Origin of the sequence: Providencia sp. PROV040 (assembly GCF_032706145.1) — a bacterium.
Lineage (GTDB): Bacteria > Pseudomonadota > Gammaproteobacteria > Enterobacterales > Enterobacteriaceae > Providencia > Providencia hangzhouensis.
Genome location: NZ_CP120530.1, coordinates 461374 through 519044 on the forward strand (window position 1 = coordinate 461374; position 57671 = coordinate 519044).

Genomic DNA, 57671 nt, shown 5'->3' on the forward strand with positions numbered 1-57671 from the left:
TTACGTTTATCAGCATCGCAACCTTCGGCCAGTTCGATTAATAAATTGGTAATGCCAGCAGAGGCGGAAAGTACCACAACTCGCACATTTGGGTTGGAGAGAACAATATTGGCGCTGTTGTTCATCGCTTCAAAGTTAGCGACGCTAGTGCCGCCAAATTTGGCGATAACATACTGATGATTGTCTGTTGAAGACGCTGCGATATTCATGGTGTCAATCCCTTTGGTTAAACCTAATCTTTATATAGATTTATCGGGTAAATAGGATTGCGTCAATCAAGAATCGAAGTAAATCAGTAATTCTAATGATAGGTAATTTATTATCGGTTTTCTCAATATACTCGTCATACTTCGAGCTGCATGGGTGTTGACTGCGCTCAGATAACCGAATCACATACTTTTGTATGCTCATCGGTCTATCTTCGCTTGCCGCCTACATGCAACTCGAATTATTTAGAGTATATACTCGTTATATTTCAATCAGTTTGGGTGTTGACTACGCTCAGATAACCGAGTCACAGACTTTTGTAGGTTCGTCATTTTTCAAACCGTATTGCATTGAAAGTGCGTATTTCAATAAAAGGGACAATTAAGTCTGGAAAAGTGCGGCAGAATTGGGGAATATCAATATAACGCAGAAAACCGATAAGTCTCGTTTTCGTGACGGGGTACAATCTATTTCTATTTAAAATTATTTGGAGAGTGTTATCCATGAGAAGTATTAATCCAAGCCAGACGGCTGCATGGCGGGCGCTAGAGCAACATTTTGCGCAAATGAAAAATGTCCATATGCGCGATTTGTTTGCACAGGATAAAGACCGCTTCACTCATTTTTCAGCAACGTTCGATGGTCAAATCTTAGTGGATTTCTCCAAAAATAGAATTACGCAAGAAACATTGGAACATTTATTGGCCTTAGCAAAAGAAACAGAGCTAGAAAGCGCCATTAACAGTATGTTCCAAGGTGAAAAAATTAACCGTACTGAAGACCGTGCGGTACTACATACTGCTTTGCGTAACCGCGATAACACCCCTATTTATGTTGATGGCAAAGATGTCATGCCAGAAGTGAATGCAGTATTGGAAAAAATGCAGCAATTTAGTCAGCGTATTATCAGCGGTGATTGGAAGGGTTACACCGGTAAAGCGATTACGGATGTGGTGAACATCGGTATTGGTGGTTCAGACCTTGGTCCATTTATGGTGACAGAAGCACTGCGCCCATACAAAAACCACCTAAACATGCATTTTGTATCGAATGTGGATGGTACGCAAATTGCGGAAACACTGAAAAAGCTGAACCCAGAAACAACACTGTTTTTAATTGCGTCCAAAACCTTTACAACGCAAGAAACCATGACGAATGCGCATTCTGCTCGTGATTGGTTCTTGGCGGCGGCAAAAGATGAAAGTCAAGTGGCTAAGCATTTTGTGGCACTTTCAACGAATGGCGAAGAAGTCGCGAAGTTTGGTATTGATACCAACAATATGTTTGAATTTTGGGATTGGGTTGGTGGCCGTTATTCATTATGGTCAGCGATTGGTTTATCCATTATTTTATCGGTCGGCTTTGATAATTTCGTTCAATTATTGAACGGTGCCCATGCGATGGATAAACATTTCACCCAAACTCCGCTAGAAAAGAACATCCCCGTGTTGTTAGGTTTGATTGGCATTTGGTACAACAATTTTTTTGAAGCGGAAACTGAAGCGATTCTGCCATACGACCAATACATGCATCGTTTTGCCGCTTACTTCCAACAAGGTAATATGGAATCGAACGGTAAATATATTGGTCGTGATGGAAAACCTGTTACTTATCAAACAGGCCCGATTATTTGGGGTGAGCCGGGAACCAATGGCCAACATGCGTTTTATCAGTTGATCCACCAAGGAACTAAGATGATCCCATGTGATTTTATCGCACCTGCGGTAACCCATAACCCGTTAGGGGATCATCACGAAAAATTATTATCTAATTTCTTTGCGCAAACAGAAGCACTGGCGTTTGGTAAAACTCGTGAAGTGGTTGATGCCGAGTTTGCTGCGCAAGGTAAAAATGTCGCGGATATGGAATATGTTGCGCCTTATAAGGTGTTTGAAGGCAACCGCCCAACTAACTCTATCTTATTGAAATCAATCACGCCATATTCGTTAGGTGCATTGATTGCGATGTATGAGCACAAAATATTCACTCAAGGGGCGATTTTAAATATCTTTACTTTCGACCAATGGGGCGTGGAGTTAGGTAAACAACTCGCAAGCCGTATCCTGCCTGAATTAGAAAATAGTGATACCGTGAGTAGCCATGATAGCTCGACCAATGGTTTGATTAACAGCTACAAAGCTTGGCGATAAATTAATAACGTATTATTTAAATAGTTAAATGTAAGGTAGGAAATTCCTACCTTACATTGTTTAACTGACATACTGTCTATTTGGCTATTTTTTAATTAAACAAATTCATTTTGTTACGATATTAATGAATTTTATTATTATCGATAACTTGCTAGTAATTAAAAAATTTTTCACTATATTTTTACATTTTGTGTTGAAAATGTGACTTTTTATATAAATTGTTAGCTAACTTTAACCTTGTCGTAAAACAACGTGATATTCTATTGCGTAAGAAATACAGTAAATCATAACCATGTTATCCATGGTGGAATTTTAAGTAATGGATGAAACGCTTTTTACTTCTCAGCCGATTCACTGGCTGGCGGAGAACGATAAAAACGATAAAATAGTACCTGCCAATATATTAGATTGGCTACTAGAGCTTGGCTCCATGACAAAACGTTTTGAGCAGCATAGCCAGCAAGTTACCGTGATACCTTATTTAGAGCGCTATGTATCGCAAGATAAGCTGAGCGCGGATGAAGTGCAGTCTCTACCTGAAAGCCCACGTTATTGGGTCAGAGAAGTTGTCATGTATGGAGATGGCATCCCTTGGTTACTGGGCCGAACAATAATCCCGGAAGAAACACTGACTGATGATGACCAGCAACTGGTGGATATTGGGAGAATGCCATTAGGGCGTTATTTATTTAGCCGCGAGAGTTTAACTCGAGATTATATCCATATTGGTTCTTGCGCAAACCGGTGGGTACGTAGTTCTCGGTTAAGACTATCGAATAAACCGTTGCTGTTAACAGAAATATTTTTACCTGAATCACCTGCATATCGCTAACTATCCTAAGTACTTTGAGTTTTCAGGTCTCTGCAATGATACTATGCCAACAAATATAAATCAGTAAGTTGCCGAGTTTGGTGGTATTAAAATATACCTAATTTGAAGTATGATGGAATTCGAAAAGGAGCACGATAAAGTGGAGGGAAGTATGACGCTAAGTAAATGGCATGCATACAGCCGTTTAATGCGTATTGATAGACCCATTGGCTCATTGTTGCTATTGTGGCCGACGTATTGGGCATTATGGATTGCGGCTCAAGGTACGCCAAGTTTACATCTTTTGATTGTATTTACTGCTGGCGTATTCTTTATGCGTGCTGCTGGTTGTGTCATTAATGATTTTGCTGACCGCCATTTTGATGGCCACGTAGAGCGGACTAAACACCGCCCACTCCCGAGTGGGGACGTAACAGAAAAAGAAGCAAAAATATTGTTTGCAAGCCTTGTTGGCCTCTCTTTTCTGCTAGTTTTGACACTCAATTCCATGACCATTTGGTTGTCGGTTGCAGGTTTGGCTTTGGCATGGGTTTATCCCTTTGTTAAGAGAGTCAGTAACTTACCCCAAGTGGTATTAGGTGCGGCTTTTGGTTGGTCAATTCCAATGTCTTTCTCTGCTGTTGGTGAAACTTTGCCAGCTGTTTGTTGGTTACTGTTTTTAGTTAATATTATTTGGTCGGTGATCTACGATACTCAGTATGCAATGGTAGACCGCGATGATGATTTAAAAATTGGTGTGAAATCAACCGCTATTCTATTCGGGCAATATGACAAACTGATTATTGGTTTGCTGCAATTACTGATGGTTGGCTTATTATTGGTGATTGGCTCACTGGCGGGTTTAGGAACCCTTTATTATATTTCATTAGTGTTAGTTGCGGGTTTATTTATCTATCAGCAGCAATTGATGGTTAACCGTGAACGTGCGCCTTGCTTTAAAGCTTTTATGAACAATAACTTTGTTGGCTTAATATTGTTTATTGGTATTTTTATCAGTTATTTTTAAATTACAGTTATTGAGCCAAAGTGAAAAAGGTCATGTTATTTCTAACATGACCTTTTTTGTTTTATTGACTTGAGAAAAGGCGATTAGCTTTTCACTTGTTCCGGAGATTGCGTGCTTTCAGTTGGTTTTTTTTCAGAAAACTCATCATCTTGACTAACACTTTCAATAGTTAAACGAATCTCAGGTGACATCAAGCGAGCCAGAACGGCATACAGTTTTTGCGCATTGGTGACAAAGATATCATTTTCATTATTATCAATGTAGCCTTCTTCTCTCAGGGTATCGACCAATGTGGAGAATACCGCTTTATCAAAGAATTCAGGAGCGTTGATACCGTGCAAAACAGAAAGGCGTTGTGCAAGGATACGGCTTTGTTTTTCTAGCGTATTACGGCTAATTTCAGGGCTCGCATTGAGTAATGATAATGTGATTGCATAACGTTGCAGAGTTTCACGTACGCCAGCAGCTAAGAGCTGTAATGGACGAATACGGCGAGGATTTAACACCACCATGTCGTCTTCTTTTAAGCAAATCAGCTTTTGGTTATTTAGCTCATCAATTAGCGTATCTACCGCCTCGTGTAGCTCATCACTGTTATAACGCATAAACAGTTCTGCTTTTAAGAACGGATAAATTTGGCCTACTTGATAGTGAATGTCTTGGCGACTAATGCGTTCATAGTGCAATACAATGCTAGCAATTAGTGATGGTAATACCAATAAATGATGGATATTGTTACGGTAATAGGTCATTAAGACGGCATTTTCGCGAGGAAGGATAATAATATCTCCCATGCTGTCTTTTTCGACTTCGAATTTATCCATTTGCAAAGCATGTTCTAACAATTGCTCTGCTGTTTTATTTGGGGTCGTCGCATCTGCGGTGTATGGCACATTGCGCAATAATTGCAGGTAACATTCGACTTGTTCAATCAGTTGCTCACGAGTGAGTGAGCGTTGACGAGAAGCCAGTAACGCAGTCGCACACAGGTTAATCGCATTGGCTGCGGCTGCATTATTAATATTGACCATAATGTTATCGGCTAACGAACTGACCGTTGGGTTTAGCCACGTTGGTCTTTGTGGTTCGATAGGGTCGATAGAGTCGCGCCAATCAGGCACGCGCTGGTTAAGGTAATGAGGTAATGAAATGGGTTGACCGAAGTTAACATACCCTTGGCCTAGGTTACGCAATTTACGTAAGCCGCGAACCATAGAGAAAAAGCCTTCTTTCTCTTTTTCTGCGCCGCGAAGTTCTTTGGCATAAGTTCCCACTTCCATCACATGCTCATACCCAATGTAGATAGGAACGATGGTGATAGGGCGTGAGTCACCGCGCAACATCGCTTGTAACGTCATTGAGAGGGTACCCGTCTTAGGCTGTAATAAACGACCGGTACGTGAGCGCCCACCTTCCACAAAGTATTCGATGGAGTAACCCCGGGCAAACAACTCACTTAAATATTCGCGGAAAACGGTCGAATACAGCTTATTGCCTTTGAACGTACGGCGAATAAAAAAGGCCCCTAAACGGCGGAAAATCGGCCCTGCTGGCCAGAAATTGAGGTTTATCCCCGCGGCAATATGAGGTGGAACTAGCCCTTGATGGTATAGCACATATGAGAGCAGCAAGTAGTCCATATGGCTGCGGTGAGAGGGGACATAAACGATTTCATGGCCGTCTTGTGCAAGCTGGCGGACCCGTTCAGCGTGCTGAACATTGATGCCTTGATAAAGACGGTTCCAAGTCCAACTAAGAACCCTATCCGTTAAACGTACAGCTTCATAAGAGAAATTGGCTGCAATTTCTTCCATCATCCCAACGGCATTTTGCTGGGCTTTTTTGAGTGGAATTTTTTTACTACGCGCTTCGTCTTCAACGGCTTTTTCAATCGCTTTAGACGTTAATAGCTTATTAAACAGCTCATAACGTGCAGGGAGTTTTGGCCCAACTGCTGCTAGACGTTGGCGCGAATAGTGAATACGCGCGACACGGGCGAGTTTGTTGGCAATAATGGAGTCTGTGCCGTGGTCTTGTGCCATTTTACCAATTGAGACAATGGGTGATAAACGCACGAAGCTGTCACGCCCTAACCATAAAACTGCAAAGAATTTTTGAATCCCATTTAACAGTTTCAATGGTGGTGCTGGAGTATGGCCTTCACGACCCGGTGAGCGGCCAAACATCACGGATGCAGGTAGCATTTGAATATCTAGATTTGGATTGTTTTTATGCAAATCTAAATAAGCATGGAAAGTTTTTACTGAATCCTTACGTGGATTCGGTGAATAATAGCGAAAAACACGTGGGCCATCATCGATAAAAACGTACGCCGGAAGCTTCGTTCCATTGATATCATTGTCGACCAGAGGGTCTGGCAGACCAATAGCTAAGCATTGATGCCGTAGCGTGAGGAGGTCAGACTTCGAATGATAAGGTAATACGTATAGGGTTGGCCTGTTGACATCAAGCTGCAACTCAGTGACGGGATCCGAAGGAATTAGTTTACTTTTTACCAATAATTTAAGTGGTAAATTCAACGTGTTGTAATATATTTTACGCCATAGTGACATAAATGATTATAGCCTCTTGTTAACAATGCTGCGCAATCATACCAGAAATACATGGTTAGATCTGTTACTGACAATTCACTTTGACCGTAAAAATCGATTATTGTTTGCATTTTTTAAGGAATAAATATGGCGAGTCAAGTTAAGGGGTTCACGCGAGTGATCAAAGCGGCGGGATATTCCCTTAAAGGTTTGAAGGCAGCTTGGGTTAATGAAGCCGCATTTAGGCAGGAATCTGTTGCTGCGATTATCGCAATCTTTATCGCATTTTATTTAGATATCAGCTATATAGATAGAATTTTGTTAGTGAGTTCAGTTGTCCTCGTGGCAATAGTCGAATTATTGAATAGTGCGATAGAAGCCGTAGTTGACCGTATTGGTAGTGAGTATCATGAACTGTCAGGAAGAGCTAAAGATATTGGTTCCGCTGCGGTATTTGTGAGTATCGGCTTAGCGCTATTTATTTGGGCACTGGTATTATGGCAGCGTTATTTCTCTGGCTAAGGCATTCGGGTGCTTAATAGGGTAAAAAGAAAGTAAATCGATAACAAATGCTTAAATTGAGCGATTTAACTGTTCCAAATCTTCATTTACCTGTATATACTCACAGTTTGACTGTATAAACAAACAGGGGAACGGAATGAAAGCACTGACGGCTCGACAACAGCAGGTTTACGATCTGGTGCGCGATCACATTTCGCAGACGGGTATGCCTCCTACACGTGCTGAGATAGCAGCAAGCCTTGGTTTTCGTTCGCCTAATGCGGCAGAAGAACATTTAAAGGCCTTAGCGCGCAAAGGGGTTATTGAAATCGTTTCAGGCGCATCCCGAGGTATTCGTCTGCTTCTTGAAGAAGAAACAGAAGACCAGGGGTTACCTCTGATTGGACGTGTTGCCGCTGGCGAACCATTATTAGCGCAGGAACATATTGAAAGTCACTATCAAGTTGACCCTGAGCTATTTAAACCACACGCAGATTTTTTGTTGCGTGTGAATGGGATGTCCATGAAAGATATTGGCATTATGGATGGTGATTTATTAGCTGTGCATAAAACGCAGAATGTCCATAACGGGCAAGTGGTTGTTGCTCGTATCGAAGATGAAGTTACTGTTAAACGTTTTAAGCAACAGGGTAACCGTGTTGAATTAATAGCAGAAAACCCAGAATTCGAACCTATTATTGTTGACTTACGTCAGCAAAATTTCACTATTGAAGGTTTGGCTGTTGGGGTTATCCGTAATAGTGATTGGTATTAAGTTCCTTTAGTCGCTAGCCGTAATGGTAGGTTACAGGCGGGAAGGTCGATTGCAGGCAGATTTCATAGTTTCATTCTGAGGTCTGCCTGTTTTGTTTATTTTATTTCTTTATCTTCTCTATTTTTGCATTTCATCAAGCAATTTATCAACGCAGCTACTTATTTTTTCTTCTGGGCGATAGGTTGTTCATGGTTATGATGACAATGTTCGTGATCTTGGCAGCTATTCATTTCGTCACAATTTTTACATAAGCCGTGGTTTTCCACCACTGTATGTCTTAAGCGGAATTGGTGTTCATCTGCTAAATTAATGATTGCAGCTTCTATTGTTGTGCAATCACTTTCCGTTACGCTTCCACACTGGTCACAAATTAACATAACAGAGATATGGCTCGGGTTATCAAAATGGTGACAGACGACATAACTGTTCGTTGATTCAATTTTATGGATAAAACCTTGCTCCATTAAAAACTCAAGGCCACGATAAACCGTAGGCGGTTTAGCTTGAGGTTCAATTTCCCGTAGCAAGTCAAGTAAATCATAAGCGCTGATTGCACCATGCTGCTGTGCTATCAGGCGTAATACTGTTTCTCTTTGTGGTGTTAACCTGACGCCTCTTGATTGGCAAATATTCTCGGCCATTGCAAGGATTTTGTCTTCATTCATTCTTTTCATCTAATCGGCCTCAATATTCGAAAATGCAAACAATTACTGCTAATAAGCTTATCATATTTTTGAGATCAGGAATGCGCGGGGATACATTGTTTTATATTTATATTATTTCTATTTAAAGGGAAATATAAGCAAACGATTATCTGGAAAAACAGATAATTAGAATACTCAAAACCAGCCTATCCTCTTTGTTTTTCTTAAACAAAAAACTCGATGTTGTTTAACAAAAAACACACAAAACGTAAGGTTTTAGATTGCCATTTAGTGTAAATTTCAATTAAGACTTATCTTACGCTTATCTGTTGTAATGGTGTAATGAATCGTATACTAAGTTGTTTTTTCATTTCAATATTTTCAATGCATGTATTTATAGTTTTTAATATCACTTTTATTAGATTTTTAGAATTAAATAAAATGTGTGATTTTTACATAACTAAATACTACCTGAAATATTTATAAGTAAGTTGACTTTATAAATATAAATTAATCTAAATGACGATCATTAGTTATAGTATTTCTTCATTTTCTGGCATTTATATCTATTTATATAATTATTTTAGACTAAAAAGCTAAATTTAGGTCTATTTTTGTGTTATTTTGACAATTAATATTGCTGTATTAATATTGGTATCAGAAAGAAACAAGGTATTTAAAAGTTCAGCATAATGTTTTTGTTTGTTTCGTTTTGTTTCAAACGGGAATAGCTAATGTGAATTTGAGATGAATTAAAAGTGTGGAATGCTTTTAAAGACAATTAGGTTTTATTCATACAGAATTCAAGTTGCAATAATAGCTGATTAAACTTTCATATATTTTATTTTTGTCCATTTTACTATTTCTATATTGATGTTGGTCTCTCATTTTCGGCTATACAGAAATAGTCTTTTTTTAAAACCAGTTCAATAATTTGGTTTTAAAAAAGGGTATTGAACGGATTTTAATATCCCCCAATGTTGACTTAATTAAATAGGTTGACAGTTAGTTATCCAGGCTCATGAAAATGGCATAGGTATTTGTAAACAATTATTGTGAACTTGGTTTTTAATAAAAATTGTGTCTTTAACTACTTACATGACGACATAAATACAGAGGTATTTACATATGTTATTCAACAAAAAATTAGCGGTTTTAGCAGTATTAGCAGGTTCTATGGTAGCAGGTTCTGCATTAGCTGCAGATGGTAAGAAAGGTGCGGAAGTAACATTCAAAGCCCAATTACGTGCTCAATCTTGTGATGTGTCTTCAACTACTACAGGTTCTGTTGTTGACTGGGGAACTTTCACTAAAGATGTAACTGATGCTTTAGCACCAAATGCAGTTTTAGGTGATGAAAAATCTTTTGATTTAGTTCTGTCTAACTGTTCTGCTGACGCAGCTGATACTTCAATGAACGTATTCGCTCAAGGTCAAGCAGCAGCTGGTTTCCCAGCACTGTTTGCTAACCAAGAATCTAAAGCTTTAGCAGTTAAATTAGCTTCTGGTGCAGTTAATATTACTCCTAACGCAGATGCAGTAGTGGTTATCGACCCTAAAGTTGCTAAAGATGGTGGTGCTGTCATTCCTATGAAAGCTAATCTGATTCTTACCAAAACTGGTGTACCTACTGATAAATTATCCGTACCAGTAACATTTACTGTATCTTATAACTAATAATATTAGTTAATACGAGTAAAGAGGCTTTTTAATTAAAAAGCCTCTTAATATTGTTTTTAATGATTGGACTAAGTAATGAAAGCAAAAGAATCGTTTTTAAGAAAAAAAGTAGTTAATGATTGTTATAGAGCTTTAATTCTACTGTTTTCATTAATTACTACTACTAACGTTTACGCTGCAGGTGGTGTTGGTTTAAATGCGACCCGAATAATATATGTCCAAGGTGAAAGTAGTGTATCGGTTGGCGCTCGAAATAATACAAATATTAATTATTTAGCAAAATTTTCGGTAAGCATGAATAATGATGGTTCAGCATCAAAAACGCCTTTTTCAGTTACACCTCCATTAATTAAAATCAACTCAGGGGCAACGCAAGATATTAGGATTTTTGCTCAACCGAATTCATTACCAACAGATAGAGAGAGTGTTTTTTATTTCTCTGCTACTATGATACCTGCTACTGATGGTCCTTTAGAAGGATCTGCAATGAATATTGGTTATAATAATATTATTAAGGTTTTTTACCGACCTTCAAAATTATCTATCTCACCATATGACGCATATAAAAACTTAGAGGTAAGCTCTAGTAGTACAGGTATTATTATTAATAATAATTCACCATACTATATTTCTTTAAATAAGCTCAGTGTTAATGGTGTTAAAATTGATTTAAATATGAAAAAGCGTAATACAATGATTTCTCCTTTTGACTCTTTCAGTTATATAACTCCGGCAAATAGCCGTAATGGTATAGTTAAATGGACAGTTATTAATGACTTAGGTGGCGAGGAATCTTTTAGTGGAAAAATCAATTAGTAACAAAATAAAGGCATTTATTTTAAGTGCTATTTATATTGTAATAGGCATGTGTTTCTTTATTGGAAGAGTTTCAGCTTTAGATATTGAAGTTATCGGCAATGTATCTAAAGGAACGTGTGAAGTATCATATGAATCGATGACGGTTAAATTTGATAAACCATTATTAACACCTCAAATTAAACCGAATGTTGACGATGAAACCTATGTGAAACCCTTTTCTTTAAAATATAGTTGCACTGATTTTAATCTATCTGATGGTCCAGCACCATTTAAAATGAAAATAACGCCTGGGATAGGAACTTTAGTTGATAATAGTAATAAAATATATCCAACTAATAATATTACTGGAGCTGCTTTTGTTTTAAAAAACTGTGATGAGAATAAGCTCAATTGTAAAGTCGTAAACCTCAATGCTGGCGGTGAAATTAGTTTTGATGTTACAGCTAATAGCCAATTAGAGAATCATTTTGAAGTAAATGTTGTCCAGCTTGGAACTACTCAGCCAATACCTGGAGAACTAGTTGCCTCTGTTGATATAGTATTACTTCAACCATAAGAATTAATAGGTGGTATTGACTGTGAAGCCTCTAAATAAAATATGTTGTAGAGTTACATTGGCTTTTTACGTGATGTTTTTTTCTTATTCTTCAACAGCTTTAGTACCAGGTACACACGATTTTACGTTTGATTTAACTGTGCCTAAAAATACCTGTGATATTGCTGTCACTAGTGATAGTGGTAAAAAGAATATTGTTGATTTTGGAAATGTGCCTTTATCTAAGTTTGGGGCGGATGCATCTAGTGGAAAGATTAAGAAGGCTTTTGATGTTGTAATCAGTAACTGTAAAACTAATAGCTTTGATAATAACTATATTAAATTAACTGGCAACTACACAATAAATGATGGTTTTTTAGATAATCCAGGAAAAACGTTTGCTGTAAGAATCTCTGCAAATGATAATGCAAATCAATCATCTGCAGATTTTATTACAGAAACTAATAATGTTTTATGGTCGAATATTAAAACTCAAAATGTAACTGAAACATTTTATGCTTATGTCATGTGTAAGAACCAAGTTGCTGATTGCTCGATAGATCAAAATATTGGGGCATTTAAAGCAACACTAACATTGTCATATTATGCAGATTAAATAGGTAAATGTGATGATACGGTTGATATTAACAATAATACTAGCTTGGCACTTTACCCTTCATGCTGGAGGATTATCTTTAGGCCAAAGTAGAGTTATTTTCACAGATTCAGATAAGAATAAGGTTGTTAGTATCCGTAATGAGGGTGAAAGCCCTTTATTAATGCAAATGTTATTATTAGATATAAAGGATGAGAAGAATGCTGATAGTTTTATAATTAGCCCTCCTTTATTCAAAATTAAAAGTAAAACAGAACATGCAGTTAGGATTTATCCTGATAATGTTTCTAAGCTACCTAAAGATAGAGAATCAGGATTCTATTTGAAAGCAAGGGGTATTCCACCGACTAGCAAAAACTTAGAGGAAGGGGATACGCCTGAAATGGTTTTCGTAACAGCTATAATTATTAAATTATATTATCGGCCTAATGGTATACCTGAGCCAAATAAGAATAATTTTGAACAGGTAAAGTTAAAAAATAAGGATGGAAGGTGGCAATTTCATAATCCAACCCCTTATTATATGACAATTGTTGATTTTAATATGAATGGTAAGAACTATAATGATTCCATTTTAATTTCACCATTTAGTTATTATAAATTAGAAAATACTAATGAAAGTATAAATGTAGCAAGTTGGCGTTTTCTTGATGATAATGGTGCTGGAACTGAAGTGTTTAGAATTAATTGAAGTTTCTTTTATATTTATTAAATAACATATAATGATTTTTCAGCGCTTGCATATTTTGAATGTAAAGATAATCTAAGGCTAGAGGAATGGAAAACAAAATATTAAAACTTGGTTTGCTATCTTCATTGATAAGCTTATCTCTGTATTCATATGGTGACGATTATTTTGATCCGAGCATGCTTGAAAGTCAGCTGGGAATTGATGCTAGCCAGTTAGATTTATCTCAATTTAATTCATCCAATACTATTCCGGCAGGTATTTATCGCTTACAGATCGAAATAAATAGAAACATACTATCCGAACAAGATGTTAATTTTGTTGCAAACTCAAAAGGTCTTGTTGTACCTGAATTTGATAAGACAATCTTGGAAAATTGGGGGGTTAATGTAAAAGCACTGCCTGGGCTTAATAATTTATCTCCTGATGTTAAAATATTATCACTTAATGACTACATTAAAGACGCAACAGTAAGAGTTGATGTTAGTAAGTTAAAATTAATAGTCACTGTCCCTCAAATATACATGGACAATAAAGTTCAAGGATATATTGATCCATCAATGTTAGATACTGGTGTTTCTGCATTATTTTTGAATTACTTCATTAGTGGTAATAAAAATAAAACAGATTCATCGTCTGGAACAAATAAAAGTGATAGTTTATTTGGAACATTGAATAGTGGCTTAAATTTAGGTCCTTGGAGACTGAGATCCAATATGAGTTACTCTTATTCTAAGAGTAATGGCGATACTGAATCATCTACTGACTTTACTAATACATATATAATGAGAGCCCTTCACTCCATTAAATCTACAATGATGGTTGGTGAAATATCTACAGGTAGTGATGTTTTTGATTCTATTCCATTCAAAGGAATTAAAATATCAAGTGATGAGGCAATGCTTCCTAATAGCCAACGAGGCTTTGCTCCTGAAGTTGCAGGTATTGCTCAGTCTAATGCGCAGGTTACTATTAGACAAAATGGCTATGTTGTTTATCAAACATATGTGTCACCTGGAGCCTTTAGAATTAAAGATATATATTCTTCAGGTAACGCGGGTAACTTAGATGTTACGGTCAAGGAAGAAGATGGAACTGAGAAAACTTTCACAGTTGCGTATTCCTCATTACCTGTGATGCTTAGACCTGGTGGCTATAAGTATGAGACCAGTGTTGGTCGCTATGATGGTGGGTATACCGTTGATTCTAAACGATCTGATTTCTTTTTAGGATCTTTAATTTATGGCCTACCTACAAATAGTACATTATATGGTGGCCTATTATTTGCGGATAATTATTTTTCAGCAGTAGCTGGCTTAGGTGTATCACTAGGCACTTTTGGTGCTTTATCTATGGATATTACCCATGCTACGGCTAATATGGATGGCGATTTAGGAGACCGCGCTGGACAATCATACCGTGTTCGTTATTCAAAAAGTATGATGTCGACAGGGACTTCTATCGATTTAACAGCTTTACGCTATTCTACTCGATCTTATTTTAGTTTTGCTGATTTCAATAACTATGACTATAAGTTGAAGGATGGGGTTGCGCCTTGGATTAACCAACGTCAGAGAGCGAGTTTTACCACTTCTATAACGCAAAGATTGGGAGAATATGGTAGTGTTTTCTTATCAGGAAGCATCTCTGATTACTGGGAAATCAACCGTGAAGTTCGTCAGATGGTGATGGGATATAACGGAACTTATAACAAAATAAACTATGGTATTACATACAGCATAGATAGGATAAAAGATAATACATCTTGGCCTGAAAATAGAATGGTATCAGTGAATGTCAGCATACCGTTCAGCATATTTACCAATAATGTGTTAGCGAAGGATATATATAGTACTTATTCATTTAGCCAGAATAATGACGGCTATATTGATCAGCAAGCAGGAATTTCAGGTAACTTGTTAGATAATAAAATTTATTATGGTATTACGCAAGGGTATGGGAATAAAGGCGTCGGGAATAGTGGTTCTTTAAGTGCTGGTTATTCAGGTTCCTCGGGTAATATTTCCTCTGCATATAGCTATTCTAAGAATAGTCAATCAATGAACGCAAGTGTCAATGGCGGCCTATTATTACATTCGGGTGGTGTTCTATTCGGGCGTACTATGGGGGATAGTATGGCGATCATTGAAGCTGAAGGTGCAGCTGGTACTAAGGTAAGTAACCAAGATGTAGAGGTTAATAATCGAGGTTATGCATTGTATCCTTATATATCTCCTTATAACGCAAATGTTATAAATATGGATGTCAACACACTACCTAATGATGTTCTTCTTAGAGAAACCAGTAAAACGGTTTATCCCGCAGCAGGGGCAATTGTTAAAGTTAAATTTGATACTAAAGTTGGATATCAAGCTGTTATCAACTTAAAAATGTCGAATGGTACTGTGCTGCCGTTTGGGGCTGTAGCATCGTTAATTGAAGAAAATGCAACCGAAGAAAATACAGGTATTGTTGGCGATAATAATCAGTTATTTATGAGTGGGTTACCTGATTCTGGTAAATTGCAAATTCGTTGGGGTGCAAATAGCAACCAACAATGTTTAGCGTCATTCTCTAACTTAGGCAGCATTAATATAAGTAAAGGACAGGCAATCCGTACTATCTCTATTAATTGCCAATAATTTGTTATACCGGACTCTTACCTTATTAAAATTTTAAGAGGGGCTATGAAATTTTTTATTAAAAATAAGTCAATTAATTCACCGTTAATATTGTTGATATCACTGATTTCATTCTTTCCAATGAAATCGATGATAGCAGCTCAGAACGGCGGTACAATGACATTAACATTAGAAGGTATTATTGACTTAGAGCACCCGAAGGCAGCAACGGATCCCTACTTAGTCGAAGGTAGGCTGTCTGGTCGAACTTCTACAACCTATAACTATATTTATGGGTCCAAAACTCAAGCGTGGACATCACCGGATTTTGCGATTTTTTCTATTTCACCTCGCAGTACATCTTGTGTTGATGAGCCTATTGTGGAAGGGGGGCCGAATGCAACTGCAGCCCTGCAGAAAGTTCCTGGAGTCAATAAAGTTGGAATAAAACTTACTCATGCTAGCGGCGCTTATGCCTATATTGTTCCTAGTTTAGGTTTTTCTGTAAAACTTTCAGGAAATAACAATATAGGTTCATCAGGATTCGTTAAAGAAAGCTATAGTGGTGTAGTATTCGAAGATGTACCTAATTTGGTGGATAGAAGTACTAAAGGCAACCGTCAGTGGAAGCTTTGTTACACACCACCGGATGGGACAAGAGCTCCTGGTGGTTATAATTCAAAAAGGAATGTTAGTGTATATATAGCAGGTCCAATGCAAATGTATGCACCTGTGCCTATACAACCTGGCCGTTACTCATATAGTGGAATTCCATTATATGTTGGCTCTTATGGTCAAGATAATGATCAAGATGGTGTTAGTACATTACAAATTTCAACTAGCTTGAACGTTGTAAGGGTTTGTAGTATTTCTGATGTTAGCCAAGACAATTTTACTATTATTGCTGGTAGAGAAACTGAGTTTTTCAGACAATCCAGTTTTAAATATAAATGTACAGCAGATAATAAACCAATTTACATTTCTGCGATCGCTCGTGAAGGAACTGTGGATTCAGCTAACCAACATAAGTTATGGTTCGACCGAACTGGTGGAAACATAACCTCTAATACGCCATATCTGTTAGCATTACCATATGCAGCTGGTGGCAGCGGAAGCTTAACTTGTAAGGACGAAGGAAAAGCGGGCTTATTGAATTTTGCTAACCAAGAAGAAACCTTATTAGGGTTAAACTCTGTTTCTAATGTAGTTCAAGATCTAAATATTAAGTGGGCTATTTGCTTAAATCCGAATACAGAGATAGGAAAGTATAGAGCACGTGTTGAAGTATCTATATATACTAAAGTTTAGCAATATCAGTGGAATTATTTTATTAAGAAAAATTGGGTGATAAAATGTTTTTCCGTTCACTAGGGTTAGTTCCATTATTTTTATCTTTATTTTTTGGTTTTATAAGCGTATCTTGGGGGGAGAATAGAACATTAGTTTTTCCCTACCAAAGAACAACATTTATTGAAGGTGAGAAAAGTGTGTCATTTAGAATTTTGAATGATACAGATAAAACACCTTATTTAATGCAATCATCTGTTGAATTATTAGATGAAGGTAGTGGTCTTGATATAAAAGAAAATAATATAAATATTCCTTTTATGGTCACTCCTCCACTTCATAAGCTGGAAGCTGGCAACTCTTATACTTGGCGAGTTATGTTTATTGGTGATAGTGATAAATTAGCGAAAGATAGGGAAACGGTTTATATTGTAAAATATAGAGCTATCCCTCCATTAGACAAAAACATGCGAGAAAATAATAGTAGTATTGATGTAAATACTATTCAAGTCCTTCACTTTAAAGTTTATTATAGGCCTAAGCAATTTGCTAATTTAACCATAGAAAATGAGCAAAAAAAGATTTCCTTTAGGCGAGAAGGAAATAATATTATAGTTAAAAATAATTCACCAATTTATATGTCCTTTGAAAGTTTGGCTGTTAATGGAGTATCCGTTGATTACAAAGAATTATTTAAGCCAATTAAGCCACTATCAGAGCAAATATTCATTTCAGATAGCAAAATCCGTGATGTAAATACGATTACATGGAGTGTGTTGGATGAATTAGTATTAGAATTGCCTAAAAATACATCCACACTGTAATTTACAGGTAATGTTATAGTATTTAGGGCTAGGAGTAACTTGATTTGTTTAATAATGTAATCCTATGTATTACTGAGAGATCCAAATGCAAGATATAATGTATAAACTGAAGGATTACGAGAAAGAAAAACTATCTACCTTTTTATTTTTTATTCTTTATTTTTTGTTTTTTTTCTCATCTCTAGCCTTTTCAAAATCCGATACTAACTTTCGTCTTGTCATCCATGGCGGAGCAGGGGATATTACAGAACGTTTACTCACTCTTGAATTACAAAAAGAGCATGAAGAGAAATTAAAGGAAGCATTACAGGCAGGATATTCCATTTTAGCTCAAGGTGGCGATAGTATAGATGCCGTTCAAGCGGCTGTGATCGTAATGGAAGACTCTCCGCTATATAACGCAGGTAAAGGGGCTTCTTTAACTACAAATAATAAAGTGGAATTAGATGCTTCTATCATGGATGGTCGCGATCTCAAAGCTGGCGCCGTAGCGGGTGTATCGAATGTAAAAAACCCTATCATGGCCGCCTATAAAGTGATGACTAAAACCCCTTATGTGATGATGGGAGGAACCGGAGCTGAACAATTTGCGAAATCAGAAGGGTTAGATATTGTTGATGAATCCTATTTTATTACTGAAAAACGCAGCGAACAATTAAAGAAAGTGAAAGAGATCAGCCGGAAACTCGATCAAGAAAAGGGAATTAACGCCTCGCTATTTATAGACCCGCTAATGTTTGATTATAAGTATGGCACTGTGGGTGCTGTTGCCGTTGATAGCCGCGGAAATGTTGCCGCAGCAACCTCTACAGGTGGCAGTACTAATAAACATTATGGCCGAATTGGTGATTCACCCATTATTGGAGCCGGAACATATGCGGATAACAATACAGTTGCAATTTCTACAACTGGTTTAGGTGAGGTCTTTATCCGAGGTGTTGCTGCTTATGATGTTGTTGCTCAAATGAAATACGGCAATACGCCATTAGCTGAAGCCACAATGAATACTTTGAATTCAGTGAAAGATATGGGAGGCACTGGAGGTATTATTGCAGTAGATAATAAGGGCAATTTTGTTATGCAATTTAATACTAAAGGTATGTTTCGCGGGATGATTGATCAAGATGGTGTTTCACAAGTTGCAATGTTTGGTTTTTAATATGTTATCTATTTAATTTTAATTGTTTTTTATTTTTAAGAATCGAATTTGAAATTACTAGTTTCCCATGTTGACGGTTTTGCCTACTTAAGCGTAATTGTTGGTAGGCTTTTTTTTATTGGAGTTGGCATGTAAAAGCAGAAGATGATTCATCTTTGATAATATAAAGATTATCACTCATTTTAGTTATATTAATATAGTACTTAATTTTATCAATTTCTAATTGAATGAAATTAGAAAATAACTTCTCAGGTATATTATCTGAATTGGTTACTGATGAAGATTTAAAGGTAACAACATAATTACCATTGTGGTCAATCGCTAAGTAATTAAAATAAATTGCTCTATTAAGCCGGTAGATTTTTTTATCATCTTTTAAGTAGCCATACATATTCATGCGACCATAATTTTTTGTTGAAATTTGTACATTAATCTTTGATTTCAAGCTCAACCCATTCTGTGTATTATTATCTTTAATCCATAATATTTCAGAATGGCAGATTTGAACATTGTGATTATTTTTATTGATAACAAAGGATGCGGTTGATGCGGTTGCGATTAAAAATAACGATACGGCAATATATTTTTTCATTCAAATTCTCTGATCATTAATCGATATGCAATCATGTTTAATGTTAATGCTGCTACAAATGCTGAGAGATATATTTTTATCAATGGAATAAGCTTGATTTAAGTCTGACAAAAGAATGATTCTTTTGGGTTCATCACATCGAATATTATATTTATCCAGCTTGCTATGTATTAGATTGATATTATCGCTAGAAACTTTAGCTAGCATATTAACCGGTGCTTGTATGATACATTTTTCACGTGAACTGACTGACAGGTAGTCACTCGTTGGATTTTCCTTAGCCATATAATACCAAAAAAATAAATTAATTAAATAGCATATCGCTATTATTGAAATAGCTAATAGCAATATTTTTAAATTTTTTTTGTTTAATATTTTTTTGTTTTTATTTTTAATCGCGAGTGTCGTATTGATATTGCTACTATCGTCTTCTCCAGTTAATAATTCCGAGTTATTGGTATTTTCATCAAGTGATAAGTTTTCTGATATTGTGTTATCAGGGAGTTTTTGAGATAACTCTGAATTTTCGATATAGTCATGCTTACTTATATGGAGGGGATTAATTTCATTATTTTGTTCGTCAGATTTTACGTGTATAACGATATGACTATCAAGACGAAACCCTTTTTTGGGTACTGTAACAATACACTTAGGATCAATACCGACCTGCTCTAATTTTTTTCTTATTTCACTAATGTAAGTATTTAAATTATTATTAGAACCGACAAGGCCATATTCTTCCCATACATTCGTTAAAAGTTCATCTCGTGTTGCGAGTCCTTTTTTTAAATTTAATGAGATAATCTCATCGAATAATCTAGCAGCAGGTTTAGATAATTCAATAAATTGATTTTTATCATCTTTTGAGTATATTAAGCTTGTGTTTTTTTCGAAAATATATTTTTCGTCAATAGTGTAGTCATGTGACTCGTTTATAGATTCCGTCTGCTCTCTAATTAAAATAACGAATAGAAAATCTAAAAGTAATAACAGCCAATTTTAATAAATAGGCTGAATAAATATTATTATTTAACTTCTTGTTGTTATAGTTTAAATAGGGATTCAATTTACTGCAAGTTTTATGCGATGAGCTTTTTTGTAATTAATTAGCAAATTTATTGAATTGATACTTTGGTTGGGTTTAAAAACTGTATTAAAATAATTTTTAGGTGATTTAATTCATATTGCCTACATATTTGTTGTTAAAAAAATATATTAATCTAAATAAATCCATTCTTACCTATGGATGTTCTTTTGTGGGAATAATCCTAGGTATTTGCACTTAAATTGATGCCTTTGTTATTTTATGAGAGACAGAAGTTAATTTTGTAAAGTTTACACTTTATTAGGCGAAGAAATTAATCTTCGCCTAATATATTAAGGATTAATATTTATATTCAATACCTAACCAATAGTTACGGCCTTCTTCAATATAACCATTAGTGTATTCATAGGATTTATCAAATAAGTTGTTCACTGAGGTGTTAACAGAAATACCTTGGCCAAAATCATAATCTAAGCGCAGGTCAGTTTTAGCATAGCCTCGTACTTTGCTTTCTGCATCAACATAATTAAATGCCCAACTTCTTGCTTCTTCGGTAATGGTAATGCTAAATGGGTCGTATGGCGTGAATTTCACCCAAGCAAAGGCTTTGTGGGTAGGTAATTCGGCAACGTGTTTTACACTGTAGTGCTTAGGATCAGCGTGAATATATCCGTAGCTTAAACCAGCTTCCATCCAATCAGTGATTTGTCCGTTAGTCCCTAAATCAATCCCAAAGTAGTCAACTTTGCCACTATTGCGGTTTTCAAGCACGTATCCCCCATTTTTATTAGTACCAACACGATGGGCCATAATCGCATCAGAGACATGGTTGTAATAAATACTTGATGTATATGACCAAACTGGGGAGATATGACCTTTATAGGTCAAATCGTAAGTTAGGGCTCGTTCTGTATCAATATGAGGGTTAATGATAAAGGTATCATCACTTTTCATTTTTTCTTTGGTATAGCGTTCTTTTTGTGTTGGGAAACGGCTTCTTTCTGATACCGAGAACTGTACGGTATCTTCATTTTCTAAATGGTAACGAGCCATCATTTCCCAGTTGAATGCATGTTGGCTATTACCATCATATTTTTCAAACTCACCTGATTTGTAATCATAACGTTTGCCGTCGGCACTTTTGCGCCAATCGTAGCCAATACCAGCGATAATATCGAGATTGCCCATCGCAACCCATTGATATTCTGTAGCAATAGAATAGGTATTATCTTTATAGCGGTCGAATGGGACATCTCTCTTTGCACGTGCGCGGTGAACGTCTTCTTTCCAGTGTGCGGCAAATGACAGCATATCTAATTCACGCACGGTGAAGTCAACACGCATGTCAGCCCCATTACTGTAGTCATCATAGCGGCTGTAGTTATAGATACCGTCTTTATAGTCTTTAACAGACCTATATTGATGGAGTGTATTCTTAAATGTGTCGTGGTACAGACGGCTCTGTAACGCGATATCATGGGTTATTTGGGTTGTTCCATTGAAATAAATACTTTCTTTATCATAAGCTGGCCATTGCCAAATTTGAGGTTTGGTGTTTGTTACACTCGGCGGGCTGTTTTTATCACCATCTTGCTTTAGATAGGTAACCACATACTCGTCAGCTTCACGCGGGGTCCAGCCCACTTTCACCATCATACGTTTATCGTCTGTTGCAGAGTTAGGACGGCGTCCATTATTTCCCGCCAATGGGTTATCATTTTCTGAACTCGGGATCCCCATAAAACGCTGCTTATATTGGCTACCACTGACTTGAATAAAACCTAAGTCATTGCGGCCACCTAAGCGTGCACTAATATTGTGGGCATTATCTGCGCCACGAGCGAAACCTTGGTTTAAGCTGATATTGGCCTCAAAAGGTTTTTTAGGGGTAGCGGTGGTTAGGTTAATCGCTCCCCCCATCAAGTTTGGACCTTGTAATAGTGAAGTATATCCAGTTGATAGCTCAACGCTTGCGAGTTCGCTCGTCATAAAGCGCCCTAGGTCAAGGGTGCCATCATAAGGGACATAAGTTGGGATGCCATCAAAAAAGATAGGGACTTGGCGGCTATCAAATCCACGTACATTCACTTGGGTTTCGTTGCGATTACCTGATTTTTGAATGGATACACCTGGCATTGTACTCAGTGCTTGTGCAACGTTGGTTTTATTCAATTGTGTCATTTGCTCTTGCGTGATGACATTTGCATCCGCTGCTAATGGTGTACTCCAAACAGACATCACGTCAGTGTTTTTTTCTGCTTTAGGGTCAGACGCGGCGTGTCCCTGTGCTGCGAATAAAGCCATCCCAACCAAATAGGTAATTTGTTTTATTTTCATTATCTCTTTCCAGTTTTATGAATAACGATATATTATTTTTTATATAACGATATGCGTCATTAACCACAAGCGAATGCAGCCTACGAGGTAGGCTGTTTTTACAAATGATTTTTTTGACGCTAACTACTTAGGTTACTGCTTAAAAATATGTACTTTAATATCTCGCGGCGCTGCGTAGTAAGGGGCTGATGTAACCAATAATGGCACCCCTGTTTGTGCGAATGCTTCGATTGTTTTTAAATTAATTCCACCTGCAATGGACAGTCGACAAGGCCGACTTTGTTGCTTGGTGAGTTCTTGTAGCCGCTGAATTTGTTCAATGGGCAATTTATCTAGCTGAATAATATCGGCTTGCGCATTGATGGCGAGAATGGCTTGTTCATAGTCATCCGCCTCAACAATAATCATTTTTTCAGGGGCGGCTTGGCGTAGTGTTTTAATATGACTCACCCAATCATTTGGATTTTCAAGGCATTGGCGATGATTGGTGAACAGTAAAATACTTTCTGCACTACCTGCTCGGTGAATAATAGCGCCCCCAGCCAAAATCGCAGTTAAGGCAAGGGGCTTAGTATGAGGAATGGTTTTTCGCGTGCACGCAAGTTGCCCATCAGGTTGATATTGATGCAAAATACTGACCATTTGCTGGGTGTAGTGGCTGACACCTCCACACCATTCCAGTACGTTTTGTACCGCCTTCCAGCCCTGATGCAAGGCTTCAATCGGCCCAATAGCACGAATTAAAACGCTTTGTGGGGCAACTAGTTGTCCATCTTGAAAGTGACAATCACAAGTGATACCGAGTTTCTCTAACATACGTCTGGCGATGGTGACCCCACTGATGCAGCCCCCAAATTTGGATGCAAAGGTCATCACCCCCATTTGAGACTGCAAGCCGAGCGCACGGGTGGTAAGGTCGCCGTACTGGATATCATCTAGCAGTAGTTGGTCGATTAATGTATCAGGCACGTAAATCATAATGTCAGTTCCGATTCATCGACCACATCCCAAGAGACCATTGCCCAATCTCTGGATGGATAAGGGATTGTTTTGCCTAGTGCCGCTTGTTCATCATAATACTGACGTAAGATAGCGGTTTCTTCTGGTGTAATATTTTTAAGGGACCAATTGACACTGTCAGCGAAAGTGTCAAAGCTATCAAATCCACCTTTATTTGGACTTTTAATAAAATCAACGCGCGCATTGATGCCCATTTGATGCAATATATTCACTGCATAAATATAGGTGGGTAAACGAACCACTTCGCGGCCTATTTTGCGAATTATTTTTTCATCAATAAATGTTGGGTTGATGGTATGGGTCGTATATACCCGCAATTTTGTTTGGCGATTAAGCTTCAGTAAGGCTGCTTTTAAATCATCAACGAGTGTTGAGCGTGACGCTACTGAAATATCGACTTTGGGTAATGAACTCCAGTCATCTTCCCATGCCAGTTGTTTAAAGCGCGCATTGGGAATATTTAATTCTTTCGCCCGCAGTTCAGCCATTTCGAGCATGCCGCGGCTATAATCAATACCTATCGTTTCCTTGAATTCATTAGCAAGGCAAAGGCTAACTGAACCTGGGCCACAGCCCACATCAAGCAAGATTTCAGCGCCTGCTAAATCCATTAATTCACGAAAGCGCACTAAGTATGGGTCATGGGGATTAGCGCAAGTTTGCGCCATTTGTTGTGCTTTTTTATCCCAATGCTCTGGCTCTTTGCGGCTTCGTTGGGCTTGTTGCATATGTTGCTGATACATTTTTGCAAAATTGATTTGATTAATTAACATGATCCCTGACCTTAACTAGAAAATGTTGATGGAAGCTGAAAGTGAGATTGAATGCTGTGTTTATCCACATTATAGAGGGCTGCTAAGTTAGTAAGTGTTAACATACATTTAGATGACCCTTGCCTCGCTTTGTGGTGCTTATCGAGCAAAATAACATTATCAGCGATAGCAGCGGCATGTTGTGGGTGATGGGTTGACATCAATATCGTCATACCATGGGATTTAAGCTTTTCAATTTGCTCAAGCAAGCGAATTTGGTTACCAAAATCAAGGCTAGCGGCAGGCTCATCCATAATTAGAAGTAATGGTTTTTGTATTAAAGCCCTTGCTATCAATACTAACTGTTTTTCTCCGCCACTAAGCGTGCTGTATAGCCGTGTTGCCAAATGTGAAATGCCAAGGTGTTTTAATTGTTGATATGCTAAATTTTTCTCGGTCTCTTTAGGGACTGAAAATAATGAAATATGAGGTGTTAAGCCCATCATGACCATATCGACTACAGTGAAAGTAAAGGGGGTATCATGGGCTTGGGGAACATAGGCGACAGTTTTGGCTATTTCGCGTGGTTTAAGAGTTTGAATTCCTTGCCCATTGAGTAGGATCTCGCCTTTAATTGCAGGTAATAACCCCAGTAAAGTTTTCATTAAGGTGGTTTTACCGCAGCCATTTGCACCTAATAAGCAGCTAATCTCCCCCTTAGGTAATGAAAGATTAATGCCATCAATGATAGCTGTGCCATGATAACCAATTGCGACCTCTTGCAAAGATACAATGCTCATTTCACCCGCCTTGTCTGCAATAAAATAGCTAAAAAGAAGGGCGCACCGATTGCAGAGGTTAAAATGCCTATGGGTAATTCAATCGCGGCGATAGTACGTGCTAAGGTATCAGTAATGAGTAATAAAATAGCTCCAATTGCCAGTGATGCAGGGAGCTGATAGCGAAAGTTAGCACCCACTATCATTCGGGTAATATGTGGCACAATCAAGCCTATCCAACCAATAATTCCAGCAATAGAAACAGCGCTTGCCGTGAGCAGTGTTGCACAAATAATAAAGATAGCTCGAGTTAAACTGACATTGATCCCAAGGCTTTTAGCTTCTTCATCAGATAAGCTGAGTAAATTCATGCGCCAGCGCAATAATAATAGCGGAATAATACCGATAACCATCAGAGGTAATACTGACATTAAATCTGCTTGGGTAATTGATGATAACCCGCCTAAGAGCCAAAAAGTGATGGAAGGCAACTGGGTGTAAGGGTCTGCAAGAATTTTCATCAATGAAATTGCTGAACCACATAACGCACTGATAGCGACACCGACAAGAACCAAAGATAAAATGGGGTCATGTTGACGCGCTAGTCGGGCAATAAAGCACACTAAAGTAACGGTAATTAGGCCACCAATAAATGCACTTAGCTGAATGTAAAATAATGATTGCCCAAAAAAAATACCGATAACAGCCCCCACGCCAGCACCCGCTGAAACCCCTAAAATATCTGGTGAAACCAATGGGTTACGGAACATTCCCTGATAAGCAGCACCTGCAATAGCCAGTCCTCCACCAATAACAATAGCGGCTAATGTGCGCGGGAATCGTATTTGCCAGAAAACGGTTTCATGCCGCGGATTACTCAACTCGCTGTGAGAAGGTAACTGACTAATGAGCAGGTGATAAAGCTCATTTAGCGTAAGTGAGTACTTACCACTTATTAAGGCGATAATAAAGCTTATTAATAAAATAACGATTAATAAAAGGGATTTTCCGCCTTGTTTCAATACACCATTCATGATTTTTCCATGAGCCAATCAATCTGCTCTAAAGTCAGTGGAGAATGGTAAAAATGGGTAAAAAATTCAGCAATATCATGCTTGATATTTTCGGCAATACTCTTATCGAAATGGCTCTGTAGCCGTCTCATGCCGAGTAAGCGGTTAACTCCCGGAGGCCCATCTAACCAGCCAAATGGCATACCGCTGAAAACCAGTAACTGGTTGTTAGTAATGGCATCTAGCCCTTTCCATAATGCAGAGTTTGTGATCAATTCAATGGCTTCGTCATATTGCGTTATAATGATGTCAGGGTTCCATTGATATAATTGCTCCATAGAAACCGTTGTCAGTCCATGGAAGTTAGGGATATCAACTACATTACGCAAACCAAGCATTTCAATGGCTTCAGTATGAATTGAGCCTTTAGCGCCGGTTTCTAAACCTTTTGCTCCTCTCGCGAGGTAAAAACTTAGTGATTTCTGTTGGTTTTGATGAGCAAATAAGGCAGCATCATCAATATAGCGTTGAGCAAGTTGGCCTAACTTTTGAGCTTGTGGGATAACGCCTAAAACCTCACCGAGTTGCATAAGCTGTTGTGGCGCATCTTTTAACCCTCCAGCCATTAATAAATAAGGTACATGGGTTTGTTGGGCAACCTTTTCTGCTTGTGAAAGATAGGTATCATTAATATTACCAGTATCAATAATTAAATCTGGGTTATAGGATAGAAGCTGTTCTAAGGAAAGCGTACTGCCTCGACCTGCTAAACGACCATATACGGGTAATTCGAGCCATTGCGCTGCAAAAAGGCCACTGTGTCCTTTTTTCAGTGAAATTGAGGAAAATCCCACCATTTTTTCGGGGGCTAATGCGAACATCAATAGATCAGAAGGGGGGCCAGAGCTGATGACGCGTTGAATATCCTTTGGCGTCGGAAGATGACCAAATAAAGCTTTTTCAACGGCTGGACGAGTTTGTGCGAAGCTCGGCAAACTGTAAAAAGCAGCAAGTACTGCACTTGATTTAAGGAACTGCCTACGATTGATCGCCATAGTCTAATTTCATCTATTCGTTATAATAATAATTATATAGCGCGAAAATTAGCGGAGTCATGATAGAGAGTCAACTATAAAAATCGCATTGTTCGGAAAATTCGACATTTATGTGATGTAAATCAGTAACAAAGATTGCTATCCATTAACAGATAGCAGAACATGGTTATCGTTAACGAATTGGATATCGCTTTGAACTTATGAAGAAAAAAAGACCTTCTCTACAGGATGTTGCCGACCAAGTTGGCGTCACAAAAATGACGGTGAGCCGTTTTCTACGAAACCCAGATCAGGTTTCAGAAGCTTTACGTGAGAAAATCGCCCAAGCTGTGGAGGCTTCTGGGTATATTCCAAATAAGGCGCCCGATATTTTATCGAATTCAACTAGCCATGCTATTGGGGTGTTGCTTCCTTCATTAACTAACCAAGTTTTTGCCGAAGTGATTCGTGGAATTGAAGCCGTGACAGACCGCCATGGCTACCAAACCATGCTCGCTCACTATGGTTATTTGCCCGAAAAAGAAGAAGAGCGGCTGACTTCACTACTTTCTTATAATATTGATGGTGTGATTTTAGCCGAACGGACACACACTGAACGAACGCTGCGCATGTTGAAAACCGCGGGGATCCCCGTTGTTGAGATTATGGATAGCGTTTCTCCTTGCCTAGATATTGCAGTTGGTATTGATAACTTTGAAGCGTCTCGCCAAATGACTCGGGCGATGATTGAGCGTGGCTGCCGTAAGGTTGTGTACTTAGGCGCAAGACATGATGAACGTACTTTTATCCGCTTGAAAGGTTATGAACAGGCAATGCTCGATGCTAATCTTGAACCACGTAATGTGATGACGCAGGCTAGCTCATCGTATTCGCTAGGTGCCCAACTACTGCACGACTGCCGTGATAAGTACCCAGATACCGACGGTTTATTCTGTACCAATGATGACTTAGCGATAGGGGCTATTTTTGAATGCCAACGTTTAGGGATTCAAATTCCGCAAGACCTTGCTATTTCAGGTTTCCATGGTCACGACGTAGGGCAAGTGATGACGCCAAAACTGGCGAGTATTTTGACGCCAAGAGATCAAATGGGGCGTAAGGCGGCAGAAGTCTTGTTGGCAAGAATGTCGGGTAAGAAGCTAACGGATACGCATTTTGATGTGGGGTTTTGTGTCCTTACTGGCGAAAGTATCTAATTATTCCTCGTCATACTTCGCGCTGTCGCGTTGTTGCCTGTACTCGCCAACCCTAGTCACATACTTATGTATGCTCCTAGGGCTTGACTCGCTTGGCGCCTAGCGACAACACGAACTATTTAGAGGAATGCTTTAAGGGGAGTAATAAAGTTTAAATATACTTTTTGTTTTTTGTTTCTATATTGATTGCGAGTTTTGCTTTGTCTTTCACCTGCCTCTTCTGAAGTCAGTTTGAGAGTATCATCACAGATCTGTTTTCTTCTTCACCAATTTGATTGCCAAATAAATCCGCACTGATGATAATGTTACCCGTAACTTGTTACCGGTAACAAAAGCCGGTTTTTAACTAAAGCCAGGACAATAGTGAATATCTGAGGAGTTTCCTATGAATGATACCCAAAAACAAAACTATACATTTGTACTAATGGGGGTATCGGGTAGTGGTAAGTCTGCTGTTGCTACCGGTGTTGCACAGCAACTACAAGCTGCTTTCCTTGATGGTGACTTTCTTCACCCTAAATCAAATATTTTAAAAATGGCATCTGGTCATGCATTAAATGATGACGACCGTAAACCTTGGTTAGTCGCACTAAATAATGCCATTTTTGCAATGCAAAGAACTAATAAGATATCGCTGGTAGTTAGCTCTGCACTGAAAAAAAGCTATCGTGATATCTTAAGAGAGGGGAACCACAACCTCTATTTTATTTACCTAAAAGGTGATGCGGTTGTTATTGAAGAAAGATTGAAAGCACGTAAAGGGCATTTCTTTAAGCCTGAAATGCTGAAATCGCAATTTGATGCCTTACAAGAACCTGGCGCGGATGAACCTGATGTGCAGGTTGTTGATATTCGCCCATCCTTAGAAAACGTGATTGAAAATACGTGTTCTACTATTCGTAAGATTGTCGCTGGAGATAACTAATGAATACCCCAGAAACATTAAGCACGTTAACGCTCGTGCTGACGGCAGTCGGCTCTGTCGTTTTACTACTTTTTTTAGTGATGTATGCTCGTTTACATGCTTTTGTTGCACTCATGATTGTTTCTATTGGTGCCGGTTTATTTTCAGGTATGCCAGTACAACAGATCACGGAAACCATGCAAAAAGGAATGGCGGGAACCTTAGGTTTTCTTGCTATCGTAGTCGCTCTTGGGGCAATGTTCGGTAAAATTTTACATGAAACAGGGGCATTAGATCAGATTGCGAATAAGCTACTTAACCTATTCGGTGAAAAGAATGCTCACTATGCAGTGGGTGTCGCAGGGCTGATTTGTGCGCTACCACTCTTCTTTGATGTGGCTATTGTCTTGTTAATTGGTGTGGTGTTTGCGGTAGCGAACCGCACAGGCCATAACGTTGTTCGCCTTGCTATTCCATTATTTGCTGGGGTAGCCGCTGCGGCAGCGTTTTTATTACCGGGGCCAACACCAATGCTAGTTGCATCACAAATGGGGGCAGACTATGGCTGGATGATTTTAATTGGTTTGTGTGCTGCTATCCCAGGTATGATTTTAGCAGGGCCATTATTTGGTAAGTTTATCAGTAACTTTGTTCATATTGATATTCCAGCAGATTATCAAGCGCCAAATACAGAACATGGCAAAATGCCAAGCTTTGGATTTAGCTTGTGTTTAGTGCTTTTCCCGTTGGTATTAGTGGGTTTAAAAACAATCGGAACGCATTTAGTTGAAAAAGGAACCCCCCTTGAGCATTGGTTAGAGTTTATCGGTCACCCTTTCACCGCATTACTGTTAGCGTGTTTACTGGCGATTTATGGCCTAGGTTTCCGTTATGGTATGGATAAAGAAAAAGTCATGGCGATTTGTTCCGCAGCGATTCAACCTGCTGGGATCATTTTACTTGTGACGGGTGCTGGTGGCGTATTCAAACAAATTTTAGTGGATTCAGGTGTAGGCCCTGCACTAGGTGACTCTTTAATTGGTGCTGGTTTACCAATTGCTGTTGCTTGCTTTGTATTAGCGGGTGCAGTGCGTGTCATTCAAGGTTCTGCAACGGTTGCATGTTTAACAGCGGTAGGTTTAGTGCTACCTGTTATCAGTGAGTTAGGTTACTCAGGAGCACAGCTGGCAGCATTAGCTATCTGTATTTCTGGCGGTTCATTGATCTTAAGCCACGTGAATGACTCTGGTTTCTGGTTATATGGAAAATTCACTGGTGCGACAGAAGCGCAAACGCTAAAAACATGGACGGTAATGGAAACTATCCTTGGTACGACAGGGGCAATTGTCGGTATGGTGTTCTTCATGTTCTTGTAATGTATTTTATGAAAATATATCAGAGCTAAATGTATTGAATTAAAACGCCCGCTATTAAGTGGGCGTTTTGCTTATTTAGCTTAGGCTAATTTTAGGGATGATAATTTTATTATGGTGTTGTGGCGAATTAATGTGTTTAGCATGACCCGGTGATAATGCAATATGCTTCGTAAAAAATGAGGTTAGCCCTAAGTCGTGAGTAGAAAAGAAAATAATTGATTTATCTAATTCAAACTCTTGCTTCATTAATTGTAAGAATGAGAGTGCATCAGAGGTCGCCATAAATGATGTCGATTCGTCTAAGAATATCATTTCAGGTTGTTTTATCAGAGTCAGAGCGAGCTGTAACTTTTGTTTTTCCCCTGTAGATGCGGCGATATCGGTGATGAGTGTATCGTCTAAGGTTTCCTTACTAATCAGTAAGGATGGGCAACATAATTTGGTAAGGTGAACAATTGTATTGTTATCGAATACACCGTAGAAATTAAAATTATCACGAATGCTGCCATGAATAAATGTTGAAATACCATTATGGTAGGCAATTTTTTCTGTTAAAAAGCATTGGGAAATTTCATCGATACCAATACCATTGATTGTAATATCCCCTGATGAGTATTCTGAAATCCCACATAATGCTTTCATTAGTGATGTCTTTCCTACGCCTGAAATACCAGTAATACCAATAACATCGCCGGGTTTGGCTTCAACATCAAGCTGATTAATAATGGTTTTACCATTAATGCTAACGTTAAGATTTTTTGCACTAAAATGTTTTATTGAATCTGTTGTTATACCATCTGCTTTGAAATGGATAAGTGGGTTGTTTTTTAACTGATCAATACTGGATTTGATATGAAATAGATGTGTTTTCACCATAAATAAGCGATTAATGGCACTTGTAATTGCACCAGAAAGTCGACTATTAATGATCATCACGGCGATAACAGAAGCCAAGCTTAGACTGCCTTCACCAATAGCCAAATAGCTAGCTACGTACATTACTATCATAGATAAAAACGTATTTACTTTGATAATTTCCATCCAATGGTGATTAGCCTCATTTAGTTTTAATTTTATTTTTTCATCTTCATTAGTTTTTATACTGATGTACTGTTTAAAATGGTTATCTCTGGCAAAACAAAGCTCATGTTTTTTTTGTTCCAATGAGTAGTACATGGCTGATTTTTCATAGTTTAAGGTATTCGCTCGGAGCATATTTTTATAGGAAAGAAAGCGGATGTGTAGGCATAAAAAGATAAGCCCAGCGTAATAGCTCAATAGCAATAATGAATAAAAACCTAACATACCAAAAATGCAAAATGAAAATAAAATGGCTAACCCGACATCATAAATAATTTGAGGCTTAATTTCCCAAACTTGTAAGATTGATGCTTCTGCTGTTCTCACTTTAATTGAGGCACTTTTACAACTAGATTGTTTTAATAAATTAATAAAATAGCGATTAAAAGTACTGATGTTAAGCTTTATTTTTTTTGTGTTCTGTTCATGAATAATGTGTTTAATAAAAAACTCTAAGCCAATAACGACAATGAAAATAAAACTAATATATAAAAGTGAGCTTATAGATTCACTATAAACTAAGCGGGAGTTAAAAAGATTTGAATATAAAGGTAATAATAGTGCGAATACAATTAAAGGTAATGACAATAAGCTAGATTTTGGTGTTAACTTAATCAGTGATTTATATATGCTCTCTTCATTGAGTGTGTTTTCACTTGCAGAAAATGAAAACAAATTTTTATTTTCAATTAGTTGTTGTGTTATTGCTATGTCGGTTGTTAGATTAGTTAGCTGGCCTCTATGATTTTTGATGATAATATATTTCCCATCTGCTATCTCCATAATAAAGAGAGCAGGTAGCTTTTTTTCATTAAAATCTGAAATAGAAGTGTATTGATAAGTGAAAAAATCATTATTAATAAATTCATTTATATTATTTAAGATATATTTATTATCATAAGAGAGTGCTGGAGAGGAAAATGGTTCTCCTAATATCTTAAAGTATTGATTAATAACATCATGGAAACTACTTTCTTTCATTTTCTTCACTCTTTAGGAAGCAAGCGTTAACCCCTTGATTATCCTCAATAGGTTTTAAGGCTTTAATGTGTACATTAGGCGTGTTTTTTTTAATTAATACCGTGTTATAGATGGTATAGGTCATTGCTGCGTCAAAAGATATGTTATTTCCATAACTGCAATAAACATCAATAGATTTAACCTTTTTATGATCAATTAGTTTTAAGGTGTCATGGCTAAACATTAACGATGTCATGATGCCATTGCCATTGCCATTGCCATTTTTATTGTCATTATTACTATCGGTATTTATAGATGAAGACGCTTCAGTATTGTGGTTATCAATTCCTATCAATGCCGCCTTGCCTTTATTTTTTTCAGCAGCCATTGTGCTTGATAACACATTAGCTAAGAGCACAGCCATAAGTAATGTCATGGTTGCAACAGCAGCAGATAATGCAGAAATAAAACCTAACATAAGTCACCAAACGTTAAATGTAATGTTATCGCTAATTAATGCGGTTAAATAATGAAGTACTGAAATCTCTTTACTAGAGATATAGAGCATCACTGGCAAACCGTCATGTTCTGGAAGGAGCTCCGTATTTTGTTCTGGTGTAATTTGTACTGAATAATAGCGTTCTTGACTGTTCCGCTCCCTGTCACTAAAAGAATCAGCGCTGATTTTTGTAACTTTCCCGTTAATGATTTTTTTAAACCCAGGGGAGTTCACCACAATTTTGGCTGGTAGCTGTGGCGCTATAAAAGGGCGATACTTCGCTAATATTTTACCTTCAATAACCCGCGTACTTTGCTGTTTTTTAATCACCATCACTAAATTTGAGGCTTCAACATACGAACCTTTCTCTAAATCTTTTTCGATACTTAATACAATCCCGTCAGCTGGTGATAACACACTATTCGCTCTTATTTTATTGCGCAGTAATTCCATCTGACCACTGTTTTCTAATTTCTCTTTTTTTAGTCGATTAAGTAGAGTTTCATTTTCTTGTATTTCCCCGATAAGTCGTGCGGTATACTTCTTTTCTTGCAGTGAGATTTCTCGCAATAACCCTTGAGCATTTAATTCACCTGATGCTATTAGCACGGTGGTGCGGCTGATTTCAGCATTATTATTGAGTTTTTCAATTTCAGGAGCTCTTGCATTTTTTAATAATAAGTCCTTCTTTTTCAGTATGTTAATTTGATTTTCTAGTTCGCTAGACTCTTTAATTTGTGAGATATATTTATCTCGTAAATTACTTATCTCCATGCGTAAGAGAATATGACCATAGAGTTCTCTATAGGCACTTAAAGTTTTACTTTGTAAGCCCTTTGCAAAGAAAAAATATTCAGATTCCGTATTTATGCTTCCATCAAGGATTTTATTTAACAGTTTTTTGTTTTCTTCTAATTCATTGATGCGTTCATTAGCAAAAGTAACGAGGCCGGATAAGGTTTTTTCTTGATGAAAGACATCTAAATTAGTATAGGAAAATAAAACTTGGTCTTTTTCTACCTTATCACCAGTTTTAATAGCGAACTGATTAATAAATCCAGAAGCCGGGCTCACTATTTCTAGTCGATTGGAGACTCCTGAGATAATCCCCTCTCCTGGAGAGGATATTTCTATTTTAGCTAATATAATATAACCGATAAATAATGACGTGATACCTAGAAATATTTTTAATTTTTTAGGTGCCCGGTTCAGTTTATTTAGATAATGTTTCAATTTCAGCTAACTTCCCTGTTAATTGGATATATTCCATTTTGTTTTTCATATCAGCAATCATTAATTCAGCAATGCGTCTTTCCATTGTTAACATATCAAATAGTGTGTTCACCATTTCATAGAAAGAAGATTGTGATATTTCATATTCCCTTTGTTGGCTTTTAATTATTGATCGCATGGTCTTACGTTGTTCATGTAGCCCTGTAAGCTCAGTTGAATTTGAATTAGCGATTAATTTTAAATTTTTAATTTTAGCTGTGGATTCTTTATATTTATAATCAGCTTTTCCTTTTGTTGCTTCATACAGTTTCAGTTGAGATTTTTCATTCAGCACTTTATCAAGGTCAAAGATATTTAATTTAACCTCCATTCCCATATAAGACTCGTTACGACTTCTGACTTGATCAATAAATCGCTCTTCGGCGATAAGATTAACATTTAAGAAGGGATTTTGTTGATAAGCATTTTCTTTCATTGCATCAGCTTGCATGCGTAGCAAGTTATATTCGCTATTCTGTTGTGCATTTTCACTATCAATAATAGTTTCTTGTAATTTTTTTAATAGATTTTTTGGAACCGTTACACCTTTAGAAGGAAAGGTAATGCCTGATAAAAGCTCAATATTAGACTTATATTGCTCAATCTCTTTTTCTATATTTTGTAGCTCTGTTTCAATCCTCTGCATCAATAAAGAAGCTTGTTCAACATCACTGTATTTTGCTATGCCACTTTTATAGCGATGAGTAATAAGTTTGAAAATACTTTTAGCATTGCTATTTAAATCAGCTGTTGTTTTTGTTAGCTCATTGAGATAATAAATACCAATTAAGTTGTTAGTTGTCGAGGTGTAAAGTTCTTCTTTTTCCTTGTTTAGTGAAAGTGCTGATATTTTTAATTTTAAATTTTTTTCATTAAACCGGTGACTTAACGTAGTGTCATAGATCAATGAACTGGCAGTAATATTACTGTTAGTGCTGCCATCATGGCTTTTTATTTTTCCTGAAGCGGATATTTTTGGTAGATAATAATAATCTGTTTATTTTGCTCTGAGGTTTTCAGCTTCTAATTCTAACGCTTTTATTTGAACTGGATTGGAGTTTTTTAATACTCGGCCAATAAATGTTTGGAAGTTTTCTACATCTTGATTGGCTAAGCTACAAGTTGGTAGTGATAATGTTAATAATAAACCTAAGGTGATAGGACGCATGTGCTTACTCCATTGATAATAAAGTTAATAGTTTTTTTCTGCTCTCAATGGTATTTTCTTTTAGCCATTGTGTAGTTTGATCTATTTTTAATATTTCTTCTGAAATTTTTTCATTCTGATTGTTTTTGTTTATTTTTTCTTCTAATAAGTAGACGGCTAATTTTCTTTTCCAGTCATCGTCAGCTTCTTTTATTGATTGTAAAACCTCTAAGTGCTCTTGTGCTGTGGAGGATAAAGCCAGAAGATGTGAGGAAATATCAGTTGCTAGCTCATTGTTTTCGGTCACGGAAATCATTTTTTGCGCTATATTGATATTCACTTTCTGTAATGTGTTCAGGGTTTCTTGAATATGATTAAGTTCTTCTGAGTAGTTTGCAGATTGTTGTTGAGTTTTTTTATTTTCTTTTTGGTAAAAGAAATGAAAGAAATTCAAACTCACTAACAGTAAAACTGAAATAGAAACCCCAAGAATAGAGGTTAAGAATGCAAAGGACATTGAATTAAGTGCCATTGAGATAGATGAGATCATGGCGTTCATTTTTTCTGAGACATCACCTTCTCCTCCAAGTGATGCTGATATTGCGGTGATCATCCCTGTTAATCCAATAAATGTTCCTATTAATCCTAATGATACAGTAACGGATGCAGATAATTTCGTTTGGTTTGAGAGTAATGTATAGTTGCTTTTTTTATTTTTATTAAATAATCGATGAAATAAAAATATAACTAAAGGATAAATATAAATCCCAATCATGGTGTAGCTGATTTCAGGGGCAAGTAATAGACATTGCTGAACCATTTCACGTACCGATTGTAATAAAAAACAAGCGAGAAACGTTGCGGCATAAAAAAATAATCCAAGATAATACATGTTATTTGTAATCCCAATAAATGCATGAATTCCAACCTGGGCAATATTCACTTGTTCCTTGTTTTAGAACAATTTCTTTATTAATTCCCAGACTCTTAATTAGTGATGCCATATAAAGAAGGTTGTAGGTGTTTTTTTCTTTACTGTGGCTGATTTTATCATTGATGTAACCACTGATAATAATTTTATTACTTTTGTTTTTAACTATTTCTTGTTTGATTAAAGAGGTTTCATTGCTTGATAAATGAATTCCACCTTTAAAATAAAGACGTTTATTTGGGATATCTATTTGTATTTTTTCAAATTTTAATTGTCCATAATTAATATGGGTTTCTGCAGTTTTCATTCCACTGAAAATAAACACCATAGAAACTAAAATAATTATACATAGTGTTCCACTTAACCCATCAACCATTGGGGCTAGTTCTTCATCAGAGTTATCATCATTTTCTTCCATATCTAATTCTTTTATTTTAGAAACAATTTTACTAATTCAGGATTATATTATAATCGCTATTGAAATGAACTCACTGGAATTGGAGCTCAAAAAAAAAGATTGTCAGACCACATTATCTTAAATGACGTTTTATTTTTAATTAAATGGATATAATCGGTTTCATTAACGGCAGCTTATGGGTATATAGCTGATAACCCCATTTATTAATATAATGATATAGAACATGACAGATAAAACTATCACAGATAAATTAAAAAACATAGAAATCCAAAAGTTTAAAGTTCAAGGGCTTGATTTAATTGTAACTAAGCCAGATGGTTCTATTGAGAACATTAAAAATGGGCTGTCTGAAGTTATTTTAGGAAATATGACATTATTGACTGAGCAGGGCGAGATTCTTACACAAGATGAAATTCTATCATCAATAACATTAAATGTCGGTGCTGATGCTATTTATATCAAAGAGCAATTGACGAGTGACATCATTGAATATACTGATAGCCAAGCCTCAAAAAAGAATAATGAGCAAATTGAAGGTGAGGAACAGCAATATGATAACCGACAAGACGATGAACAAAGTTTCAGTGAAAAACTGGCGGAGTTAAATCAAAAAAATCAACAATTAGAAAAGGCGCTTCAGACCTTGTCTTCTGAGAAAGATGAAAAAGAGGTATTACTAAGTTCGTCATTAACAAAGCTCACAGAAGCGAAAAATCAGCTAAATCAAAAAAATAAAGCAGAGAAAGCACAAGTCGAAGACAGCAACTTAACCTTTCCTTCACCATCTGCACCCGTTGTTATGCCAATAAGTTCTTCATCACCCTCTCAGCCTGCAAATAAACCATTAGCACCTTCCCAGACAGCTAAACCTATAACACAGGTTTTTATTCAAGGAAAATTAAGCGAAGAATCCGACTCAGGGAAAAGGGGGGATAATATTACGAATATTAATACACCAATATTTACTGGGGTTATCTCTCCTGATAGTCAGGGTTATCTAACGATTAATGATAACAAATATTCGATCACAACGGATAAAGATGGAAAGTGGTCATTAAAAATCACTGAACCGTTAGAAGATAAAGTATATGAATATTCATTAGTTGCTTTTTCCGGTGAAGGTAAGCCTGTGACGGTGAATGGCCAATTTGAAGTCGACACTCAGCTTGATAATCTCTCTGTTAGCCTTGATGGGCATTCGGATACCGAAACGTCGGCGGAGAGACTAACTAACAAGCAAGTTCCTACTTTTATAGGGAAAGCTGAAGCTGGTAGTACGGTAACGCTAATGATTGCAGGACAAACATTATCGGCAATTGCTGATGATAAAGGTACGTGGCGAATAACAGTCGAGAAACCATTGGCCGATGGAGTATCAAACTTCCAAGTCACTGCCGTGGATCCTGCTGGTAACCAAAAAATCATCACTGAGAGCGTTACTATCAAAACATCAAAACCAGATGCTAGTGTACTGCTTGATAACTCAACGGTTTTTTTGACCAGCAAAGTAAAGCCAACGCTTACGGGAAAAACAGATTCGAATTCCAATGTCATCGTTAAGGTAGCTGGAAAAGAGTACTTCACTAAGGCGAATGAACAGGGTGATTGGTCACTCACGATTAGTGATAACTTAGCTGATGGCTCACATATATTAAATGTTAAGGTAACAGATAGCGTAGGAAATCAGGGTGTTTTTATCCAAAGCCTGATAGTCGACACGACGTTACCGGCTGCGACTGCGAAGCTCACCGAAAGCAGCGATTCCGGGGCCAAAGGGGACAATCTTACGCAACACCAAGCAGTCACCCTGGAAGGAATAACCAAACCGCAATCGGCGGTGGTGATCCAGTTTGCCGGGCAGGAGTACAGCACCCTTGCCGATAAAGACGGGCAGTGGCAAGTGGCATTACCCGCAGTCAATCAAGACGGTGAGTATGATTATCAAGTGAGTGTGACCGATACTGTCGGAAATATCGGGATGTCCAATGGACAATTCACTGTGGATACTCAGGTGGATAGCCTATCGGTCCACCTTGATACACTGTCTGATAGTGGCAAGGTTGGCGACCATATCACTCAAGAGTCGCGTCCGCATTTTTCAGGCAAGGCGGAAGCGGGGAGCCGTATCGAGTTGACGATTGACGGGCAACACGTGGTCACGACAGCGGATAGCCATGGGGATTGGACTATCGTCGTACAGCAAACACTCACGGATGGCACCTATGATTATACGGTGAAAGCCACGGATGTGGCAGGTAATAGCACCGTGGTTACAGAGTCCGTGCAGATAAAAACCACATTGCAACCGACGACGTTACAACTCAATAACCAGTCTGATTTGATGACTAACCAACCGCTCCCGACATTATCTGGGCAATCCGAGCCCCACGCGACGGTACAGGTTTCACTGAGTGGAGAAATTTACTCAACGGTGGCCGATGCACAGGGCGCTTGGTCGATTATGGTCACCTCGCCGCTCGCGTCGGGAAGCCACTCGCTCAAGGTGCAGGTCACCGATATTGCGGGAAATAGCGAGAAAATCAGCGAAACGGTATGGGTCGACACGACGCTACCGGCTGCGACTGCGAAGCTCACCGAAAGCAGCGACTCCGGTGCCAAAGGGAACAATCTTACGCAGCACCAAGCAGTCACTCTGGAAGGGATAACCAAACCGCAATCGACGGTGGTGATCCAGTTTGCGGGGCAGGAGTACAGCACCCTTGCCGATAAAGACGGGCAGTGGCAAGTGGCATTACCCGCAGTAAACCAAGACGGTGAGTATGATTATCAAGTGAGTGTGACCGATACCGTCGGAAATATCGGGATGTCCAGCGGGCAGTTTATTGTTGATACTCAGGTGGATAGCCTATCGGTCCAACTTGATGTGCCGTCGGATAGTGGCAAGGTTGGCGACCATATCACTCAAGAGTCGCGTCCGCATTTTTCAGGCAAGGCGGAAGCGGGGAGCCGTGTCGAGTTGATGATTGACGGGCAACACGTGGTCACGACAGCGGATAGCGATGGGGATTGGACTATCGTCGTCCAGCAAACACTCACGGATGGCACCTATGATTATACGGTGAAAGCCACGGATGTGGCAGGCAATAGCACGGTGGTTACAGAGTCCGTGCAGATAAAAACCACATTGCAACCGACGACGTTACAACTCAATAACCAGTCTGATTTGATGACTAACCAACCGCTCCCGACATTATCCGGGCAATCCGAGCCCCACGCGACGATACAGGTTTCACTGAGTGGGGAAATTTACTCAACGGTGGCCGATGCACAGGGCGCTTGGTCGATTATGGTCACCTCGGCACTCGCGTCCGGAAGCCACTTGCTCAAGGTGCAGGTCACCGATATTGCGGGAAATAGCGAGAAAATCAGCGAGACGGTATGGGTCGACACGACGCTACCGGCTGCGACTGCGAAGCTCACCGAAAGCAGCGACTCCGGTGCCAAAGGGGACAATCTTACGCAGCACCAAGCAGTCACCCTGGAAGGGATAACCAAACCGCAATCGGCGGTGGTGATCCAGTTTGCGGGGCAGGAGTACAGCACCCTTGCCGATAAAGACGGGCAGTGGCAAGTGGCATTACCCGCAGTCAAGCAAGACGGTGAGTATGATTATCAAGTGAGTGTGACCGATACTGTCGGAAATATCGGGATGTCCAATGGACAATTCACTGTGGATACTCAGGTGGATAGCCTATCGGTCCACCTTAATACACTGTCTGATAGTGGCAAGGTTGGCGACCATATCACTCAAGAGTCGCGTCCGCATTTTTCAGGCAAGGCGGAAGCGGGGAGCCGTGTCGAGTTGACGATTGACGGGCAACACGTGGTCACGACAGCGGATAGCGATGGGGATTGGACTATCGTCGTCCAGCAAACACTCACGGATGGCACCTATGATTATACGGTGAAAGCCACGGATGTGGCAGGCAATAGCACGGTGGTTACAGAGTCCGTGCAGATAAAAACCACATTGCAACCGACGACGTTACAACTCAATAACCAGTCTGATTTGATGACTAACCAACCGCTCCCGACATTATCCGGGCAATCCGAGCCCCACGCGACGATACAGGTTTCACTGAGTGGGGAAATTTACTCAACGGTGGCCGATGCACAGGGCGCTTGGTCGATTATGGTCACCTCGGCACTCGCGTCCGGAAGCCACTTGCTCAAGGTGCAGGTCACCGATATTGCGGGAAATAGCGAGAAAATCAGCGAGACGGTATGGGTCGACACGACGCTACCGGCTGCGACTGCGAAGCTCACCGAAAGCAGCGACTCCGGTGCCAAAGGGGACAATCTTACGCAGCACCAAGCAGTCACCCTGGAAGGGATAACCAAACCGCAATCGGCGGTGGTGATCCAGTTTGCGGGGCAGGAGTACAGCACCCTTGCCGATAAAGACGGGCAGTGGCAAGTGGCATTACCCGCAGTCAAGCAAGACGGTGAGTATGATTATCAAGTGAGTGTGACCGATACTGTCGGAAATATCGGGACGTCCAGCGGGCAGTTTACCGTGGATAGCAATATCATGCTGATTGCACACTTAGACCCTGCGAGCCAAGACAATTCGAATGCGTTGATAACCTACTTAAAACGACCACAAATTAGTGGAGAAGCTGACCCCGAAAGTAAAATTACCGCTGAGTTTAAAGGACAAATTAAAACTGCTTACGCCGATAGCCAAGGAAAATGGTCTCTGATTTTTGATGTTGATGCGAATGAAGGCAAGGATAATCACTATAAGGTCATCGCAGAGGACGCTGCTGGTAACAAAGAGACAATTAGTCAGAGTTTTACATACCTGCCCTCATCAGTAGGATCTGGAGACATTCACCCCCCGACTTTAACCGCCACATTAGATGCTGCGTATGATAGTGGAAAGCAAGGTGACTATATCACTAATATTAAAGCGCCTAAATTTACTGGGAACGCCACGGTGGGGGCTAAAGTTAGACTGACAATTGGGAATGAAAGTTTCTCTACATTGGCAGATAAAGTTACTGGAAATTGGGAAATCCAAGTTAAAGAGCTCGCGGAAGGGAATTGCCAGTATCTTGTGACGGCGGAACACCCAATAAATGGGCAAACAAAGGATATTTCTGGGAATATTTTTATAGATACTACTGCTCCTGTATCCACAATTGAACTAAGTACAGAAACGGATACTGGAACCAAAGGAAACTTTATTACTGCACATCGTAAACCTGTATTTACAGGAAAAAGTGAGCCGGGGAGTGAAATCACTCTGGAACTAAATAATGAGTCGGTTTCGACAGTTGTTGATAACAACGGCTTTTGGAGTTTATCTTTACCCAATGAATTACCAAAAGATTTTATTGGTGATTATAAAATCGTTGTTACGGATACAGCAAATAATCAATTTGAAAAAATAGATACACTGACGATTAATTCGAGTAAACCGGAGATTACCGATGCTGCTCTGGCTTCACCTTGGAATAAAGGTAAATTTTATGGTGAGAAATCGACTAATGATTTGATGGCGACTTTTCAAGGAAAAGTAACCCCTGGTTCAAGTTTACAATTTAAGTTTAGACTGAGTAAGAAGGATGAGCATATTTTCTCCATCTCAGACATTGATAAAAATGGAAATTGGTCTTTTAGCTTACCGCCAGGTTTTCTTAAAGTGGATCGCCGTTATGACCTTGATAATTTGGTATTAATTGCAACGTCTCCAGCTGGGTTGACGACAGAAAAGGTGATTGAAGAAAAAGGGATTCAAATAAAGGATTGCGTTTTAAATGTGGCATTTCAAGTTGCGGCAGAGTCGAGTAGTACTGGGGAAGTTGATAACTCACTAAGCTCAAGTCGTTCCCCAAAGTTACAGGGAAAGATTTCAGGGGCATCGGATAGAGATGAGCTTACAGGAACCATTTTTATTGGTGGAAAAACTTATTCAATAGCTTTTGGTAAAAGCAGAAGCTCATGGAATTTCAAAGTCCCCGACGATGTCCAATTACCATTGGGGGAAGTCCCTTATACCCTCAAATTTAAAGATGTTTATGGTTCGGTAAGGGAAGTATCTTCTTCTGTATTTATCAGTGATTTCAAGTTTTACCTTGACCCAGATACAGATTCTGGCCAAATCGGTAACCACTATACCAATCATAAAAAACCCGTTTATAAAGGCAAAATAACAGCCGGTGGCACGATCTCAGCCAAAGTAAATGGTAATAGTTATCCTATTCAAGCCAATGATCAGGGAGAGTGGCGTTTCGAAGTACCGATTAAAGGGGATGGCACTTACCATATTAGTTTTATCCAAGACGATGGTACAGTTTCAGTTGGGCAAACAACACTTAATATCCTCACTAAGGCACCCATATTTAATCATTTTCAGGTTGCTGAGGAGCAACTTCATGCGGGTACACAAGTTGCGAATGTAACCAATCCTAAATTGGTTTTCACTTATAATGGAAATATGGATTATTACTTGATAAACGTGAATGGAAAAACGACTCGACATAATAAGCTAAAAACTAAATATAATGGCTCTAAAACAGTTTTTGCTAATGAGCTGGCATTACCTGACGGCGAGCATGTGGCAAAAATAACTGCATTTGATATCGCGGGTAATAAAACTGAGCATGAAGTAATTATTAAAGTGCTCAGTGATGAATCCGGTAAGACTGCCCCAAGTATTGAATTTGGTGTGAATGATAAACAATTAATTTCTGAGAAAGATGGCAAATTACTTTTCAACCAAAATGATTTAACACTCACGGGGACTACAAGCGTCGCAAGCCTAGTTACCATCAAAGACATAAATGGAAAAACACTCGGTACGACAAAGGCAAATAATCAGGGGAGTTGGCAGCTGAAATTACCCAGTGATGTTGTTCCTGTAGGTATTAAGGATGGTGAAAAAATTCAATTATCGGTTACGGCAAAGGATTTAGCTAACCGTGAAACGCAGTTTGAGTTTGATTTGGTATATGACATTACCCCACCAGTATTGAATGCGGTATTAGACGAACAATCATCAAATGGCGGCACTATTCATGTTAACCAACCAACATTTAATGGAACAACCAAAGCTAATTCGGAAGTACGCTTGACGATCAATGGAAATATATATCGTACTACCGCTGATTATGATGGTAATTGGCAGATTAAATTGCCTGATAATGAAGCACTTGCTGATGGCGTGCATTTCTATGAAATAGAAGCAGTGGATGTGCTTGGACAAATAAACCAGAACAAAGTTTCTGGTAACTTTATTGTGAAAACAGTCGCCTCAGTGAGTGGGGAATTAGAAGAAGATTCAGACTCAGGTATTCAGGGCGATGACTGCACCAATGTAAATAAGCCTACATTTAGCGGAATTACCGAACCAAATGCGACAATTCGATTAGTGTTTGATAATAAAGTTACATCAATTTTTGAAACTACCGCCAATGAGAAAGGAGAGTGGACGATCCAGGTAGATACTGAATTGAGTGACGGTCTTCATGATTATGTCATTTTTGCGATTGATAATATTAAAGGTATTAAAGGACAAGTTTCTGGGCAATTGGTTATTGATACATTAGCACCTGACTACCTTATTGGTGGTGTGGTGGACCCTACAGACTCCAGCACTAAACAGAATATTTTAACTAGTATGGCGAGGCCAACTTTTGCTGGGATTGCAGAGCCTAGCGCTTATTTGGAAATCACAGTTGGTCAAGAGATCTACACGAATATCCTTGTTGATAAACAAGGGGAGTGGAGCTTTACGTTAACAGAACCACTAATCGATGGGACACATGATTATCATATAAGGGTAACTGACATTGCGGGGAACTTAGGGACAGACAATTTAACCGGAAAAATTACTGTTGATACTCAAGCGCCAGAAATTTTAGGGGGGCTAAATAACACCACTGACTCAAGCCACAAGGGCGATAATATAACGAATATCAATAAGCCAAAATTTAGTGGGGTGACAGAGGCTGAGGCAGTTATTGCGCTTGAAATTGACGGTAAAATCTATCAAGGGGGGGCGGATGAAAAAGGAAAATGGGCGATATCTGTTACTGATGCCTTGATTGATAAAACCTATGATTATCGTATTGAAGTTAAAGATGCCGTGGGAAATAGGCAGGCGCTTACAGGGCAAATTACGATTGATACTAAAGCCCCTGAGCTTGTTGGTCACTTAGATGTTATGACTGACTCTGGCGAAAAAGGCGATGATATAACTAATATTAATACGCCAAAATTCAGTGGGACAACGGAGCCAGACACTCAGGTATTTTTAACCATTGATAATCATACCTATGAACAAAAAGCGAATAAACTGGGTCAATGGGAAATATCGGTATTGAACCCATTAGCTGAAGGTGTGCATGACTATGAAATTAATGCATATGACAAAGCGGGTAATCAGGCACAGCAATCAGGAAAGGTGACTATTGATACCAAAGCCCCTAAGCTTGTTAGTGGCTTAGATGTTATGACTGACTCTGGTGAAAAAGGCGATGATATAACCAATGTAAATACGCCAAAATTCAGTGGGATAACAGAGCCAGACACTCATGTATTTTTAACCATTGATAATCATACCTATGAACAAAAAGCGAATAAACTGGGTCAATGGGAAATATCGGTATTGAACCCATTAGCTGAAGGTGTGCATGACTATGAAGTTAATGTATATGATCAGGCAGGAAATCAGGCACAGGTTAAAGGTAATCTTACTATTTATTCCGATTTGCCCGATGCAACTGTAACGCTAATAGATAATACAGGCGGTACTCAGGTGGATATCCCGCCAATAGATACCTTAGCGCTTCCATCTGATATCGAGGAACACTATTTTTAATTGAATAATAGCCCTACCATGAAAATGGTAAGGCTAAAGTTTAAAGGTGAATAAAGTACTAAATCAAGGAATGGGGGAAGCTTGGCTGCGCATGAAAACTTTTAAATGCCAGTAAAAAATAAGGGACATCATCATAGCCGACTTCTTGGGCGATACGTGTCATAGGCATATTTTCTGTTCTAGATAATATCATTGCTTTGTTCATTCGGGACATTAAGCTAATTTTGGAAAAACTTGTATATTCACTGGCAAGTCGTCGTTTAAGGGTTGAAGGGCTCATATGGAGTTTTTTCGCGATAGTATCTAGAGTATGGCATTGTTTACCTGCGCTATGAAAAATTAAGTCATACACTTTATCTTTTATCGAGATATTCATTGAGGCATATAATGTAGAGGTAAATTCATTTACCAGTAAAAAAAATGATAGAATAAAGTTTAAATGAATATGAATAACATTATGGCTGGTCGGTGAGTTAGCTTCTTTAATTGCAGAATGAAATACATCTTCAATAATCGGGTTTTCTTGTAAGCTAGTACAACAAATTTGGCTTATTGAGAGTGTCTTTTTTTTATTAATAAATAATGCTGCATGCTGTTGGTAAAAGGATTTTAACATATCGGTGGTCATTGGAAGTACATCTACAGCCAGCAGATTGTGATTATCAAGATTGATTATCTCAATTGATGATCCTTTGGGGAGAAAACAGATATCTGCAGCCGTTAGTCTTTGCCATGGGCCTTCTTCTATCCGTATTTCAATTTCGCCAGACCTCACTTTAAATAGTAGAGAGTGAGTTAGATAAAAGCTATTTTTTATTTTATTTGATAGGGTTTCAATATAGGTATGAAACGATTTAACACAGAAATTAGTCGACATTTTTGAACCTAAATAAATATTACCTACGATTATTACCGTAAAATTATTCTGGTTGTGTCAAAGAATTGTTCACGGCTTCCATATTTTTAATAACAAACCTTGAGCTTACATAAGCTGAAAGATCGATTTGTTATTACTTCCTGACTTAATAAACTTCAGTGTATAGCGATGTGGTTTATTAAAAGGAACGCAGGGATACTAATTTTATATAGGGTATATTGATTTAATTACTGGTCACGATTTTTTATGTTTTTGAGAGAGAACAATAAGTTCTTAACGAGTCAGTAATATTCCGAGAGTCATTATTTTAACTCATTGTTTTTATTTGAAATAATTATTTTTATTTTAATATTGGAATTATATTTTTAGAGTAAAAAAAAGATAAGTAAGAAAAAAACAAAGTGAAATGACAACTATTAGGTGATTAACATATAAAAAATAGTAGGAGTAAATAAAAAGGCAGAGTACGTTGAATATACTTCTGCCTTATCGTGCGTTGGACCAGTAATCAATTCAATATTTGGTTTAACTGACTATATAGGCCTTGTGCGCTCTTCTTATAACCCTCGACGGAGAGGTGCACATTGTCAGGTCGTGCTAAATCTTGTGCTGCCCATGTGCGAATTGAACAAGGGCCACCCATAAAGGCTTGCCAGTCCCAAAATAGCGTATTTTCCTGAGCGGCAACTGTTTTTTGAATTTGAATCACACTCGTTAAATTCACTGGCATCTGAGCTTGGCAACTCGCCGCATCATTAAATTTAAGTGAATCATTCGGGCCGATAAGTAAAATAACGCTATTTGGCATTTGTTGGCGAATTAAGCGAATTTTGGCGCGTAAATTTTGCTCGTAAGCGGCTAAATCTAATGTATCGTTAAAAGCTTCATTGGTTCCATAGGCTAAAATCACCATATCAGGGGACATTTGAGCTAAGGTTTCGCTCCATTGTGGTTGCCATTTATCTGTCATACTCAGTGTTGCACCATTGAGCCCAAGAGCTGAAAACATTACTCCTGGTTTTTGCGAACGCACTAACCACCCACCAATTTTCAACCCATCACCTTTATTAACAGTAACTTGGGCTGGAAGCTGGGTATTTACAGGGGACGAAAATACCCACTGGTTGCCTGTGGCTGGCAATGCAACATTGGGGGAGACTGCAGGAGCGACACGCATTTGTGAGTCACTTGTGCTTTGGTATAGAGTTTGTAGCTGATAAGCACCTAGCGCAGGCTGTAAAGGCTTGAGCACTACTTTACTGTTGGCTGCTTGTGGCTCGGCAATTAGCCCACCAAGTGGGTAATCAAAGCGTTCATCTTTGCGGCTTGAAGCCAGTGACCACTCTTTCTTTTCGCTCATACGGTTAATGGTCGCTGTTCGTTGTCCAGGTACCGAAATCGGAGGAATGAAGCCTGGACCCGCGTCACCATAACGTTGCTGAAATAATGTTCTTAAATTACCGCTGAAAAAGTCAGCGGCTGTATGTGAATCACCAATTTGGACAATGTGAACTTGTTGGTTGCCTTGGCGCAACTTATTTGCCAACTGTGGCAAATTAGGCTCTGCGTTATTGACCAACTGCCCTTGTGCAACGACTGGCTGGCCTTTAGGCAGGCTAGTCGTGCGAGTTTTGTCTGATGTGTTCTGGCAAGACAATAAGCCCAGCGACAAAAGCGCAATCACGCTACCCGCCAATATTTTGGACTTAGCTTGACACAGTTTGTTCAGTTTCATGAGGTTCCTTTTCTTCCTCTTCTTCGAAATGAATGAGTGAGAATACTTTTTCAGCAATCAATTGTTGACCTTTTCCGCTGAAATGGATCCCGTCACCACTTCGCAATTTAATGGTACTACTCGCATCACCGATATAGTCAGAATAGGTATCGCCTTTATATTTAAAGACATCATTGACCGAAAAGTAAATTTCACCGTTGTCTTCAACTTCAGATTGGTAGAGGCTACTTAAGAATTTCATACCATCGGAGAGCGTATTTTTACGCATATTAGGAGGCCCAACCCAAATAACATCAACATTGTGCTGGCGAGCGGTCGATATTATATCACCAATTCGTTCACGGTACACTTTTTCCCAATCTTCACTTTTAAATTTGACGTATTTATAACCCGTTTGTGGTGGCATATCCCAAGGGTCGTTAGGTCCTAAAAAAACGACTAAAACCTTAATGTTGGGGTTATCATTCAATGCCTTAGCAATGGTTTGGGGCCAATTGAAAAAGCGTGGATACGCCAGTCCTGTACTTTGCTTGCTTAGATTAATGCTATCGATATTATATTTTTTCAAGAGCATGTTTTTAACATGTGGAGCGACGCCTTGCATCATGGAGTCCCCCGCGAACAGGACTTGTTGGCCCTTTTCGATATTGGCAATATGTTTTGCCACGATTGGCTGATCTTTTTTGATTGTAAAACCACCAAAGTTAATTTTCTGGTTTTTCTCTCTAACTTGTGGTCGTTTAAGCCGCTCAGGGAAAGTAATCGATAAGCTTTCAGCTGGATAAATATAGCCATTTACGAAATGAAGACCAATTTGAAACTCTTTGGGGAAACTGAGTTTTTTATCTTTATTGGCCAGTTCAAGCTCTGCGGCTTGTTTGTCTTCCTGCGCTTTTTGCCCTGATGCGTAATAAGTGAATAAGCTTCCTGCTTCAAGCGCACCATCATGTAAGTAAGCACCATAATCCCAGATAGGATTCCCTGCCATTTTTGCCCATGGGGTATCTTGGTGATATTTTTGCTGCCAAAATCGTTCTAGTGAGCTTTGATTCAACCAAATTAATAATAGGCCAGCAATTAGGACAATAAATAAAATCTGCCCAACTTTGATTAGGGTATTTTTAAACTCAGAAGTTAGCATAAATAAACCCCGGCATACCTGAAGGAGAAAGCATAAACATAATAGTTAGAATAATCGCGAGCGGAATAGGATAATAATACCAAGGAATGGTTTGGTATTTTTTTGCCACATAATGGTAGCCTTGTACAAAATAAGGGTAGGTAATCAGTAGTAGCCAAAATGCGATTAGTAAGCCTAGGCTTGCATTAATTGAAGCAATAAAACCAGGTGCAATGATTTGATTGGCCATTAACAGGGCATCATCAAATGAGGGGCTACGGAAGAAAATCCATGCAAAGCAGACAAAATGGAAAGTAATAATTCGTGACACCCAAACGGATAATGTTTTATTAGGAATCACTTGGGTCCATCCTAATTTTTCCATGCATAAACTCTTAAGATTGAGTAGCACAATTCCTAATCCATGAATGGCTCCCCAAACTACAAATGTCATTGCTGCACCATGCCATAACCCTGAAATGACCATCGCAAGGAATACATTGGTATTCATACGGCTAAAACCTTTGCGGTTACCGCCTAGGGGGATATAAATATAGTCGCGAATAAATGTAGATAAGCTGATGTGCCAACGGGCCCAAAACTCTTTTAAATTTGCAGCTAAATAAGGCGCATTAAAGTTAACAGGGACTCTAAATCCTAATAATAACGCGATGCCCGTCACCAGATTGGTATAACCTGAGAAGTTAAAGTAAATATTCCAAGCATAGGCATAGGTTGCTACTAGGATCTCTCCCGCATTGTAACCCACGGGAGAATCAAAGACTGGATTTACAAAATTTTCAGACAAGTAAGAGCTAAATAAAAACAATTTCACTAGTGCTAATGAAATAAGCAATATCGCTTTTCGAGGATCTAAAACCTCACGGCTTTCCGCTTGTATTTGGGGAAGAAAGTTCTTCGCGCGGTTGATTGGCCCTGCGACGATGCTCGGAAAAAATGCAAGATACAATGTTACATCAAAGAAATCGGCTTTAGGAATTTCTTTGCGACAAACTGATACCGTATAGCTTACCGAATGGAATACATAAAATGAGAGTCCAAGTGGTGCGAGTATTTCCAATATAGGAAGACCAACACTAAAACCAAATTTATCGAGTGTTTGCTGAATAGTCTCTTGGAAGAATGAGTAATATTTAAAGGTGGTAAAGAAGCCAACAATGACAGCGGTAAGAATACCGTATATCCATCGACTAGAGAGCCAATTGGTTGCCACGTTGGTAAGCAAATAAATAATCAGTGTGTAGCTAAATAAGATATAAGCAAAGTCAGGACTAAATGAATAAACAAAAAAATAGCTAGCAGTGATTAATAAGCCATTTTGTAACTTTGCACTGGGCTGACAACCCCAATAAATAAGAAAAAAAATCAAGAAAGAGCCAAGAAACTCAAAAGAGAAGAAATTCATATTAGACTCAAAGATGTTAATTATTTTGTTAGAAGGTTAGGGTATATGATATTTGATCTCTTTTTCTATGCAATCAGAATATTGCTCGTCATATTTCGAATGGTGACTTTGTTGGCTACATTCAGCTACCCTAGTCACATACTTATGTATGCTCCTAGGGATATCCTCTCTTGCCGCCTCGCCACCACTCGAACTATTTAGAGCAATGTGGTGAAACTGAAATACCCAATAAAAGACAATTAAACCATCAGATTAAAAACGAGAGATAGCTTCTCTTGCCGCCTCGCCACCACTCGAACTATTTAGAGCAATGTGGTGAAACTGAATATCCAATAAAAGGCAATTAAACCATCAGATTAAAAACGAGAGATAGCTTCTCTTGCCGCCTCGCCACCACTCGAACTATTTAAGGCAATAGAGTAAATCTAAAAAAACATAAAAAATGAATTAGTCGAATGAGTTAAGTAAGTTAAATACGGTTTGTGAGGGATAAAAAAATCCACTTAGTTAAGTGGATTTTTTATGTCTTGTACCTGGTGATACAAAATTAAATGCGAGTGGCTGCTCTTTGCTGAGCTTGTGTAATCAATTCTTCATTACTCGCGTATATCTCTTGTAAATAGCGGTTATAAGTAGAACCTAACTCTGAGTACCCTTTCATATCATTGATTAACTTTTTAGTATCTAGCTCATCTTTTGATAGACGCTGTTTTGCTCGTGAAGTACGTAGTGACTCATAAGCATTATGGGTATTCATATTTTTCATATAAGCAGTCACGGTCTCTTCTACAGAAGAATATGTAGAATAGCCTTTAATCTTTCCTTGTTTGGTCTGGCAGCCACTACCGCAGCGCATACCAAATAAATTACCGTTTTGCAGAGCAAGTTGTGATGTACCCCAACCAGACTCTGTTGCTGCTTGTGTGGCAACTAAGTGTGTTGGCATGATGTCGACACGACTCAATAGTTTGTTCCAATTTAAACGTTTTGGATTACTACATTTCATACCATAGCTATTACAGATTTGTTCAAGACGGCGCAACTCTTGTGCGCTCCACTTCTTATTAGCTTGTACTGATAGCAACCAAGTACGTTCAGCCATAATCTGCTTATTCACTTTTTCAATAACAGGGACAACCGTTTTCAAAAATGCTTTCTTTCGAGGCGTACCAGAAGGGTATTTACGCAAGTCAGGGAGTGAGGTTTTAGCCTGACTTACATTCTGTTGCACAGTTTTATTAGTATACTCTTTATTGAGCATTGTGCTGGTACTGGTGGAGCCCATACTCAGGCTCGAAAATAAAAGTAAAAATAAGAAAGCGAAGACGGCGTTTGTCCTCATCGTTCGAGAGGGCATTTGCTTCTCCTAAGTATCTCTGAACAAAATTCGAGCGAATATTAGCAGATTAATTTTTCACGAGCTACATTTATCCGGGTGACATTAAGGAAATTTCTGTATTATTTTGTGGATTTTTTTATATTAATATGAATATACTGATTTTAAATGACCTAATGGTTTCGTTTGGTATATTTTCATATTATGAATGATAAATTAAACTGTTTATTCCCGTGGCACTCGCTCTTTACTTAAGTTAAATTTGAATAAAAAACATACAATTCATTTAGTTATTATAGGGTTATTTTGTCTGAAAAATAAGCAGTTGACAGTCTATTTTTTGACCGAAATGAGTTCTCCATCGTTTTATTAAAGCCTATCGAGGCGAAAAAAGTGAAATAAGATTATTATCTGCAAATGAGTAAAAAGTGACATTTACCTTAAATTTTAAGCGCAACAATGTCAGGATAAAGTCCTATAGGGTGAGTCATATGGATATCACAAATAGTCCCTTTAAGGTTTTAAAATTTGTTGCAGTAAATCTTGTTGCTTCGCATCTTCCGCCAGCTGTGGAAAATCAGCCACTGTCCAATAAGAGGTCGGTTTGGGGAGCTGTTTCATATTTCCAGTAGGGAGCAAACGCAGTTGTGCGAGTAATGACAAATCATATTTGAGATAGCGGTCAGGCAACGTTAAAAATAAGCCTTCAGATGGCATAATTTGTGGGGGCATCAGAGGATAACGTTGGTCACTTGTTTGGTAATCTCTTGTTAAAACAAGAAATTTCTCTGGTACTCTACGGTAACTGTTCCACCATAAACCATCAACGCTATCAAATATTTTTCGCGTGGTTTTTCTATCTTTGCTACCGAGTTGGTGAAGGGCCAGTGGAAGAATATTTTCCATTGATTGAGAGTAAGTGGCTAAAGAGCCTGCTCGGCCTTGTAGTATCAAAGTTAAGGCGAGACGGGAACCAAGTAAATTTGAGTACAGGTCTTCAGGGGAAAATGCGGAAACCCCTTCAGAAAACCCCGGTACAGATTGATAGCCATACCACTGTGCAATTTCATGCCATACCGCGAGTTGGAAAGCCAATTTTGCGGCTAAGTAGGCGCTTAGTGTATAGCGCTGTTTGGCGGATTTCGGCGGTTCAAATGCACTGAAATGTATTTGTCTATCCGCTAATTCTTCACTCAGTGACAACGACCATTGTTGGCCTAGACGTGGGTAAATTTGGCTAAATAAGTAAAAAGTATAATCTGCAGTATCTCTGACATGGGAAATATCAATAAACCCGCTTTTATCCGTATAGAGTAAGCCTATTTTTTCATTACTGAGCCCCATTAATGCCGCAGAGGCACCTAAAAAGCTGTCATTATAATGATGTTCTCCTAGGCTATCTGCTTCAACGATATTATCGATAGTGTAAAACGGGACAGGTAATCCCCATAGCTCAGCTTGCAAGTTGTAGCCAAAGGCGCAGCAAGCGCGCAAACCTTGTGGTGGGGCTAAGGAAGCAATAATAGGCCAATTTTGTGAGGCTTCTTCAAAAGTATAGGGGGTAATGACAGGCTCAATAACGGGCAAGTCCAGTTTGTCATGACTTTGGCAAGCGGCTAATAAAAGCCCAATCCCCATTGCCAGAACCCATTTGAACATTAAAACGCCTCCCCAACTTGAAAATATACCCCTGTACTGTTGCGGCCAACACCGAAATCCAAGCGAACATTCATTCTTGGTTTAAATTCAAAACGATAGCCTACGCCAACAGTGGGCAACCAATGCCCTTGGCCTAATTCAGATGCAGCATCACTCATGGTTCCTGTTCCTAGCCAACCCACAACGCCATGACGCCAATCGAGTTTATGGCGAAGTTCAATTTGGCTGGTGAATATATTGTTATCACGATAGCGGCCTTCGTAATACCCGCGCATACGGTTACCATTACCGAGTAATGATAGCTGGTTCCACGGTACATTTCCGGTTGAAAACCTCGCATAATTGTCGAATGCAATAACAGTCTCTTCGGCTAAGGCATGGTAATAGGCATATTGTAATTGGGTGGTTTGGAAACGTGTATCGCTACCGAGGCTAGGCGCAAAATAAGTATAGATGGCCTCAAAAGCTTGCCCATGATAGGCATTGGGCAGAAAATCTCGTGTGTCATAACTGTAGTATGCACTGATGCCTGAATTTAACACCGAACGACCCCCAATTGAATTGGAGAAATACTGTTTGGCGCCATCATCAGGATCGCTGGCATTGATTGATGAAAAGTCCCAACCAAGACCAATATAAGTCGAATCGGCTAATTGATATAAGACTCTTGGGGTTATTTGGAATTCTTGGGAATGGTACTTTTCTTTATTGTGATCGTTTTTCCCTGCAGAATATCCCTTACCCCAGTAATAAGTGGGAATATTGTTAATGGTGCCGGAAACAAATAACCGCCACTGGTCGTTATCAATAAAATTATAATTGGTAAAATTTAAGCCAAACGCGCCTGTAGACGACGCAAAACCACTTAAGCCAATAGAAGACGGCTGGGTTTGTTTATCTTCTTTATCTATTCGATATAAACCAACCAGCGCAGTACCAATACCAACGCCCATTTCGGGGGTATAAAATGGCCCCGGTAATACGCCCCAATCGACAGTTTTACTTTCATCAAAGCTATTTTTTCCACCGAGATCGTTTAACCAGCCATCGATTTGCTGGCGATCAGGGAGTAAATCAGCTTTAGCGGGAAAAATAATAAAAAGGCTGAGCAAGGCCAGCCTTTGGATAATTGCCGAATGCCACATTAAAAACGGAATTCCCCAGAAATATAAAAACTATTTCGGTTATTAAAACCGACTTCTGTTAACACATTAAAGTTTCTAGTGAGTTCGACACGGGCACCGATAGTATTATTCCATTTATGGGCAAGATGTTGTTTAACATCGAATTTTGCATCGTCTGGCGCTAATGCCATCAACCCACTCAATTCAGGCGGTAAATCTAGTTTATTAATATCACCTTTGAATCGTTGGGTAATATCTTGATACATGGCACCAGTCCAAATTTGTAGCTTTGTATTACCTTGACCAGGGATTAAAGGTTCAAAGATAAATTCATAACCAACCCGAGGAGTTACAACAAAAGCAGTAATGTCACCGTCTAAGATATCAAGGCTTGTTCTGGTATAGTTAAAATCTAATGTACTAAAGAATTGGTTATACCCACCAGCGAAGGTAACACCACCACCATACGTTTTTCCTTTATAATCTAATTCAAAAGGCAGATTTTTACCGATATCAATTATATTTTCTTTGCCAAAAATTTTGACCCGAGCTTTTACACTATCAAGATTTGTGGTTGATGTTCCTTTGGTTTTTCCATAAACGCCATATACGTTCATAAATGGAAAGACCCAAGTATCGAGTTTTAACATATGTGATTCATTCTTACTGCGTGTATGTCCTGTTTTAATCATTAAGTCATCATTTAAATCGAATTTAACAAAAGGAATATTTACGCCCTTTTCTGATTTAAAGGCTATTTTGTCAACTTTTATATCTTGACGTAGGTTCATATATCCGTAGCCGATCCCAAAAGGTTCCGGTAAATCATACCCTCGAGCGCGGGCTTCATCGCCCCAAATCGGCAGTACTCGTGACTCTGTGGTAGAAGAACGAGTAATGCCGCCTTCGCTGTTACTTTGTGGGACTCCAGACTCACTTACAGAGACCGAAAATAACGGACGATCACTATCGGCAAAGCTCACAGACATGCTCATAATAGAAGAAAGAATCAGTGCAGTACTGAATTGAATGCGTTTCATAAAATTGGCTCAATCTTTAGATAATAGAGAGGTGTAGTTAGGTATATCTATAATAGTTGGAATTTTAACATTGATAATTTTTTTATCGATAGCGCTTAATGCTTTTTTATGAAGATCTAAAACTAGATACCTGTATGTTAATTATTTATTTAAGATTATCATTTTTCATACCTAAAATAGCTGCCGATGCAAGAAATAACATCGGCACGATAGGGCTGAAAATACTACTTTTTGTTTTGTTGATGAAACTTAACACGCTCATGAAAATAGGCTTTTAAATGGTCTTCCATTTGGTGAATCTTTTGTTCTAAGGCGTTGACCAGCACTTCATCGCTATTCATATCGAAAACGCGCTGCATCGCCAGTTCATCAACATATTCTTTTTGTGCCTTGGTTAAATCAGCCATATTTGAATTACCTTTATTGAAATAGAACTTTTGCTTTATCAATTTAAAGCAAATTAAAGAAAGTGCATTATTGTGCCTCAGTCAATACAGTATGAAAAGTAGAATAACTGATTGTCGAATAATGATTATTTATTAACTTACTTGCAATACGAAGGATCAAATCACAATCTCTGTTTGTTAAGAATAATCACAATATTCTTAATGAATATAAGCTGATATCCTCGCCAGAGTCACTTATTAATAGGTCTGAAAATGAATAATAAACAACACTACCTTGATACCGCAGCAGGTGAGGGTGAAAAAGAAGCATCAATGATGGTTGCTATCCCTGGTTCTGAGCTGACGTCTTTATTATTAGAGCAGCGTTTAGAAGAGCAAACTTATTTCACCGATGGTGAAATAGACTACATTCCTGAGGATGGCGGTTTTTTCTTTAGCTGTAAAAAAGATGAAGAAGAATTACGTTTTTATATCTCTTTAGTGGATAGCGACCCTGAATATACCATCAATCCTTATTTTGCCACTGATCCAATCAGCCCTGAGCTGTATGCAGAGGCCAGTGCTGCTCCTCAAGCAGTGATTGTTGAATGTTTATTTCAAGGGCAGCCATTAGTTAATTACCTTCAGCAGCTGAAAATTATTCAAATATTAGTGCCAGATTTATTACTAGGCTTGGATATTTCTGCCGCAGGGAAAGTGTTTACTCGTGAGTGGCTTAATTTCCAACTAATTGATGATTTGATGCCAAGCATTGATTCTTTGTATGTTGTTCATGCTATTTATGATCAAGAAGACAATGAAGACAAGCCGGAAGAAGAGCGTGCTCC

Annotated in this window: 46 protein-coding genes (2 of these 46 only partly in view); 19 read left to right on the top strand and 27 right to left on the bottom strand. The window is 38.5% G+C overall.

From position 1 onward, the window contains the following. On the bottom strand, positions 1–209 hold the beginning of the coding sequence (gene lysC / locus P3L40_RS02035) for a lysine-sensitive aspartokinase 3 (protein WP_004261326.1). 1168 nt of this gene lie to the left of the window's left edge; the window shows 209 of its 1377 coding nt (coding positions 1–209); it begins with the start codon at positions 207–209; the stop codon falls past the left edge of the window. Positions 210–710: 501 nt separating this feature from the next. Between lysC and pgi the strand changes: the two genes are divergently transcribed. The 3 genes from pgi to ubiA all read left to right on the top strand — a co-directional run bounded on the left by pgi (position 711) and on the right by ubiA (position 4195). Beyond that, complete coding sequence (pgi, locus tag P3L40_RS02040; RefSeq protein ID WP_110592540.1) at positions 711–2357, top strand: glucose-6-phosphate isomerase; 1647 nt, start codon at positions 711–713, stop codon at positions 2355–2357. Between the two features lie 319 nt (positions 2358–2676). Next, positions 2677–3189, top strand: coding sequence for a chorismate lyase (gene ubiC, locus P3L40_RS02045; RefSeq protein ID WP_094962860.1), 513 nt, complete (start codon positions 2677–2679; stop codon positions 3187–3189). Positions 3190–3340: 151 nt separating this feature from the next. Next, positions 3341–4195 carry a 4-hydroxybenzoate octaprenyltransferase gene (gene ubiA / locus P3L40_RS02050; protein ID WP_112307368.1) on the top strand — a complete coding sequence of 285 codons (855 nt, stop codon included), beginning with the start codon at positions 3341–3343 and terminating at the stop codon, positions 4193–4195. Between the two features lie 83 nt (positions 4196–4278). On the opposite strand, the gene plsB is transcribed toward ubiA, so the two are convergent. Further along, positions 4279–6768: a glycerol-3-phosphate 1-O-acyltransferase PlsB gene (gene plsB / locus P3L40_RS02055; RefSeq protein WP_196725539.1), complete on the bottom strand. Its 2490-nt coding sequence runs from the start codon at positions 6766–6768 to the stop codon at positions 4279–4281. A gap of 126 nt (positions 6769–6894) precedes the next feature. Here plsB and P3L40_RS02060 point away from each other — a divergent pair, with 126 nt between their 5' ends. Together P3L40_RS02060 and lexA are read left to right on the top strand one after the other, a co-directional pair. Continuing rightward, on the top strand, positions 6895–7269 hold the full coding sequence (locus P3L40_RS02060; RefSeq protein ID WP_004261317.1) for a diacylglycerol kinase: 375 nt from the start codon (positions 6895–6897) through the stop codon (positions 7267–7269). Positions 7270–7405: 136 nt separating this feature from the next. Beyond that, positions 7406–8023: a transcriptional repressor LexA gene (gene lexA, locus P3L40_RS02065; RefSeq protein ID WP_004261314.1), complete on the top strand. Its 618-nt coding sequence runs from the start codon at positions 7406–7408 to the stop codon at positions 8021–8023. 158 nt (positions 8024–8181) lie between these two features. Here lexA and zur read toward each other — a convergent pair whose 3' ends face one another. Next, entirely contained in the window at positions 8182–8697 is a 516-nt protein-coding gene (gene zur / locus P3L40_RS02070; protein WP_004261310.1) for a zinc uptake transcriptional repressor Zur, read from the bottom strand. Positions 8698–9795: 1098 nt separating this feature from the next. On the opposite strand from zur, the gene P3L40_RS02075 reads away from it, so the two are divergent. From P3L40_RS02075 to P3L40_RS02115, 9 genes are all read left to right on the top strand, one after another. Further along, positions 9796–10344, top strand: a complete 549-nt coding sequence (locus P3L40_RS02075) for a fimbrial protein (protein ID WP_094962859.1) — start codon at positions 9796–9798, stop codon at positions 10342–10344. A 78-nt stretch (positions 10345–10422) separates the two neighbouring features. Beyond that, the gene (locus P3L40_RS02080; RefSeq protein ID WP_004261304.1) at positions 10423–11163 is read left to right on the top strand and encodes a molecular chaperone; all 741 of its coding nucleotides are present in this window, start codon (positions 10423–10425) and stop codon (positions 11161–11163) included. Further along, a complete protein-coding gene (locus P3L40_RS02085) occupies positions 11147–11722 on the top strand; it encodes a fimbrial protein (RefSeq protein ID WP_112307371.1) in 576 nt (191 codons plus the stop codon). Before P3L40_RS02080 ends, P3L40_RS02085 begins: the two co-directional genes overlap by 17 nt. 22 nt (positions 11723–11744) lie before the next feature. Beyond that, a complete protein-coding gene (locus P3L40_RS02090; RefSeq protein WP_272515399.1) occupies positions 11745–12317 on the top strand; it encodes a fimbrial protein in 573 nt (190 codons plus the stop codon). Between the two features lie 13 nt (positions 12318–12330). Beyond that, positions 12331–13008, top strand: a complete 678-nt coding sequence (locus P3L40_RS02095) for a molecular chaperone (protein WP_136135416.1) — start codon at positions 12331–12333, stop codon at positions 13006–13008. 86 nt (positions 13009–13094) lie between these two features. Continuing rightward, positions 13095–15647 (top strand): fimbria/pilus outer membrane usher protein, encoded by a 2553-nt coding sequence (locus P3L40_RS02100; protein ID WP_136135417.1) that lies wholly within the window; start codon positions 13095–13097, stop codon positions 15645–15647. Positions 15648–15692: 45 nt separating this feature from the next. Then, positions 15693–16934 (top strand): hypothetical protein, encoded by a 1242-nt coding sequence (locus P3L40_RS02105; protein WP_004261278.1) that lies wholly within the window; start codon positions 15693–15695, stop codon positions 16932–16934. Between the two features lie 44 nt (positions 16935–16978). Further along, a complete protein-coding gene (locus P3L40_RS02110) occupies positions 16979–17737 on the top strand; it encodes a molecular chaperone (RefSeq protein WP_112307375.1) in 759 nt (252 codons plus the stop codon). Between the two features lie 85 nt (positions 17738–17822). Further along, entirely contained in the window at positions 17823–18896 is a 1074-nt protein-coding gene (locus P3L40_RS02115) for an isoaspartyl peptidase/L-asparaginase family protein (RefSeq protein ID WP_004261267.1), read from the top strand. Between the two features lie 115 nt (positions 18897–19011). Here the strand turns inward: P3L40_RS02115 and P3L40_RS02120 are convergent, their stop codons facing one another. The 8 genes from P3L40_RS02120 to P3L40_RS02155 form a co-directional block, all read right to left on the bottom strand. Beyond that, positions 19012–19488, bottom strand: coding sequence for a FidL-like protein (locus tag P3L40_RS02120; RefSeq protein ID WP_110592530.1), 477 nt, complete (start codon positions 19486–19488; stop codon positions 19012–19014). Next, entirely contained in the window at positions 19489–20481 is a 993-nt protein-coding gene (locus tag P3L40_RS02125; RefSeq protein WP_247605824.1) for a transcriptional regulator, read from the bottom strand. A gap of 391 nt (positions 20482–20872) precedes the next feature. Further along, positions 20873–22870, bottom strand: coding sequence for a TonB-dependent receptor plug domain-containing protein (locus tag P3L40_RS02130; RefSeq protein WP_210852936.1), 1998 nt, complete (start codon positions 22868–22870; stop codon positions 20873–20875). Between the two features lie 132 nt (positions 22871–23002). Continuing rightward, entirely contained in the window at positions 23003–23848 is an 846-nt protein-coding gene (gene modD, locus P3L40_RS02135) for a ModD protein (RefSeq protein WP_136135488.1), read from the bottom strand. Further along, the gene (locus P3L40_RS02140; RefSeq protein ID WP_136135487.1) at positions 23845–24663 is read right to left on the bottom strand and encodes a class I SAM-dependent methyltransferase; all 819 of its coding nucleotides are present in this window, start codon (positions 24661–24663) and stop codon (positions 23845–23847) included. Before P3L40_RS02140 ends, modD begins: the two co-directional genes overlap by 4 nt. 11 nt (positions 24664–24674) lie before the next feature. Next, on the bottom strand, positions 24675–25442 hold the full coding sequence (locus P3L40_RS02145; protein WP_136135486.1) for an ABC transporter ATP-binding protein: 768 nt from the start codon (positions 25440–25442) through the stop codon (positions 24675–24677). Continuing rightward, positions 25439–26455, bottom strand: coding sequence for a FecCD family ABC transporter permease (locus P3L40_RS02150; RefSeq protein WP_172412294.1), 1017 nt, complete (start codon positions 26453–26455; stop codon positions 25439–25441). The genes P3L40_RS02145 and P3L40_RS02150 overlap by 4 nt, the downstream gene beginning before the upstream one ends. Continuing rightward, a complete protein-coding gene (locus P3L40_RS02155; protein ID WP_110592525.1) occupies positions 26452–27489 on the bottom strand; it encodes an ABC transporter substrate-binding protein in 1038 nt (345 codons plus the stop codon). The genes P3L40_RS02150 and P3L40_RS02155 overlap by 4 nt, the downstream gene beginning before the upstream one ends. A 200-nt stretch (positions 27490–27689) precedes the next feature. Between P3L40_RS02155 and gntR the strand changes: the two genes are divergently transcribed. The 3 genes from gntR (at position 27690) to gntU (ending at position 30965) form a co-directional block, all read left to right on the top strand. Further along, positions 27690–28685, top strand: a complete 996-nt coding sequence (gene gntR / locus P3L40_RS02160) for a gluconate operon transcriptional repressor GntR (protein WP_094962847.1) — start codon at positions 27690–27692, stop codon at positions 28683–28685. Positions 28686–29070: 385 nt separating this feature from the next. Next, on the top strand, positions 29071–29610 hold the full coding sequence (gntK, locus tag P3L40_RS02165) for a gluconokinase (RefSeq protein ID WP_094962846.1): 540 nt from the start codon (positions 29071–29073) through the stop codon (positions 29608–29610). Next, complete coding sequence (gntU, locus tag P3L40_RS02170; RefSeq protein WP_004261235.1) at positions 29610–30965, top strand: gluconate transporter; 1356 nt, start codon at positions 29610–29612, stop codon at positions 30963–30965. The genes gntK and gntU overlap by 1 nt, the downstream gene beginning before the upstream one ends. 75 nt (positions 30966–31040) lie before the next feature. Here gntU and P3L40_RS02175 read toward each other — a convergent pair whose 3' ends face one another. Genes P3L40_RS02175 through P3L40_RS02205 form a run of 7 tightly spaced genes read right to left on the bottom strand, consistent with a single transcriptional unit; the run spans position 31041 to position 37272 of the window. Then, positions 31041–33026: an ATP-binding cassette domain-containing protein gene (locus P3L40_RS02175; protein WP_210852938.1), complete on the bottom strand. Its 1986-nt coding sequence runs from the start codon at positions 33024–33026 to the stop codon at positions 31041–31043. Continuing rightward, positions 33013–33483, bottom strand: coding sequence for a hypothetical protein (locus P3L40_RS02180; RefSeq protein ID WP_166185359.1), 471 nt, complete (start codon positions 33481–33483; stop codon positions 33013–33015). The genes P3L40_RS02175 and P3L40_RS02180 overlap by 14 nt, the downstream gene beginning before the upstream one ends. Positions 33484–33486: 3 nt before the next feature. Further along, complete coding sequence (locus tag P3L40_RS02185) at positions 33487–34737, bottom strand: HlyD family efflux transporter periplasmic adaptor subunit (RefSeq protein ID WP_210852940.1); 1251 nt, start codon at positions 34735–34737, stop codon at positions 33487–33489. Further along, positions 34718–35749 (bottom strand): TolC family protein, encoded by a 1032-nt coding sequence (locus tag P3L40_RS02190; RefSeq protein ID WP_272515400.1) that lies wholly within the window; start codon positions 35747–35749, stop codon positions 34718–34720. Before P3L40_RS02190 ends, P3L40_RS02185 begins: the two co-directional genes overlap by 20 nt. 24 nt (positions 35750–35773) lie before the next feature. After that, positions 35774–35944: a hypothetical protein gene (locus P3L40_RS02195; protein ID WP_247605821.1), complete on the bottom strand. Its 171-nt coding sequence runs from the start codon at positions 35942–35944 to the stop codon at positions 35774–35776. 4 nt (positions 35945–35948) lie between these two features. Continuing rightward, entirely contained in the window at positions 35949–36866 is a 918-nt protein-coding gene (locus tag P3L40_RS02200) for a hypothetical protein (protein WP_228677530.1), read from the bottom strand. Then, entirely contained in the window at positions 36817–37272 is a 456-nt protein-coding gene (locus P3L40_RS02205; RefSeq protein ID WP_096865047.1) for a hypothetical protein, read from the bottom strand. Before P3L40_RS02205 ends, P3L40_RS02200 begins: the two co-directional genes overlap by 50 nt. 223 nt (positions 37273–37495) lie before the next feature. Here P3L40_RS02205 and P3L40_RS02210 point away from each other — a divergent pair, with 223 nt between their 5' ends. After that, positions 37496–46120, top strand: coding sequence for an Ig-like domain-containing protein (locus P3L40_RS02210; protein WP_210852943.1), 8625 nt, complete (start codon positions 37496–37498; stop codon positions 46118–46120). A gap of 58 nt (positions 46121–46178) precedes the next feature. Here P3L40_RS02210 and P3L40_RS02215 read toward each other — a convergent pair whose 3' ends face one another. The 9 genes from P3L40_RS02215 to P3L40_RS02255 all read right to left on the bottom strand — a co-directional run bounded on the left by P3L40_RS02215 (position 46179) and on the right by P3L40_RS02255 (position 56844). After that, positions 46179–46997, bottom strand: a complete 819-nt coding sequence (locus tag P3L40_RS02215; RefSeq protein ID WP_164561240.1) for a helix-turn-helix domain-containing protein — start codon at positions 46995–46997, stop codon at positions 46179–46181. Positions 46998–47505: 508 nt separating this feature from the next. Next, positions 47506–48732, bottom strand: coding sequence for an SGNH/GDSL hydrolase family protein (locus tag P3L40_RS02220; protein ID WP_094961457.1), 1227 nt, complete (start codon positions 48730–48732; stop codon positions 47506–47508). Beyond that, on the bottom strand, positions 48704–49873 hold the full coding sequence (locus tag P3L40_RS02225) for a DUF459 domain-containing protein (RefSeq protein WP_036958347.1): 1170 nt from the start codon (positions 49871–49873) through the stop codon (positions 48704–48706). Before P3L40_RS02225 ends, P3L40_RS02220 begins: the two co-directional genes overlap by 29 nt. Next, positions 49860–51278, bottom strand: coding sequence for an MBOAT family O-acyltransferase (locus P3L40_RS02230; protein WP_004261191.1), 1419 nt, complete (start codon positions 51276–51278; stop codon positions 49860–49862). Before P3L40_RS02230 ends, P3L40_RS02225 begins: the two co-directional genes overlap by 14 nt. Before the next feature lie 547 nt (positions 51279–51825). Next, on the bottom strand, positions 51826–52635 hold the full coding sequence (locus tag P3L40_RS02235; protein ID WP_210852945.1) for a protein bax: 810 nt from the start codon (positions 52633–52635) through the stop codon (positions 51826–51828). Between the two features lie 492 nt (positions 52636–53127). Continuing rightward, complete coding sequence (locus tag P3L40_RS02240) at positions 53128–54273, bottom strand: DUF4056 domain-containing protein (RefSeq protein ID WP_110592516.1); 1146 nt, start codon at positions 54271–54273, stop codon at positions 53128–53130. Further along, positions 54273–55418 (bottom strand): BamA/TamA family outer membrane protein, encoded by a 1146-nt coding sequence (locus P3L40_RS02245; RefSeq protein ID WP_096864565.1) that lies wholly within the window; start codon positions 55416–55418, stop codon positions 54273–54275. The genes P3L40_RS02240 and P3L40_RS02245 overlap by 1 nt, the downstream gene beginning before the upstream one ends. Further along, positions 55418–56437, bottom strand: a complete 1020-nt coding sequence (locus tag P3L40_RS02250; protein WP_004261181.1) for a hypothetical protein — start codon at positions 56435–56437, stop codon at positions 55418–55420. The genes P3L40_RS02245 and P3L40_RS02250 overlap by 1 nt, the downstream gene beginning before the upstream one ends. A 224-nt stretch (positions 56438–56661) precedes the next feature. After that, a complete protein-coding gene (locus P3L40_RS02255) occupies positions 56662–56844 on the bottom strand; it encodes a hypothetical protein (RefSeq protein WP_004261179.1) in 183 nt (60 codons plus the stop codon). Positions 56845–57096: 252 nt separating this feature from the next. Here P3L40_RS02255 and P3L40_RS02260 point away from each other — a divergent pair, with 252 nt between their 5' ends. Continuing rightward, positions 57097–57671, top strand: the beginning of a protein-coding gene (locus P3L40_RS02260) for a DUF4026 domain-containing protein (RefSeq protein ID WP_136135449.1). Its footprint extends 883 nt past the window's final position; only the first 575 of its 1458 coding nucleotides appear in the window; it begins with the start codon at positions 57097–57099; the stop codon falls past the right edge of the window.

What these genes read in the sequence shown, in the direction of transcription:
- pgi (WP_110592540.1), top strand. Translation starts at nt 711, where the DNA reads ATGAGAAGTATTAATCCAAGCCAGACGGCTGCATGGCGGGCGCTAGAG.
- ubiC (WP_094962860.1), top strand. Translation starts at nt 2,677, where the DNA reads ATGGATGAAACGCTTTTTACTTCTCAGCCGATTCACTGGCTGGCGGAG.
- ubiA (WP_112307368.1), top strand. Translation starts at nt 3,341, where the DNA reads ATGACGCTAAGTAAATGGCATGCATACAGCCGTTTAATGCGTATTGAT.
- plsB (WP_196725539.1), bottom strand. Translation starts at nt 6,768, where the DNA reads ATGTCACTATGGCGTAAAATATATTACAACACGTTGAATTTACCACTT.
- P3L40_RS02060 (WP_004261317.1), top strand. Translation starts at nt 6,895, where the DNA reads ATGGCGAGTCAAGTTAAGGGGTTCACGCGAGTGATCAAAGCGGCGGGA.
- lexA (WP_004261314.1), top strand. Translation starts at nt 7,406, where the DNA reads ATGAAAGCACTGACGGCTCGACAACAGCAGGTTTACGATCTGGTGCGC.
- zur (WP_004261310.1), bottom strand. Translation starts at nt 8,697, where the DNA reads ATGAAAAGAATGAATGAAGACAAAATCCTTGCAATGGCCGAGAATATT.
- P3L40_RS02075 (WP_094962859.1), top strand. Translation starts at nt 9,796, where the DNA reads ATGTTATTCAACAAAAAATTAGCGGTTTTAGCAGTATTAGCAGGTTCT.
- P3L40_RS02080 (WP_004261304.1), top strand. Translation starts at nt 10,423, where the DNA reads ATGAAAGCAAAAGAATCGTTTTTAAGAAAAAAAGTAGTTAATGATTGT.
- P3L40_RS02095 (WP_136135416.1), top strand. Translation starts at nt 12,331, where the DNA reads ATGATACGGTTGATATTAACAATAATACTAGCTTGGCACTTTACCCTT.
- P3L40_RS02100 (WP_136135417.1), top strand. Translation starts at nt 13,095, where the DNA reads ATGGAAAACAAAATATTAAAACTTGGTTTGCTATCTTCATTGATAAGC.
- P3L40_RS02105 (WP_004261278.1), top strand. Translation starts at nt 15,693, where the DNA reads ATGAAATTTTTTATTAAAAATAAGTCAATTAATTCACCGTTAATATTG.
- P3L40_RS02110 (WP_112307375.1), top strand. Translation starts at nt 16,979, where the DNA reads ATGTTTTTCCGTTCACTAGGGTTAGTTCCATTATTTTTATCTTTATTT.
- P3L40_RS02115 (WP_004261267.1), top strand. Translation starts at nt 17,823, where the DNA reads ATGCAAGATATAATGTATAAACTGAAGGATTACGAGAAAGAAAAACTA.
- P3L40_RS02120 (WP_110592530.1), bottom strand. Translation starts at nt 19,488, where the DNA reads ATGAAAAAATATATTGCCGTATCGTTATTTTTAATCGCAACCGCATCA.
- P3L40_RS02130 (WP_210852936.1), bottom strand. Translation starts at nt 22,870, where the DNA reads ATGAAAATAAAACAAATTACCTATTTGGTTGGGATGGCTTTATTCGCA.
- modD (WP_136135488.1), bottom strand. Translation starts at nt 23,848, where the DNA reads ATGATTTACGTGCCTGATACATTAATCGACCAACTACTGCTAGATGAT.
- P3L40_RS02140 (WP_136135487.1), bottom strand. Translation starts at nt 24,663, where the DNA reads ATGTTAATTAATCAAATCAATTTTGCAAAAATGTATCAGCAACATATG.
- P3L40_RS02145 (WP_136135486.1), bottom strand. Translation starts at nt 25,442, where the DNA reads ATGAGCATTGTATCTTTGCAAGAGGTCGCAATTGGTTATCATGGCACA.
- P3L40_RS02150 (WP_172412294.1), bottom strand. Translation starts at nt 26,455, where the DNA reads ATGAATGGTGTATTGAAACAAGGCGGAAAATCCCTTTTATTAATCGTT.
- P3L40_RS02155 (WP_110592525.1), bottom strand. Translation starts at nt 27,489, where the DNA reads ATGGCGATCAATCGTAGGCAGTTCCTTAAATCAAGTGCAGTACTTGCT.
- gntR (WP_094962847.1), top strand. Translation starts at nt 27,690, where the DNA reads ATGAAGAAAAAAAGACCTTCTCTACAGGATGTTGCCGACCAAGTTGGC.
- gntK (WP_094962846.1), top strand. Translation starts at nt 29,071, where the DNA reads ATGAATGATACCCAAAAACAAAACTATACATTTGTACTAATGGGGGTA.
- gntU (WP_004261235.1), top strand. Translation starts at nt 29,610, where the DNA reads ATGAATACCCCAGAAACATTAAGCACGTTAACGCTCGTGCTGACGGCA.
- P3L40_RS02175 (WP_210852938.1), bottom strand. Translation starts at nt 33,026, where the DNA reads ATGAAAGAAAGTAGTTTCCATGATGTTATTAATCAATACTTTAAGATA.
- P3L40_RS02180 (WP_166185359.1), bottom strand. Translation starts at nt 33,483, where the DNA reads ATGTTAGGTTTTATTTCTGCATTATCTGCTGCTGTTGCAACCATGACA.
- P3L40_RS02195 (WP_247605821.1), bottom strand. Translation starts at nt 35,944, where the DNA reads ATGCGTCCTATCACCTTAGGTTTATTATTAACATTATCACTACCAACT.
- P3L40_RS02205 (WP_096865047.1), bottom strand. Translation starts at nt 37,272, where the DNA reads ATGGAAGAAAATGATGATAACTCTGATGAAGAACTAGCCCCAATGGTT.
- P3L40_RS02210 (WP_210852943.1), top strand. Translation starts at nt 37,496, where the DNA reads ATGACAGATAAAACTATCACAGATAAATTAAAAAACATAGAAATCCAA.
- P3L40_RS02215 (WP_164561240.1), bottom strand. Translation starts at nt 46,997, where the DNA reads ATGTCGACTAATTTCTGTGTTAAATCGTTTCATACCTATATTGAAACC.
- P3L40_RS02220 (WP_094961457.1), bottom strand. Translation starts at nt 48,732, where the DNA reads ATGAAACTGAACAAACTGTGTCAAGCTAAGTCCAAAATATTGGCGGGT.
- P3L40_RS02225 (WP_036958347.1), bottom strand. Translation starts at nt 49,873, where the DNA reads ATGCTAACTTCTGAGTTTAAAAATACCCTAATCAAAGTTGGGCAGATT.
- P3L40_RS02230 (WP_004261191.1), bottom strand. Translation starts at nt 51,278, where the DNA reads ATGAATTTCTTCTCTTTTGAGTTTCTTGGCTCTTTCTTGATTTTTTTT.
- P3L40_RS02235 (WP_210852945.1), bottom strand. Translation starts at nt 52,635, where the DNA reads ATGCCCTCTCGAACGATGAGGACAAACGCCGTCTTCGCTTTCTTATTT.
- P3L40_RS02240 (WP_110592516.1), bottom strand. Translation starts at nt 54,273, where the DNA reads ATGTTCAAATGGGTTCTGGCAATGGGGATTGGGCTTTTATTAGCCGCT.
- P3L40_RS02245 (WP_096864565.1), bottom strand. Translation starts at nt 55,418, where the DNA reads ATGTGGCATTCGGCAATTATCCAAAGGCTGGCCTTGCTCAGCCTTTTT.
- P3L40_RS02250 (WP_004261181.1), bottom strand. Translation starts at nt 56,437, where the DNA reads ATGAAACGCATTCAATTCAGTACTGCACTGATTCTTTCTTCTATTATG.
- P3L40_RS02255 (WP_004261179.1), bottom strand. Translation starts at nt 56,844, where the DNA reads ATGGCTGATTTAACCAAGGCACAAAAAGAATATGTTGATGAACTGGCG.